The sequence below is a fragment of the Microbacterium alcoholitolerans genome (assembly GCF_050408615.1).
In the GTDB taxonomy this organism is placed as follows: domain Bacteria; phylum Actinomycetota; class Actinomycetes; order Actinomycetales; family Microbacteriaceae; genus Microbacterium.
On the sequence record NZ_JBNTKD010000002.1, the window covers coordinates 1 to 55,648 of the forward strand.

The 55,648-nt window shown below is 67.7% G+C and carries 57 protein-coding genes and 1 tRNA gene (1 of these 58 cut by a window edge); 12 read left to right on the forward strand and 46 right to left on the reverse strand.

Translation table 11 applies throughout. The features are described 5' to 3' along the window. The coding region (locus ACQUSX_RS14245) for a hypothetical protein (RefSeq protein ID WP_428907838.1) at positions 1-185 on the forward strand (185 nt) is incomplete at its 5' end. A 352-nt stretch (positions 186-537) separates the two neighbouring features. Continuing rightward, positions 538-1,854: a CoA transferase gene (locus ACQUSX_RS14250; protein WP_428907837.1), complete on the forward strand. Its 1,317-nt coding sequence runs from the start codon at positions 538-540 to the stop codon at positions 1,852-1,854. 24 nt (positions 1,855-1,878) lie between these two features. Here ACQUSX_RS14250 and ACQUSX_RS14255 read toward each other — a convergent pair whose 3' ends face one another. Beyond that, complete coding sequence (locus ACQUSX_RS14255; RefSeq protein WP_428907836.1) at positions 1,879-2,700, reverse strand: DUF4184 family protein; 822 nt, start codon at positions 2,698-2,700, stop codon at positions 1,879-1,881. Between the two features lie 9 nt (positions 2,701-2,709). Then, positions 2,710-4,011: a tyrosine--tRNA ligase gene (tyrS, locus tag ACQUSX_RS14260; RefSeq protein WP_428907835.1), complete on the reverse strand. Its 1,302-nt coding sequence runs from the start codon at positions 4,009-4,011 to the stop codon at positions 2,710-2,712. A gap of 76 nt (positions 4,012-4,087) precedes the next feature. On the opposite strand from tyrS, the gene ACQUSX_RS14265 reads away from it, so the two are divergent. Continuing rightward, on the forward strand, positions 4,088-4,672 hold the full coding sequence (locus tag ACQUSX_RS14265) for a hypothetical protein (RefSeq protein WP_428907834.1): 585 nt from the start codon (positions 4,088-4,090) through the stop codon (positions 4,670-4,672). On the opposite strand, the gene ACQUSX_RS14270 is transcribed toward ACQUSX_RS14265, so the two are convergent. The 20 genes from ACQUSX_RS14270 to infC form a co-directional block, all read right to left on the reverse strand. Beyond that, positions 4,653-5,312, reverse strand: coding sequence for a SatD family protein (locus ACQUSX_RS14270; RefSeq protein ID WP_428907833.1), 660 nt, complete (start codon positions 5,310-5,312; stop codon positions 4,653-4,655). The genes ACQUSX_RS14265 and ACQUSX_RS14270 overlap by 20 nt on opposite strands. An 87-nt stretch (positions 5,313-5,399) precedes the next feature. Then, positions 5,400-6,824 (reverse strand): argininosuccinate lyase, encoded by a 1,425-nt coding sequence (argH, locus tag ACQUSX_RS14275; RefSeq protein ID WP_428929983.1) that lies wholly within the window; start codon positions 6,822-6,824, stop codon positions 5,400-5,402. A gap of 1 nt (position 6,825) precedes the next feature. Then, positions 6,826-7,755 carry an ornithine carbamoyltransferase gene (gene argF / locus ACQUSX_RS14280; protein WP_428907832.1) on the reverse strand — a complete coding sequence of 310 codons (930 nt, stop codon included), beginning with the start codon at positions 7,753-7,755 and terminating at the stop codon, positions 6,826-6,828. Continuing rightward, positions 7,752-8,987 (reverse strand): acetylornithine transaminase, encoded by a 1,236-nt coding sequence (locus ACQUSX_RS14285; protein ID WP_428907831.1) that lies wholly within the window; start codon positions 8,985-8,987, stop codon positions 7,752-7,754. The genes argF and ACQUSX_RS14285 overlap by 4 nt, the downstream gene beginning before the upstream one ends. A 32-nt stretch (positions 8,988-9,019) precedes the next feature. Next, positions 9,020-9,916 carry an acetylglutamate kinase gene (gene argB / locus ACQUSX_RS14290; RefSeq protein ID WP_428907830.1) on the reverse strand — a complete coding sequence of 299 codons (897 nt, stop codon included), beginning with the start codon at positions 9,914-9,916 and terminating at the stop codon, positions 9,020-9,022. Further along, on the reverse strand, positions 9,913-11,070 hold the full coding sequence (argJ, locus tag ACQUSX_RS14295; protein ID WP_428907829.1) for a bifunctional glutamate N-acetyltransferase/amino-acid acetyltransferase ArgJ: 1,158 nt from the start codon (positions 11,068-11,070) through the stop codon (positions 9,913-9,915). The genes argB and argJ overlap by 4 nt, the downstream gene beginning before the upstream one ends. Continuing rightward, entirely contained in the window at positions 11,067-12,134 is a 1,068-nt protein-coding gene (argC, locus tag ACQUSX_RS14300; RefSeq protein WP_428907828.1) for an N-acetyl-gamma-glutamyl-phosphate reductase, read from the reverse strand. The genes argJ and argC overlap by 4 nt, the downstream gene beginning before the upstream one ends. Before the next feature lie 258 nt (positions 12,135-12,392). Next, a complete protein-coding gene (locus tag ACQUSX_RS14305) occupies positions 12,393-13,349 on the reverse strand; it encodes an NAD-dependent epimerase/dehydratase family protein (RefSeq protein WP_428907827.1) in 957 nt (318 codons plus the stop codon). Between the two features lie 68 nt (positions 13,350-13,417). Next, complete coding sequence (locus ACQUSX_RS14310; protein WP_428907826.1) at positions 13,418-13,846, reverse strand: cupin domain-containing protein; 429 nt, start codon at positions 13,844-13,846, stop codon at positions 13,418-13,420. Then, entirely contained in the window at positions 13,843-14,427 is a 585-nt protein-coding gene (locus ACQUSX_RS14315; protein WP_428907825.1) for a pyridoxine/pyridoxamine 5'-phosphate oxidase, read from the reverse strand. Before ACQUSX_RS14315 ends, ACQUSX_RS14310 begins: the two co-directional genes overlap by 4 nt. 40 nt (positions 14,428-14,467) lie before the next feature. Then, positions 14,468-16,996: a phenylalanine--tRNA ligase subunit beta gene (pheT, locus tag ACQUSX_RS14320; RefSeq protein WP_428907824.1), complete on the reverse strand. Its 2,529-nt coding sequence runs from the start codon at positions 16,994-16,996 to the stop codon at positions 14,468-14,470. Next, positions 16,996-18,036, reverse strand: a complete 1,041-nt coding sequence (gene pheS, locus ACQUSX_RS14325; RefSeq protein ID WP_428907823.1) for a phenylalanine--tRNA ligase subunit alpha — start codon at positions 18,034-18,036, stop codon at positions 16,996-16,998. Before pheS ends, pheT begins: the two co-directional genes overlap by 1 nt. Before the next feature lie 59 nt (positions 18,037-18,095). Then, positions 18,096-19,007 (reverse strand): amino acid ABC transporter permease, encoded by a 912-nt coding sequence (locus tag ACQUSX_RS14330; RefSeq protein ID WP_428907822.1) that lies wholly within the window; start codon positions 19,005-19,007, stop codon positions 18,096-18,098. Then, positions 19,004-19,660: an amino acid ABC transporter permease gene (locus tag ACQUSX_RS14335; protein ID WP_428907821.1), complete on the reverse strand. Its 657-nt coding sequence runs from the start codon at positions 19,658-19,660 to the stop codon at positions 19,004-19,006. The genes ACQUSX_RS14330 and ACQUSX_RS14335 overlap by 4 nt, the downstream gene beginning before the upstream one ends. A 78-nt stretch (positions 19,661-19,738) precedes the next feature. Continuing rightward, complete coding sequence (locus tag ACQUSX_RS14340; RefSeq protein ID WP_428907820.1) at positions 19,739-20,653, reverse strand: glutamate ABC transporter substrate-binding protein; 915 nt, start codon at positions 20,651-20,653, stop codon at positions 19,739-19,741. A gap of 49 nt (positions 20,654-20,702) precedes the next feature. After that, positions 20,703-21,452 (reverse strand): amino acid ABC transporter ATP-binding protein, encoded by a 750-nt coding sequence (locus tag ACQUSX_RS14345; RefSeq protein WP_428907819.1) that lies wholly within the window; start codon positions 21,450-21,452, stop codon positions 20,703-20,705. 84 nt (positions 21,453-21,536) lie between these two features. Further along, complete coding sequence (locus ACQUSX_RS14350) at positions 21,537-22,343, reverse strand: TrmH family RNA methyltransferase (RefSeq protein ID WP_428907818.1); 807 nt, start codon at positions 22,341-22,343, stop codon at positions 21,537-21,539. An 89-nt stretch (positions 22,344-22,432) separates the two neighbouring features. Then, positions 22,433-22,819 carry a 50S ribosomal protein L20 gene (gene rplT, locus ACQUSX_RS14355; protein ID WP_428907817.1) on the reverse strand — a complete coding sequence of 129 codons (387 nt, stop codon included), beginning with the start codon at positions 22,817-22,819 and terminating at the stop codon, positions 22,433-22,435. Between the two features lie 32 nt (positions 22,820-22,851). Beyond that, positions 22,852-23,049 carry a 50S ribosomal protein L35 gene (gene rpmI, locus ACQUSX_RS14360; RefSeq protein WP_087133207.1) on the reverse strand — a complete coding sequence of 66 codons (198 nt, stop codon included), beginning with the start codon at positions 23,047-23,049 and terminating at the stop codon, positions 22,852-22,854. A gap of 73 nt (positions 23,050-23,122) precedes the next feature. Then, the gene (infC, locus tag ACQUSX_RS14365) at positions 23,123-23,734 is read right to left on the reverse strand and encodes a translation initiation factor IF-3 (protein WP_428929985.1); all 612 of its coding nucleotides are present in this window, start codon (positions 23,732-23,734) and stop codon (positions 23,123-23,125) included. Positions 23,735-24,000: 266 nt separating this feature from the next. On the opposite strand from infC, the gene ACQUSX_RS14370 reads away from it, so the two are divergent. Further along, the gene (locus ACQUSX_RS14370) at positions 24,001-24,387 is read left to right on the forward strand and encodes a DUF1844 domain-containing protein (protein WP_428907816.1); all 387 of its coding nucleotides are present in this window, start codon (positions 24,001-24,003) and stop codon (positions 24,385-24,387) included. A 17-nt stretch (positions 24,388-24,404) separates the two neighbouring features. On the opposite strand, the gene ACQUSX_RS14375 is transcribed toward ACQUSX_RS14370, so the two are convergent. The 6 genes from ACQUSX_RS14375 to ACQUSX_RS14400 form a co-directional block, all read right to left on the reverse strand. Continuing rightward, positions 24,405-25,211 (reverse strand): SseB family protein, encoded by an 807-nt coding sequence (locus tag ACQUSX_RS14375; protein WP_428907815.1) that lies wholly within the window; start codon positions 25,209-25,211, stop codon positions 24,405-24,407. Next, entirely contained in the window at positions 25,195-25,941 is a 747-nt protein-coding gene (priA, locus tag ACQUSX_RS14380) for a bifunctional 1-(5-phosphoribosyl)-5-((5-phosphoribosylamino)methylideneamino)imidazole-4-carboxamide isomerase/phosphoribosylanthranilate isomerase PriA (RefSeq protein WP_428907814.1), read from the reverse strand. The genes ACQUSX_RS14375 and priA overlap by 17 nt, the downstream gene beginning before the upstream one ends. Positions 25,942-26,066: 125 nt before the next feature. Then, positions 26,067-26,699 (reverse strand): imidazole glycerol phosphate synthase subunit HisH, encoded by a 633-nt coding sequence (gene hisH, locus ACQUSX_RS14385; protein ID WP_428907813.1) that lies wholly within the window; start codon positions 26,697-26,699, stop codon positions 26,067-26,069. Then, positions 26,696-27,310 carry an imidazoleglycerol-phosphate dehydratase HisB gene (gene hisB, locus ACQUSX_RS14390; RefSeq protein ID WP_428907845.1) on the reverse strand — a complete coding sequence of 205 codons (615 nt, stop codon included), beginning with the start codon at positions 27,308-27,310 and terminating at the stop codon, positions 26,696-26,698. Before hisB ends, hisH begins: the two co-directional genes overlap by 4 nt. Before the next feature lie 17 nt (positions 27,311-27,327). Beyond that, complete coding sequence (locus tag ACQUSX_RS14395; RefSeq protein ID WP_428907812.1) at positions 27,328-28,419, reverse strand: histidinol-phosphate transaminase; 1,092 nt, start codon at positions 28,417-28,419, stop codon at positions 27,328-27,330. 73 nt (positions 28,420-28,492) lie between these two features. Next, entirely contained in the window at positions 28,493-28,894 is a 402-nt protein-coding gene (locus ACQUSX_RS14400) for a LysM peptidoglycan-binding domain-containing protein (protein ID WP_428907811.1), read from the reverse strand. A 351-nt stretch (positions 28,895-29,245) separates the two neighbouring features. Here ACQUSX_RS14400 and lexA point away from each other — a divergent pair, with 351 nt between their 5' ends. Next, positions 29,246-29,917, forward strand: a complete 672-nt coding sequence (gene lexA / locus ACQUSX_RS14405) for a transcriptional repressor LexA (RefSeq protein WP_428907844.1) — start codon at positions 29,246-29,248, stop codon at positions 29,915-29,917. A gap of 92 nt (positions 29,918-30,009) precedes the next feature. Here the strand turns inward: lexA and metE are convergent, their stop codons facing one another. Then, positions 30,010-32,322, reverse strand: coding sequence for a 5-methyltetrahydropteroyltriglutamate--homocysteine S-methyltransferase (metE, locus tag ACQUSX_RS14410; RefSeq protein ID WP_428907810.1), 2,313 nt, complete (start codon positions 32,320-32,322; stop codon positions 30,010-30,012). Positions 32,323-32,330: 8 nt separating this feature from the next. After that, on the reverse strand, positions 32,331-33,272 hold the full coding sequence (locus ACQUSX_RS14415) for a methylenetetrahydrofolate reductase (RefSeq protein WP_428907809.1): 942 nt from the start codon (positions 33,270-33,272) through the stop codon (positions 32,331-32,333). Between the two features lie 144 nt (positions 33,273-33,416). Here ACQUSX_RS14415 and ACQUSX_RS14420 point away from each other — a divergent pair, with 144 nt between their 5' ends. Beyond that, positions 33,417-35,267 (forward strand): S9 family peptidase, encoded by a 1,851-nt coding sequence (locus tag ACQUSX_RS14420; protein ID WP_428907808.1) that lies wholly within the window; start codon positions 33,417-33,419, stop codon positions 35,265-35,267. On the opposite strand, the gene smpB is transcribed toward ACQUSX_RS14420, so the two are convergent. The 3 genes from smpB to ftsE are packed head-to-tail and all read right to left on the reverse strand — an operon-like array spanning position 35,268 to position 37,764. Then, the gene (gene smpB / locus ACQUSX_RS14425; RefSeq protein ID WP_428907807.1) at positions 35,268-35,744 is read right to left on the reverse strand and encodes an SsrA-binding protein SmpB; all 477 of its coding nucleotides are present in this window, start codon (positions 35,742-35,744) and stop codon (positions 35,268-35,270) included. It abuts the gene before it with no gap. A gap of 41 nt (positions 35,745-35,785) precedes the next feature. Beyond that, the gene (gene ftsX, locus ACQUSX_RS14430; RefSeq protein ID WP_428907806.1) at positions 35,786-36,700 is read right to left on the reverse strand and encodes a permease-like cell division protein FtsX; all 915 of its coding nucleotides are present in this window, start codon (positions 36,698-36,700) and stop codon (positions 35,786-35,788) included. After that, entirely contained in the window at positions 36,697-37,764 is a 1,068-nt protein-coding gene (ftsE, locus tag ACQUSX_RS14435) for a cell division ATP-binding protein FtsE (protein WP_428907805.1), read from the reverse strand. Before ftsE ends, ftsX begins: the two co-directional genes overlap by 4 nt. Positions 37,765-37,951: 187 nt before the next feature. Between ftsE and ACQUSX_RS14440 the strand changes: the two genes are divergently transcribed. After that, on the forward strand, positions 37,952-38,998 hold the full coding sequence (locus ACQUSX_RS14440) for a DUF2510 domain-containing protein (RefSeq protein ID WP_428907804.1): 1,047 nt from the start codon (positions 37,952-37,954) through the stop codon (positions 38,996-38,998). A gap of 96 nt (positions 38,999-39,094) precedes the next feature. On the opposite strand, the gene prfB is transcribed toward ACQUSX_RS14440, so the two are convergent. Continuing rightward, a complete protein-coding gene (gene prfB, locus ACQUSX_RS14445) occupies positions 39,095-40,204 on the reverse strand; it encodes a peptide chain release factor 2 (RefSeq protein WP_428907803.1) in 1,110 nt (369 codons plus the stop codon). Between the two features lie 83 nt (positions 40,205-40,287). Between prfB and ACQUSX_RS14450 the strand changes: the two genes are divergently transcribed. Beyond that, positions 40,288-41,511, forward strand: a complete 1,224-nt coding sequence (locus tag ACQUSX_RS14450; RefSeq protein WP_428907843.1) for an MFS transporter — start codon at positions 40,288-40,290, stop codon at positions 41,509-41,511. A 9-nt stretch (positions 41,512-41,520) separates the two neighbouring features. On the opposite strand, the gene ACQUSX_RS14455 is transcribed toward ACQUSX_RS14450, so the two are convergent. From ACQUSX_RS14455 to ACQUSX_RS14465, 3 genes are read right to left on the reverse strand one after another with little or no spacing between them, the layout of a single operon-like run. After that, positions 41,521-41,955, reverse strand: a complete 435-nt coding sequence (locus ACQUSX_RS14455) for a hypothetical protein (RefSeq protein WP_428907802.1) — start codon at positions 41,953-41,955, stop codon at positions 41,521-41,523. Next, the gene (locus ACQUSX_RS14460; RefSeq protein ID WP_428907801.1) at positions 41,952-42,410 is read right to left on the reverse strand and encodes a TadE family protein; all 459 of its coding nucleotides are present in this window, start codon (positions 42,408-42,410) and stop codon (positions 41,952-41,954) included. Before ACQUSX_RS14460 ends, ACQUSX_RS14455 begins: the two co-directional genes overlap by 4 nt. Beyond that, positions 42,400-42,801, reverse strand: a complete 402-nt coding sequence (locus ACQUSX_RS14465) for a TadE/TadG family type IV pilus assembly protein (protein ID WP_428907800.1) — start codon at positions 42,799-42,801, stop codon at positions 42,400-42,402. Before ACQUSX_RS14465 ends, ACQUSX_RS14460 begins: the two co-directional genes overlap by 11 nt. A 148-nt stretch (positions 42,802-42,949) precedes the next feature. Between ACQUSX_RS14465 and ACQUSX_RS14470 the strand changes: the two genes are divergently transcribed. Continuing rightward, positions 42,950-44,584: a recombinase family protein gene (locus ACQUSX_RS14470; protein ID WP_428907799.1), complete on the forward strand. Its 1,635-nt coding sequence runs from the start codon at positions 42,950-42,952 to the stop codon at positions 44,582-44,584. Positions 44,585-45,253: 669 nt separating this feature from the next. Here ACQUSX_RS14470 and ACQUSX_RS14475 read toward each other — a convergent pair. The 8 genes from ACQUSX_RS14475 to ACQUSX_RS14510 all read right to left on the reverse strand — a co-directional run bounded on the left by ACQUSX_RS14475 (position 45,254) and on the right by ACQUSX_RS14510 (position 52,193). Continuing rightward, complete coding sequence (locus ACQUSX_RS14475) at positions 45,254-45,847, reverse strand: recombinase family protein (RefSeq protein WP_428929984.1); 594 nt, start codon at positions 45,845-45,847, stop codon at positions 45,254-45,256. 259 nt (positions 45,848-46,106) lie between these two features. Continuing rightward, positions 46,107-46,334 carry a hypothetical protein gene (locus ACQUSX_RS14480; RefSeq protein ID WP_428907797.1) on the reverse strand — a complete coding sequence of 76 codons (228 nt, stop codon included), beginning with the start codon at positions 46,332-46,334 and terminating at the stop codon, positions 46,107-46,109. Continuing rightward, entirely contained in the window at positions 46,327-46,500 is a 174-nt protein-coding gene (locus ACQUSX_RS14485) for a hypothetical protein (protein WP_428907796.1), read from the reverse strand. Before ACQUSX_RS14485 ends, ACQUSX_RS14480 begins: the two co-directional genes overlap by 8 nt. After that, on the reverse strand, positions 46,500-46,961 hold the full coding sequence (locus ACQUSX_RS14490) for a hypothetical protein (protein WP_428907795.1): 462 nt from the start codon (positions 46,959-46,961) through the stop codon (positions 46,500-46,502). Before ACQUSX_RS14490 ends, ACQUSX_RS14485 begins: the two co-directional genes overlap by 1 nt. Beyond that, entirely contained in the window at positions 46,958-47,467 is a 510-nt protein-coding gene (locus tag ACQUSX_RS14495; protein ID WP_428907794.1) for a hypothetical protein, read from the reverse strand. Before ACQUSX_RS14495 ends, ACQUSX_RS14490 begins: the two co-directional genes overlap by 4 nt. 1,763 nt (positions 47,468-49,230) lie before the next feature. After that, positions 49,231-50,160 (reverse strand): type II secretion system F family protein, encoded by a 930-nt coding sequence (locus tag ACQUSX_RS14500; RefSeq protein WP_428907793.1) that lies wholly within the window; start codon positions 50,158-50,160, stop codon positions 49,231-49,233. 39 nt (positions 50,161-50,199) lie between these two features. Continuing rightward, complete coding sequence (locus tag ACQUSX_RS14505) at positions 50,200-51,057, reverse strand: type II secretion system F family protein (protein ID WP_428907792.1); 858 nt, start codon at positions 51,055-51,057, stop codon at positions 50,200-50,202. Then, positions 51,054-52,193: a TadA family conjugal transfer-associated ATPase gene (locus tag ACQUSX_RS14510; RefSeq protein WP_428907791.1), complete on the reverse strand. Its 1,140-nt coding sequence runs from the start codon at positions 52,191-52,193 to the stop codon at positions 51,054-51,056. The genes ACQUSX_RS14505 and ACQUSX_RS14510 overlap by 4 nt, the downstream gene beginning before the upstream one ends. Before the next feature lie 124 nt (positions 52,194-52,317). Between ACQUSX_RS14510 and ACQUSX_RS14515 the strand changes: the two genes are divergently transcribed. Then, positions 52,318-52,399 (forward strand) — tRNA-Leu (locus tag ACQUSX_RS14515). 83 nt (positions 52,400-52,482) lie between these two features. After that, positions 52,483-53,262, forward strand: a complete 780-nt coding sequence (locus ACQUSX_RS14520; protein WP_428907790.1) for a DedA family protein — start codon at positions 52,483-52,485, stop codon at positions 53,260-53,262. Positions 53,263-53,269: 7 nt separating this feature from the next. Here ACQUSX_RS14520 and ku read toward each other — a convergent pair whose 3' ends face one another. Next, entirely contained in the window at positions 53,270-54,109 is an 840-nt protein-coding gene (gene ku / locus ACQUSX_RS14525; RefSeq protein WP_428907789.1) for a non-homologous end joining protein Ku, read from the reverse strand. A gap of 77 nt (positions 54,110-54,186) precedes the next feature. Here ku and ACQUSX_RS14530 point away from each other — a divergent pair, with 77 nt between their 5' ends. Further along, positions 54,187-55,648, forward strand: the 5' portion of a protein-coding gene (locus tag ACQUSX_RS14530) for an ATP-dependent DNA ligase (RefSeq protein ID WP_428907788.1). Its footprint extends 1,010 nt past the window's final position; 1,462 of the gene's 2,472 nt are visible here — the first part of the coding sequence; its start codon is at positions 54,187-54,189; its stop codon lies off the right edge, out of view.

Genomic DNA, 55,648 nt, shown 5'->3' on the forward strand with positions numbered 1-55,648 from the left:
ATGCATACCAACCACCGGGAAAACGGCAGAAAGCAGCGAGTTCAATCATGACCAAAACGAATAAATCATTGCTGACATATCCATACGCCAGACCAAAAGGCCTGGACTTTGATCCAAAGGAATTCTCAACCCAACAAAAAAGCTGGACGAGGATAATTTGGCATTTGACAAGTGCACGCTGTTGAGTTCTCAAGGATCGGACGCACCCACACACCCACCAACAAAGGCAGAGACGCGCAGGGCAACTTCACAATCATACCGGCAGATCCGCGGCTGCTGTGCAGCCTGGCCAGAGCCGGAACCTCTACCTTACACCAACATGACTGCCGATGAAAGAAGAGGAGGATGTTCGCTGCTTGGAGGGGAGCCAGGCCTTCCGGCCTTCCGCTCAACCGCTTGGGGCGAACAAGTAATAATTTACGTGGATCCCCGCGTCCCGGCAAATCACCGCGGCATCCCGGGCGTGTCGCGAGCGCGGGCGATCGGCATCCGACCTGTTCAGGGGCGGTTTCCCGGATCGGCGCGTACGATCGACCCATGTCGGGCTCCCCCTCAGCCGCGCAGCCGCGCACGCCGGTCCCGCTTCCCGCGCACCTGCCTGCGGGCGATCTCGCCTGGGTGAGCGTCACGGCCGCCGCCGCTGCGATCGGTGCGGTCGCCGGCACAGAGATCGGGGCATCCGTCGGGCTCGCTCCCCCGCTTCGCCCGGACCCGGCGCGCATCGCCGCGGCGTACCGCAGTGACCGCCATCTGCTCATCGACGGAGCGCAGCCGGATGTCTGGGCGCCGCTGTCACGGTTCTGGCGCACGCGGGACGGCTGGGTGCGCACGCACGGCAACTACCCGCATCATGCCGCCGCACTGCGCCGCGGCCTCGGCCTTCCTCCCGAGGGTGACGAGCATCGCACTGCCGAACGCCTCGAGTCACTGCTCGCGATGATCCCTTCACGGGCGGCGACCAAGGCGATCTCGGACGCCGGCGGGCTGTGCGTCACCGTGCGGCGCGAGAGCGCCGCCGTTGATGCCGCGCTGCGGCAGCACCCGCTGCTCGAGGTCGATCGCTTCGGCGACGCGCCCGCGCGTCCGCTGCGGACGGTCTCGCCCTCCCGGCCCCTCGCGGACGTTCGCGTCCTCGACCTCACGCGGGTCATCGCCGGCCCCGTCGCCTCCCGCACTCTCGCCCTCGCCGGGGCGGACGTCCTGAGGATCGATCCGCCAACCCTCCCCGAGTTCGCATGGCAGCACCTCGACACCGGGCATGGGAAGCGCACAGCTCTGCTCGACATCGGCGCGAACAGAGAGCGTTTCGATCGTCTGCTCGCCGCGGCCGATGTCGTCGTGCTCGGGTACCGCCCGGACGGGCTCGACCGGCTCGGACTGTCACCGGGCCGTCTCATCCGGCAGCAGCCGCACCTCGTCGTGGCCCGACTGAGTGCGTGGGCCGATCCGAGCACCGGCCGCGGCTTCGACAGCCTCGTGCAAGCGGCCTCGGGCATCTCGTGGCTGGAGTCCCCTGACAGCGAGACACCCGCCGCTCTTCCCGCGCAGGCGCTCGATCACTCCGCGGGCTACCTGCTCGCCGCCGGCATCGCGGACGCGCTGCGGCGCCGCGCGGTCGAGGGAGGCGGCTGGAGCGTGCGCACCTCCCTGCGTCGCGTCGCGGCAGAGCTGCTCGGGATGCCCCATCGCGGCCGGGCCGCCGACACAAGCCCTCCGCCCGTCGATCCCGAGACGCAGTCGTTCGACGTCGCCGGACGAAAGGTCACGACCGTCGCGCCCGCGGTCGTCTGGGACGGCGGGCCGACGCTGTTCGCCGCACCGCGGGAGTGGGGCGCGGATCAGCCCGAGTGGTGACGGCGGAGCCGCTTCACAGTCGGGTCAACGCGTCGCGGTGCGAGAATCCTCCGGGATCCGGGCCGGCGTGCGACGCGGCAGCAGCACGATGACCACGCACAGCAGCACCGTCATCGCACCCCACAGTCCGGATGCCGCGGGAAGCGTCCGATAGGCGAGATGCTGCACGGTGAACTCGTCCGACAGCGGTCCGTGGGCTGCCAATCCCAGCAGCCAGGCGGCGAGGAGCATGGCCGGCAGGGTGAGCAGCCACACCCATCGCAGCCAGTTCGGCAGCAGGCGGGCATGCCGCTGCACGGGACGCCCGCGCATCCACAGCATCGCGAAGACGGCCAGGATCACCAGCCCGACGATGCCGGATCCGTACTGCAGCCACTTGTAGCCGGGCAGGGGGCCCCACTGCTCCCCCAGCGCCGGCAGCACCTCCACGCCCCAGCGTCCCTCGTGCGTGAACAGATCCCAGACGATGTGCGAGAGCACGCCGATCATGAGCGAGAGCACGAGCAGGAGCGGGTGCCCGAACCGCTCCCGCGAGCCGACCGCGTCGAGCGCGACGGCACGCCCGGTGCGCCGCCACTGCTCGGGCAGCCGCCAGGCGACGGCGTTCGGCGCGAGCTCGACCAGGCCGGGTCGCAGCACCACACGCCAGACAAGAAAGAGCACCAGGGCGATCAGCGTCGTCCACACCACATTGGCGACCGAGTGCGTGAAGCCGTACGGCAGGCCGAGCCGCCGCGCGAACAGCGGCAGATCCGGCGTCATCGCTCCGATCGCGATGGCCGCCGGAACGAGCGGTGTGCGGATGAACGGCAGCGCGACGATCGCGTGGCTGGGCGTGAAGGGCATCCGTCTGACTCAGCCGATGAGCACGCCGGCGAGCGTCTTCTTGCCGCGACGCAGCACCGAGACGCCGCCCGGCAGGCTCCCCCGCACGAGTGCGGTGTCATCGGCCACTCGCTCCCCGTCCAGCGTGACCCCGCCCTGCGAGATGGCGCGACGCGCCTCGGAGACGCTGGACACGAGTGCGGTCGCAACGAGCGCTTCGACGACGCCGGTGCCCTCGGGCAGGGTCGCGTTCGGCAGTTCTTCGAGAGCCGTGCGCAGCGTCGCCGCGTCCAGCGTCGACAGATCGCCCTGACCGAACAGCGCTTCGGATGCCGCGATGACGGCCGCTGCGGCATCGGAGCCGTGCACGGTCGTGACGACCTCGAGCGCCAGGCGCTTCTGGGCTGCGCGGCGGAACGGCTCGGTGTCGACCAGCTGCGCGTACTCGGCGATCTCGTCGCGGGTGAGGAACGTGAAGATCTTCAGCCGGTCGATGACGTCGGCATCCGCCGTGCTGAGCCAGAACTGGTACATCCGGTACGGGCTGCACATGTCGGCGTCCAGCCAGATCGCGTTGCCCTCGCTCTTGCCGAACTTCGTGCCGTCGCTGTTCGTGATCAGCGGCGTGCCGATCGCATGGACGGAGCGCCCCTCGACGCGGTGGATGAGGTCGGTTCCGCTGGTGAGGTTGCCCCACTGGTCCGAACCGCCGGTCTGCAGCACGCATCCGTACTGGCGATGCAGCTCCAGGAAGTCCATGCCCTGCAGGATCTGGTAGCTGAACTCGGTGTAGCTGATTCCGGCATCCGAATTCAGGCGCGCAGCGACCGCGTCCTTCTTCAGCATCGTGCCGACGCGGTAGTGCTTGCCGATCTCACGAAGGAACTCGATGGCGCCCATCGGCGCCGTCCAGTCGAGGTTGTTCACGATGCGCGCGGCGTTCTCGCCCTCGAAGCTGAGGAAGCGCTCGACCTGCGCACGCAGGCGACCCACCCATTCGGCGACGGTCTCCGGCGTGTTCAGCGTGCGCTCCGCGGTCGGTCGGGGGTCGCCGATCAGGCCGGTCGAGCCGCCGACCAGCCCGAGGGGCTTGTGGCCGGCGAGCTGGATGCGGCGCAGGGTCAGCAGTTGCACGAGGTTGCCGAGGTGCAGGCTGGGAGCGGTCGGGTCGAATCCGCAGTAATACGTGATCGGGTCCCCGGCGAGCAGGGCGCGCAGCGCCTCCTGGTCGGTGGACACGTGGACGAGGCCACGCCAGACAAGCTCGTCCCACACGTTCTCGAACGTGGGATCGAGTGCCACAGGCGCTGTCGTCAGAGCGGTTTCAGACACGCGCACAAGGTTATCAGCGCGCGACACACGCTCCGCGCAGCTCGCGACGTCGGATGCCCGTGCCAAGCTGGGCGGCATGTCATCGGACGACCCGTTCACCTCCGCCGTCCTCGCGATCGTCATCGCGGTGGTCCTGGCAGTCGTGCTCGCGCTTTCGCTGTGGGGCGTGCGCCGTCCGTCTACCGCGACGATGGCCGCCGCGGCCGCGCTGCTGGTCGCAGGGCTGGTCATCGTGATCGTCATCCCCCCGCTCACCCCGCCGACCATCGGCATCCCGCTCACGGCGCTCGGCATCGCGGCGGCGACGATCGGCGGCAACCCGTTCACCCGCCGCGCACTGGACATCGCCACCGGCAAGCGGGTGCGCGAGACCGAGGACGGCGGCATCCTGATCGTCGCATCGCAGAACGCGGATCCCGCTCACGCTCGGGCGCTGATGCGCGGCGGCACGGTCATCGGCTACCTGGAGCGGATCTGCACCGTGGTCGCGATCGCGGTGGGCTTTCCCGAGGCGATCGCGGCGATCATCGCGGTGAAGGGCATCGGCCGATTCCCGGAGCTCGCCGAATCCGAGGCGCGCGAGCGGTTCATCATCGGAACCCTGGCGAGTCTGCTGTGGGCAGGCGCGATCGGCACGATCATCAGGCTGAGCCTCGGCTGACGTCCACGTCGAGCAGGCGGAAACCCTCGACGATCGCGGCGGAGCCCGCGGACGTCAGCGCCTGCGAGACCGCGGACTGGGTGATGCCCTCGCTCGCCGCGAGCTCGCGCTGCGTACGTGCGAGACAGCGTCCGTAGGTGAGCCGGCGGATACGCGCCGACATCGCGCCGATGAGCTCATCCCGTGCGAGCAGGTAGGCGTTGGCCCACCGCACTTGCATCCCCTGATCCCCTGCGCTCTCGTGCGCCACGATCCAGCTGCGCGCCTCCGGTGCGGCTCTCCTCTGCATCGTCTGCACGTGCTCGATGGCGCTGCGCGCCGCCCACCATCCCGGCCCCTCCGGTATGCCGTCGGGTGAGGCTGCGGACGGGATGCGCTCGACGTCGCCGATGCCGACGCCGAAGCGGAACTCGACCCCGTCGGGCAGCGCCAGGCGGATCAGCAGCAGCGAGGCGAGCGCGGCGTCGAGTGTGGGATACACCGCCTGCTGCTCATCGCCCACCGTCGGCCGCAGGCGCTGCGTGGCCAGCGGCAGGTCGTCGTCGGCGCGCGCGATCGCAGCGTCGAACTGCCACTGCGCCTCGACGCGATCGTCGAGCTGCCGTGATCCGATGATGTCCGCGGTGACTGCTATCGCCATATGATCAGGATATCACTGATATTCCAGAGATATAAGTGAAAACCTTATTTTCTTCGGGTATCAGTTCCTGTCTCAGGCGATCGCCGCCTACAGGCCGAGTGCGTGCGCGGCCGCCTGCGCGCGTGCGACCAGCTCAGCTCGCTGCTCGGTGACCCGCACCGGTGCCGTGCCTCCGACGCCGGAGCGCGACGCGACCGAACCCTCGATCGACAGCACCTCGCGAACCTCAGGAACCAGCTGGGGCGACACGGACAGCAGCAGCTCGTCGTCGGCATCCTCGAGCCCGATCCCGCGCTCCTCGCACGCGCGGACCAGCGCGCCGGAGATCTCATGCGCGTCGCGGAACGGCACCCGGCGCTTGACGAGCCATTCGGCAACGTCGGTCGCGAGCGAGAAGCCCTGCGGGGCGAGCTCTGCCATCCGCTCGGTGTCGAAGCGCAGCGTGGCGATCATCCCGGCGAAGGCCGGCAGCACCACTTCGAGTGTCTGCACCGAGTCGAAGACGGGCTCCTTGTCCTCCTGCAGGTCGCGGTTGTATGCGAGCGGAAGGCCCTTGAGCGTCGCCAGCAGCCCGGTCAGGTTGCCGATCAAGCGGCCCGACTTGCCGCGCGCGAGCTCGGCGATGTCCGGGTTCTTCTTCTGCGGCATGATGCTCGAGCCGGTCGAGTACGAGTCATCGAGCGTGACGAAGCCGAACTCCCTGGTGTTCCAGAGGATGATCTCCTCGCTCAGCCGCGACAGATCGATTCCGGTCATCGCGGTGATGAAGGCGAACTCAGCCACCACATCGCGCGCCGCCGTGCCGTCGAGCGAGTTCTCCGCCGGGCGGTCGAGGCCCAGCTCGCGCGCGACGAGCGCCGGATCGAGACCGAGAGTGGAGCCGGCCAGGGCTCCCCCGCCGTACGGCGAGACACCGGCTCGCCGACGCCAGTCGACGAGCCGCTCCAGCTCGCGCACCAGCGGCCAGGCGTGGGCCTGCAGGTGATGGGCGAGAAGAACGGGCTGCGCATGCTGCAGGTGGGTGCGGCCGGGCAGGATCGCCGCGGGGTGCGCCTCGGCCTGCGCGACCAGGGCATCGATCACGCGGAGCAGGTCGCGGGCGATCACGCGGGCGTGGTCGATCAGATACATGCGCACGAGCGTCGCGATCTGATCGTTGCGGCTGCGGCCGGCGCGCAGCCGGCCGCCGACATCCGCGCCGACCTCTGCGATCAGCGCCTTCTCGAGAGCGCCGTGCACATCCTCGTCACCGGGATCAGGAAGCAGCGTGCCGTCGGCGACCTTCGCAGCGAGCGCGTCGAGCCCGGCGTGCATGACCCGGGCTTCCTCCGCCTCGAGGTACCCCGCGGCCTCGAGGGCCTTCGCATGCGCATGCGAGCCGGCGATGTCGTAGGGAGCGAGGATCCAGTCGAACTGCGTCGATCGGCTCAGCTCGGCGAGCTCCGGCGACGGACCGCCGGCGAAGCGGGCGCCCCAGAGCGCGCCCTCGTTGGTGCCGTGTGCGTCGGTCATTTCAGTCCTCCTGCTTTTCGAGCAGCCACACCAGCAGGGCCTTCTGCGCGTGCAGGCGGTTCTCGGCCTCGTCCCAGACGACGCTCTGCGGTCCGTCGATGACCTCGGAATCGACCTCGTAGCCGCGGTCGGCGGGCAGACAGTGGATGAAGATCGAGTCCTCGGAGGCGAGCCCCATGATCTCGGTGGTGACCTTGTAGCCGCCGAGCTCGCGCAGGCGTGCGATCTTCTCCTCCTCCTTGCCCATCGACACCCAGGTGTCGGTCACGACCACGTCGGCGCCGAGAGCGGCCTCACGCGGGTCCGTGAGCAGTGTCACCGAGCCGCCGGTCTCGGCGGCCCGCTTCTCGGCGGCTGCGACGACATCCGGGCGGGGCGCGTACGACGACGGCGAGGTGATGCGCACGTGCATGCCCGCGGTGACGCCGGCGAGCAGGTACGAATGCGCCATGTTGCTGCGACCGTCACCGAAGAACGTCAGCGTGAGACCTGCCAGCTCGCCCTTGTGCTCGCGGATCGTCAGCAGATCGGCGAGCAGCTGGCACGGGTGGAAGTCGTCCGAGAGCGCATTGACGACAGGGACGCGCGTGCCGCGGGCCATCTCCTCGAGTCCGGACTGCGCGTAGGTGCGCCAGACGATCGCCGCGACCTGCCGCTCCAGCACGCGAGCGGTATCCGACGGCGTCTCCTTGCCGCCGAGCTGGCTGTTCGCGGTGGAGATGATCAGCGGCGAGCCGCCGAGATCGGCTATGCCGACCGCGAACGAGACACGGGTGCGGGTGGAGGACTTGTCGAAGATGACGGCGACGGTCTGCGGACCTTCGAGCGCCTTGTTCGCCCAGCGGTCCTTCTTCAGCTCCAGAGCGAGGTCGAGGATCTCGGCCTGCTCTGCAGGGGTCAGGTCGTCGTCGCGAAGCAGGTGGCGTGTCACTTCGTCTCCATTCTTTCGCTCAGTGCAGCGCATGCGGGGATCTCCGAAGTAGGGGCGGGTACTGCGACGGCGGCGAGCGCTTCACCGAATCGCTCGAGGAACTCGTGCACCTCCGCGTCGCCGATGGTGTAGGCGGGAGCGATGCGGATGACATCCGCCGTCGGCGCGTTGATGATCAGGCCGCGCTCGTGCGCTTCGGCGCGCACCTCTGCCGCGACGGGGGCGGAGAGTCGGATGCCGATGAGCAGGCCCGCGCCGGTTGTGGCGGTGACCAGGGGCAGCTCGGCGACGCCGGTGCGCAGCTCGGCGCCACGGGCGTTGACGTTGTCGAGCAAATGCTCGTCTTCGATGAAACCGAGCACCGCGTTCGCGACGGCGCTGGCAAGCGGGTTGCCGCCGAACGTGGAGTTGTGGGTTCCGGGATAGAACAGGTCGCTGGCGCTGCCGAAGGTGATCAGCGCGCCCAGCGGGAACCCGGCCCCGATGCTCTTGGCGAGCGTCACGGCATCCGGGATCACGCCCTCGCGCTGGAAGGCGAACCACTCCCCGGTGCGACCGGAGCCCGTCTGCACCTCGTCGAGGATCAGCAGCGCGTCATGCCTGTCGGCGAGCGCACGGGCGCGGGCGAGGAAGCCGTCGGGCAGTTCGACGACGCCGGCCTCGCCCTGAATGGGCTCGATCATGATCGCGGCGACGTCACCGTCCGCGAACGCGGCCTCCAGGCTGTCCAGGGAGTGCTCGACGGTCACCACGTCGGGGACGGCAGGCAGGAACGGGTCGCGGTACAGGGCCTTCGGGGTGAGTGACAGCGCGCCCATGGTGCGGCCGTGGAAGGCGCCCTCCATGACCAGGATCTTCGTGCGTCCCGTCTTGCCGCCATGCAGACGGGCGAGCTTGATCGCCGTCTCGTTGGCCTCGGTGCCCGAGTTCGCCAGGTACACGCGGCCCTGCTCGCCGGTACCGGCGAGGCGCTTGAGCCGGGCCGCGATCTCCAGCTGCCCAGGTGTGGCGAAGTAGTTGGAGACGTGCGAGAGGGTGGCCGCCTGCGATGCGACGGCCTCGACGAACACCGGGTGCGCGTGACCGAGGCAGTTCACCGCGATCCCGCCGAGGAAGTCCAGGTAGCGGTTCCCGTCGGCATCCCACACCCACGAGCCCTCGCCGCGTGTGAGCAGCGCGAGTCGTCCACCGAGGCTCATCAGGTCGCGTGACGCGTCGTCGTTCCAGGTCACTTCGTCTCCCTCCGCTCGCTCAGTGCGCCGCATCATGAGACCACTTCCGTTCCGATTCCCTTGCTGGTGAAGAGCTCGACGAGCACCGAGTGCGGCACCCGTCCGTCGATGATGGCCGCGGCGTCCACCCCGCCCTCGACCGCGTCCAGGCAGGCGCGCATCTTCGGGATCATGCCCGACTCGAGCGACGGCAGCAGGCGGGTGAGGTCTGCTGAGGTGATGTGTGAGACCAGCGAGTCGCGGTTCGGCCAGTCGGCGTACAGGCCAGGGACGTCCGTGAGGATGACGAGCTTGCGTGCGCCGAGCGCGGTCGCGAGGGCGGATGCCGCGGCATCCGCGTTCACGTTCAGCGACTGGCCCGGGTGATCGAGATCGGGCGCGATCGAGGAGACCACCGGGATCCGGCCCGCGGCGAGGTGATCGATGACCGGCGTCGGATCGACCTGCACGACGTCGCCGACGCGGCCGAGATCGACTTCTTCGCCATCGACGACGATGCCGCGGCGGCGTCCGCCGAAGAGTCCGGCGTCCTCACCGCTGAGACCGGTCGCGATGGGCCCGTGGGAGTTGATCTTCGCCACCAGGGTGGGGTTGATCTGTCCGGTCAGCACCATCCGCACGACGCTGATCGCCTCGGTGGAGGTGACGCGGTATCCGCCCTTGAACTCGCTCGGGATCGCCAGGCGGTCCAGCATGCTGGAGATCTGCGGGCCGCCGCCGTGCACGACGACGGGCTGCACGCCCACGTAGCGCAGGTAGGCGATGTCCTGCGCGAACGCCTCCTGCAGCTCATCGCTGACCATCGCATTGCCGCCGTATTTGACGACGACGATCTGATCGCGGAAGCGCTTCAGCCACGGCAGGGATTCGATGAGGGTGGCGGCCTTGTAGGCGGCTTCCTCGGGGGCGGTGTCCTGGATGTCTGTCATGAGGCGTAGGCGCTGTTCTCGTGCACGTAGTCGTGGGTCAGGTCGTTGGTGAGGATGGTCGCGGTCGCCTCGCCGACCTTCAGGTCGATCTCGAGCAGGGTGGCTCGCGGGGTGAGGTCGACCTCCTCGCGCGGACGGTCGGGCCCGCCCTGGCTGCACACGCGCACCCCGTTCATCGACACGTCGACATCGTACGGATCGAACTGCGCCGTCGTCGTGCCGATCGCGGCGAGCACGCGGCCCCAGTTGGGGTCGTTTCCGAAGATCGCCGCCTTGAAGAGGTTGTTGCGGGCGACGGATCGGCCGACCTCGACAGCCTCCTCCTCCGACGCGGCGCCGGTGACCTCGATGGTGATGTCGTGACTGGCGCCCTCGGCGTCCTGCTGCAGCTTCTCGGCGAGCTCGCGGCAGAGGGCGGTGAGCGCGGAGGTGAAGTCGTCGAGATCGGGTCGGATGCCCGTCGCGCCGCTGGCCAGTAAGGTGACCTGGTCGTTGGTCGACATGCATCCGTCCGAGTCGAGCCGGTCGAAGGTGACGCCCGTGGCGCGGCGAAGCGCGGCATCCGCCTCGGCTGCCTCGAGGTCCGCGTCGGTGGTGAGCACAACCAGCATCGTCGCCAGACCGGGTGCGAGCATCCCGGCACCCTTGGCCATCCCGCCGATGGTCCAGCCGTCGCGGCTGATCTCGGCGGTCTTCGCCACGGTGTCGGTCGTCATGATCGCCTCCGCGGCGGCGGCGCCTCCGACGGCGCTGAGCTCGTCGATGCCCTGCTCGACACCGACGAGCACCTTGCCGCGGAACACCTCATCGCCGATCCCGATCAGACCGGTGGAGCACACCAGCACGTCGCCCGCGCTGACCTCCAGCAGCTCGGCCGCCTTCTCGGCGGTGAGGTGGCTGGTCTGGAATCCGAACGGTCCGGTGAAGCAGTTCGCCCCGCCGGAGTTCAGCACGATCGCCTCGACGACACGATCGGCGATCACCTGCTGCGACCAGATGACGGGGTTGGCCTTCGCCCGGTTCGTGGTGAACACGGCGGCGCCGATCTTGCGCGGGCCGCGGTTGACGACCACGGCGACGTCGGGCTTGCCGGTGGATTTGAGGCCGACGGCGACGCCCGCCGCCTCGAAGCCCTGGGGTGCGGTGACGCTCACGGCGCTACTCCGTTCATGGTGAGCGCACGGTCCTCGGGAAGGCCGAGCGCGAGGTTCATGGACTGGATGGCAGCGCCGGCGGTGCCCTTGACGAGGTTGTCGACGGCGGTGACGACCGTGACCCGGCCCGCCGCCCGGTCGATGGCGAGTCCCATCAGCGCGGTGTTGGCGCCGAGCACGTCGGCGGTCCGCGGAAAAGAGCCCTCCGGCAGCAGCTGCACGAAGGTCTCGTCGCCGTACGCGCTCTGCCACGCATCGCGGATCTCAGCGTCGGTGACGCCTTCGGCGATGCGAGCGGTCGAAGTGGCCAGGATTCCCCGCGCCATCGGCACGATCACAGGAGTGAAGGAGATGCCGACCTTCTGGGCGCCCGAACCTGTCGAAGTGCCCGAGGCGTCGATCAGGGCCTGCTGGATCTCCGGGATGTGCCGGTGCGTGCCGCCGACCGCGTACGGGTTGGCGGTGCCGAGGATCTCGCTGCCGAGCAGGTGCGTCTTCAGGCTCTTCCCCGCGCCGGATGGCCCGACCGCGAGCACGCTGACGATGTCGGATGGATCGATGACACCGGCGGCGACGCCGGGGACGAGGCTCAGGCTGACCGTCGACGCGTTGCACCCGGGGGCGGCGACGCGTCGTGCATCCCGAAGGTTCTCGCGCTGCTTCCGCCCGTCGCCGACGAGCAGCTCGGGCACACCGTATGTCCACGGCTCGTGGAAGGACCCGCCGTAGAACGCGTCCCACGCGTCCTGGGAGGTCAGACGATGATCAGCCCCGGCGTCGATCACCAGAGGAGTGTCGTCGAGGGCATCCGTGTACTGTCCCGACTGCCCGTGCGGCAGCGCCAGGAACACGATGTCGTGACCGGCGAGGATCTCCGGGGTGGTGGGCTGCAGCTCCAGGTGAGCGAGCGAGCGCAGGTGCGGCTGGTGCGCCGAGAGCGGCTGGCCGGCGCTCGAGTGCGCGGTCACGGTGCGGATCTCGATGTCGGGATGGGCTGCGAGAAGCCGCAGGATCTCGCCCCCCGCATAGCCGGATGCGCCGGAGACGGCGACGGAATACGTCATGCTTCTACCTTAACGGTCGGTGTGCGCCCGATGACGGGCCTGGGCCGGGGCGGCGACTCCGGATCCGACCTCGTGCAGCTCACCGATGGGATCTGTCCCTGAGCGTGCCGAAGGGGGCGCGGGTCGCCTAGAATCGGCGGCCGCTGCGGCGTCGGCGCACGGGCTCAGCGCTCAGGAACCGCTGAGCGGGAACGAGTGCGACCGAAGGCATGACGCGACAGTAGCGCTCGATGTTCGGCATCCGCAAATCGGCGTCGATCACGACAGCAGGGCGAGCTCCTCCGCTCGGCTGAGCCCCGAGCGACGCTCCCGGTCCAGACCGCGTGCGCGCTCGTCCGCGAGCACGTCCGCGATCGTGTCCTCCAGCGGTCGCAGCGTGCCGCCCGCCGCCAGATAGGCCGCGTTGCTGTGCGTCATGAAGCCCGGCATGTCGTCGGGCAGCCACAGCGGCAGCGAGTGCTCTCCCATCCAGTGGTTGACGCCCTGCGCGAGCAGCCGGTCATCGGTCGCGTGCACCAGCTCGCCGGTGTGGCCGGCTGCGGAGCGGATGCGGTGCAGCACCTCGCCGAGCGGATGCTGGTCGCCGACCGCATTGACCGCCCGGCCCGCCGGGGCGACGAGTGCGAACGCCGCGACGTCCTCGACGTCGATCACCTGCACGCTGCGCCCCTCGGTCGGCGGGAGCAGCACGGCCTCGGAACCGGCACGCGCGAACGCCGCGGCCCAGTAGCCGAAGCGATCGCTGACATCGCCTGCGCCGACGATGAGCCCCGGCCTGACGATCCCCGCGCGATCGCCCAGAGTTCGCACCGCATCCTCCGCGGCGACCTTCTGCGGTCCGTAGTCGTAGTCGTCACCGGGCTGGGCGGGTGCATACCTGGGTGCGGATTCGTCGGCACCGACGGCTGTGTCGTCGGAGTACACCGACACCGACGAGATGTATGTCCACCGCGCGGCGACCGAACCCAGCGCCTCGACCGCGGAGCGCACGTGGTCCGCGCGGGAGGAGACGTCGACGATCTCATCCCACTCCCGGCGCCGCAGGTCGTCGAAGACATCCGCGTCATCACGGTCGCCGCGCAGCAGCAGCGTTCCCTCCGGTGCCGGACGCTCGCCGCGCCCGAGGCATGTCACCTCGGCATCCGCATTCCGCCACCGCCGTGCGATCCGTCCCGAGAGCCAGCCTGTTCCGCCGAGCACGAGCACCTGAGTCATGCGTCCATGCCACCGGCAACGGGCGCAGCGCGCAAGCGATTCCGCTCAGAGCGGATGGGCGCCGGCGCTCACCACGGCATCGGTCGGTCGGGGCCGCGCCGTCCGTCGTCGGGCATATGCGGCAGCTGCTCGCCGCCCGCGCGGATGCACAGCCAGCGCAGCTCCCCTGCACTGTCCGGGAGCGCACGCCACGTGCGCCAGACCCCCGGTCCGACACGCACGACGGTACCGGCCTCGACGTCGACGACATCGTCGTCCAGCCCCATCTGGCCGGCCCCGGCGAGGAAGACGTACAGCTCTTCGATCTTCTCGTGCACATGCCAGTAGCCGGCCTCTTCACCGGGCACCAGGGCATTCGCCGTCATGCCGATGTACTGCATCGTCAGTTCGTGGTCGACGACCCGTCTGCCGTCGCGCGAGCGCGCCTCGTCGAACCCGCCGTGAAACTCGCGCCACCGCTCCGGGGCGCCGATCCGCGTCACCTGGTAGTCGCTCATCTGCTCTCCTCCTCGTCGGCCGCGGCCTCCGCACGCAGCACGTGTCGATTCCAGCCGTGCTCACCGGGAACGTACACGATCCGCACGTGGTTCCTATCGATCCGGCCCTGCCAGAACTCGACGCGCTCGGGGACGACGCGCCACAGCATCCACTCCCCCGGCGTGATGCCGGCACGCGCCGAGGCCGAGCGCGCGGCGAGATCGGCGGCGCTCTCGGCTTCGGATGCCGGTACGACGCGTCCTCGCACGCGCACGGCGCGCAGCAGCGGCTGCCACCAGAAGCTCAGCGCCGCCACGGGGTTCTGCTCCAGCTGGCGTCCCTTCGCGGAGTCGCGGTGGCCCGCGAACGCCCAGCCGCGCTCCCCAGCCTCCTTGAGAATCAGCGTGCGGGCATCCGGCATGCCGTCGGCATCGACCGTCGCAAGCGTCATGGCGTGCGGCTCGGGGACGCCGCGCTCGACGGCATCCGACAGCCACTCGCCGAACAGCGCCGCCGGGCCGGCGGGCAGGGCACGCAGATCGAGGGCGGGCGCATCACCGGTGAGACTGGGAAGGGATCTCAGCCACGCGGCGTCCGTCATGAGAGCGAGCCTAGCGGCCCGCTCTCATGACGTCGCAGAATCAGTCGCGGATGCTGGCGCCGAACCGCTCGGTCGCAAGCGCGACGCCGGCGAGCTTCGCCTCGGTGGCCTCGGCGGCGGTGAGGGTGCGATCGGATGCCCGGAAGCGGAGCGCATAACTGAGGCTCTTCTGGCCCTCGCCGAGGCCCTCGCCGCGGTAGTCGTCCACCAGGCGCGCGGATTCGAGCAGCGCTCCAGCGCCCTCGATCAGCGCCGCGCGCACCTCGGATGCCGGAACCCCGAGGTCTACGACGAGCGAGACGTCCTGCGTGGCCGCGGGGAAGGTCGACAGCGATTCGGCGACGACGCGCTCCCCCGCCAGCGTCAGCAGGCGGTCGAGGTCGAGCTCGAGCACGACGACGCGACCGGGCAGGTCGGCATCCGCCGAGATCTGCGGGTGCAGCTCTCCGACGTACCCGATCTGCTCGCCGTGCACGCTGAGCACACCTGCGCGACCCGGGTGCAGCGCTGCGCGCTGCGTCTGCGCGACGTCGATGTCGACGCCGGCGGCGACGCCGATCACCTTCACGGCGTCGAGAGCGTCTGCGAGGTCGACGTGCTCGGCAGATCGACCGGGCTGGCGCGGAGTGATGTTGCCGGCCAGAAGCGCTGCGACATGGCGCGGCTGCGGCGGGATCGCCGCGTTAAGCGCTGCCAGCGTCTCGTCATCCGGGCGCTCGCCCAGCGGCGGGATGAAGTCGGTGCCATAGGCGACACCGGCCTCGGGAGTGAAGACCGTTCCGGTCTCGAAGATGCCGAGGTCGACAAGTCCGCGCGAGATGTTGCGGTGCGCGGTCTGCACCAGACCCGGCAGCAGCGAGCGACGCAGGAACGGCGCCTGTCCGTCCAGCGGGTTGACCAGGCGGATGCTGGGCATGTGCTCTCCGGATGCGGAGCCGTGCAGGTCGTTCTGCTCCTCGTTCGTGAACGGGAACGACGGCGTCTCGACCAGGCCTGCCGCCGCGAGGGCATCCGCGACGCGTTTGCGGCCCTGCTGCAGCGCGGTGTACCCGCGTCCGGACGGCGGGGTCGGCAGCACGGAGGGGATGCGGTCGAGACCGTGGATGCGCGCGATCTCTTCGACGAGTGTCCACTTGTCGGTGAGGTCGGGGCGCCAGCTCGGAGGGATGATGAACCATCCGCCGTCCGAATCCGTCTCCGCGCCGGTTTCGGCGACCGTGACCTCGGCGCCGATCATCTCAAGCGCGCCGACGATCTCCTCATCGGTGTAATCGACGCCGATGACGCCCTCGGTGAATCCGCGGGGCAGGTCGATGCCGGCGATCTCGACCTCGGCATACAGCGCGCCGCCCTCGTCGGTCAGGCTGCCGCCGGCGAGCTCGACCATCAGGTCGGCGACACGGCGGGCCGCGACGAACGGGATCAGCGGATCCACGCCCCGCTCGAAGCGCTTGGACGCCTCGCTGGGCAGCTTGTGCCGACGCGCGGTCCGCGCGATCGTCACAGGGTCGAAGGTCGCAGCCTCGATGAGCACGTTGCGAGTGGTCTCGCTCATCTCGGTGGTGCCGCCGCCCATGACGCCGGCGAGGCCGATCGGGCCCGAACCGTCGGTGATGAGCAGATCCTCGACGTGCAGCGCGCGGTCCTGTCCGTCGAGCGTCGTCATCCGCTCGCCCTCGGCCGCGCGGCGCACGACGATGCCGCCGGTGAGCTTGTCGAGGTCGTAGCCGTGGACCGGGTTGCCGAGCTCGAGCATGACGTAGTTGGTGATGTCGATCAGGATGCCGAGTGAGCGCATGCCGGCGAGAGCCAGGCGCGCGACCATCCACGGCGGCGTCGGACGTGATGGGTCGACCCCGCGCACGACGCGGGCGACGAACTCAGTCGCGCCGGCTGCACCGCGGATCGGGTTCCGGTCATCGACGCTGATCGCGAAGCCGGACCCCGGCTGCAGCTCAGCGAAGTCACGGTCGGCGGGGTCGCGGAACGTCGCGCCGGTGGCGTGCGCGTACTCACGGGCGACGCCTCGAAGCGAGAAGGCGTACCCGCGGTCCGGCGTGACGTTGATCTCGACCGCCGCGTCATTCAGGTGAAGCAGCTCGATGGCATCCGCCCCGACCTCGGGGTCGAGACCCAGAGTCGAGAGCACGATGATGCCGTCGTGCTCGTCGCCGAGGCCCAGCTCGCGGGCCGAGGCGATCATGCCGTCGGAGACGTGACCGTAGGTCTTGCGCGCGGCGATCGGGAACGGGCCGGGCAGCACGGCGCCGGGCAGCGTCACGACGACCTTGTCGTCTACGGCGAAGTTGTGCGCGCCGCAGACGATGCCGCGGATGCCGCCGTTCGCCTCTCCGACATCGACCTGGCACCAGTTGATGGTCTTGCCGTTCTTCTGCGGCTCCGGAACGATCTCGAGCACGCGGCCGACGACGACAGGACCGCTGATCTCGATGCGGTGCACGTCCTCTTCTTCGAAGCCGACCGAGAGGAACGACGCCAGGACGTCCTCCGGCGCGGCGTCCGCTGCCACATCGACGTACTCACGCAGCCAGGAAAGCGGAATGCGCATCACACCACCATCCCGAACTGCTCGCTGAAGCGCACATCGCCCTCGGCCATATCGCGCATGTCCTTCACATCGCTGCGGAACATCAGGGCGCGCTCGACGCCCATTCCGAAGGCGAACCCGCTGTACACCTCGGGGTCGATCCCCGCCGCTCGCAGCACGTTGGGGTTGACCATGCCGCAGCCGCCCCACTCGATCCATCGTGCGCCGCCCTTGAAGGTGGGGTGCCACAGGTCGAGTTCGGCGCTCGGCTCGGTGAACGGGAAGTAGTTTGTGCGGAACCGGGTCTTCGCCTCGGGTCCGAACATCTGGCGGGCGACGTGATCGAGCGTGCCCTTGAGGTGCGCCATCGTGATGCCCTTGTCGACGACCAGTCCCTCGAACTGGGTGAAGACGGGCAGGTGCGTGGCGTCGAACTCGTCGGTGCGGTAGACCCGCCCGGGGCACAGCACGTAGATCGGCACGTCGCGCTCGAGCATGGAGCGCACCTGCACCGGGCTGGTGTGCGTGCGCATCACGAGATGACGCGAGGTCGGGTCGACGTAGAAGGTGTCCTGCTCCTGCCGGGCGGGGTGGTCGACGTCGAAGTTCAGTGCGTCGAAGTTGAACCACTCGTGCTCGAGCTCGGGTCCCTCCGCGATCTCCCATCCCATCCCGACGAAGATGTCGGAGATCTGCTCCTGCATGAGCGCGAGCGGATGCCGGGCGCCGACACGCGAACGCGAGGCGAGCGCGGTGATGTCGACCCGCTCGGCCTCCAGACGCGCGGCGGTCTCGGCCGCCGCGATCTCGGTCTCCTTCGCGGCCAGCGCCTGTGCGACGCGCCCTCGGCCCTGCCCGATCAGCTTGCCGAACGAGGCCTTGTGCTCGGGCGCGACCTGTCGCATCGAGGCGTTCAGCACGGCCAGCGGGGATCCGTCTGCGACGTGCTCGCTACGGGCCTGCTTCAGTTGTGCGCTGTCGGCAGCGGCGTCGATGGCCGCGAGAGCGGCGCCGACGGCGGCCTCGACCGCTTCGGGGGTGATTTCGGGAGACTCAGACACGAGACATGAGTCTACCGGCGCGGCTCGCGCCACAATTCACGTGCCGGAGACCTCTGCAGTCAGCCTGTGCTGGTGCTGTCGAACTTGCCCGCGCCCTTCTGGGCAGCGATGAGCTCGGTGTTGGTGCCCTCGTGCATCAGCGCCTCGGCCTCGGCGAGCAGCACCGCGTCCTTCGGCGATCGTCGGGTGCGGATCTCGAGCCACTTGGCGATGCCCGACAGGATCAGACACATCACGATGTAGATGCCGCCGATGACGAGCGCCGACTGCAGGATCGGACGCCCCGGCTGCGAGCTCAGGAGCTTCGCGTAGTACAGCAGCTCCTGATAGGTGATGATGAACCCGAGCGCCGTGTCCTTCATGACGACGACCAGCTGCGCGACGATCACCGGCAGCATCGCGCGCACGGCCTGCGGCAGCAGGATCAGCATCATCACGCCGCTCTTGCGCAGACCGATCGCGTAGCCGGCCTCGCTCTGACCTCGGGGCAGCGATTCGATTCCGGCGCGCAGCGCCTCTGCCAGCACCGAGCCGTTGTACGCCATCAGCGCCAGGACGACCGCCCAGTACGGATCCACCTTCACTCCGAGGGTGGGCAGACCGTAGTAGAGGATCATCATCAGGACCAGCACGGGGATCGCGCGGAACAGCTCGGTGATCACGGTGACGGGCACCCGCACCCACTTGTGATCGGAAAGGCGTCCGATGGCGAGGATGAATCCGAGGGCCAGGCTGAGGACAGCGGCCAGCGCGAACGCACGCAGCGTGTTCAGCAGCATCTCGCCGATCGAGGCCCAGACCGCGCTGTAGGTGAAGACGCTCCACTTCGCGGCGCTGAACTGGTTCGTGAGCGTCAGTCGCCACACGAGGAAGGCCACTATGGCGATGACCACTGCGATGGTCACCACGGCGAGGATCGTGTTGCGACGTCGGGCGCGCGGCCCCGGCACGTCGAAGAGGACGGAAGTCATCGGGCGATCCTCCATCGGTTCTCGAGCGTTCGCTGCAGCCAGGTGAGCAGCATGACCAGTGCGACGAAGATGAGGGCCACCCAGAGCAGAACCTCCATCGGGCTGCCCGTACGGGTGTGCGAGTTGGAGATCGTCGACTGCAGCTGCGGAAGCACGGCGATCGAGAAGCCGGCAGCGACTGTGGTGTTCTTCAGCAGGGCGATGAACACGCTCATCATGGGCGGCACGACCGATCGGAACGCCTGCGGCAGGACCACGAGGGTCATCACCTGACCGAAGGGGAGCCCGATGGCTCGGGCCGCCTCGGCCTGCCCGACGGGCACCGTGTTGATTCCCGCGCGAAGGGTCTCGGCGACGTAGGTCGCGGTGTAGATGCCGATCGCGAGGATGCCCAGCATCGTGTTGGAGAGCGTCGGCAGCGCGAGCGCGCTGTAACCGAACACGAAGAAGAAGAAGACGAGCGTCAGCGGGGTGTTGCGCACCAGCGTGACGTAGAGCGTGCCCACTGCGCGCGCGACCGGGACGGGCGATACCCGCATCGCGCCGACGATGGTGCCGAGCACCAGCGCGATGATCCCGCCGCCGAAGAACACCAGCAGGGTGTACGTGATGCCCTCGCCCCAGAGGTCAAGGTTGCCGTAGATGGCGTCCACACGCCCTCCTTCTGTATGCCGTGGTCGTCGTGACCGGGACGGTGGGGACCCGCATCTGCGGGTCCCCACCGGTTCAGATCATCCGACCGGGTCGACGGCCGGCTGGTCGACCTCGATGCCGGACTGGCCGAGCGTCGCGTCGAAGATCGCCTGCCAGGTGTCGCCACCGTCGGTGAACAGCGTGTTGATGTGCTCGAGCAGCGCGGTGTCGCCCTTCGGGATGCCGACGCCGTAGCGCTCCTCGGTGAACAGACCGTCGAGAACCTTCAGCTCGTCGGGGTTCTGCGCGGCGTAGCCGATCAGGATCGCCGCGTCGGTGGTGACCGCGTCGACCTTTCCGCTGAGCAGGTCCTCGACGCACTGGGAGTAGATGTCGTACTCCTGCGTCTTGATCTCGGGGTAGTTGTCCTTGATGTTCTGGATCGGCGTGGAGCCGGTCGCCGAGCAGACGGTCATGCCGTTGAAGTCGGAGACGTCGCTGACCTCGGTCATCTCGCTGTCTGCGCCGACGAGGAAGCCCTGACCGGTGACGAAGTACGGACCGGCGAAGTCGATCTGCTCCTTGCGGGAGTCGGTGATCGAGTAGGTGCCGACGTAGTAGTCGATGTCGCCGTTGACGAGCGCCTGCTCGCGGTTGGCGGAGGCGATCGGCTCGTAGGTGATGTCGCTCTCCTCGAAGCCGAGCGAGGCTGCGATCCAGCGTGCGATCTCGATGTCGAAGCCGCTGCGCTCACCGGTGGTGACGTCGAGGTAGCCGAGGTTGGGCTGGTCCTCCTTGACGCCGATGATCGGACCACCGCGCTCCGACATGGCGTCGAAGGTGGGGCTCCCCTCGAGGGTGACGTCGGTCGCCACCTCGAACAGCGCGTCGCCGCCGCCGGCGTCACCGCCGTCCCCGCCGGGGTTGGAAGGGCTGCCGCTGTTGCAGGCAGTCAGTGCGAACAGCGCCACGGTCGCGATGCCGAGGCCTGCAAGAGTGCGTGTACGTCGCATTTCGGTCTCCTAGTGGTTGGGAGTTGGCAAAGGGTCAGTGGAAGGACGGTCAGTGGGTGAGGAGCTTCGAGAGGAAGTCCTTGGCGCGGTTGCTCTTCGGGTTCGTGAAGAACTCCTCGGGCGACGCCTCTTCGACGATCTGTCCGTCAGCCATGAAGACCACGCGGTTGGCGGCCTTGCGGGCGAAGCCCATCTCGTGGGTCACGACGATCATCGTCATGCCCTCCTTCGCGAGGCCGACCATGACGTCGAGCACCTCGTTGATCATCTCGGGGTCGAGCGCGCTGGTCGGCTCGTCGAAGAGCATGACCTTCGGCCGCATGGCAAGAGCGCGCGCGATGGCGACGCGCTGCTGCTGCCCGCCGGAGAGCTGTGCCGGCAGCTTGGATGCCTGCTGGCCGACGCCGACGCGCTCGAGCAGCGCCATCGCCTCCTTCTCGGCATCCGCCTTCTTGAGCCCGCGGACCTTGATCGGCCCGAGAGTGACGTTCTCGAGGATCGTCAGGTGGGCGAACAGGTTGAACGACTGGAACACCATGCCGACGTCGGCGCGCAGGTGCGCGAGCTCCTTGCCCTCTGCGGGGAGCACCTTGCCGTCGATGCGGATCTCACCGCTGGTGATGGTCTCGAGGCGGTTGATCGTGCGGCAGAGCGTGGACTTGCCGGAGCCGGAGGGCCCGATGACGACCACGACCTCGCCCTTCTTCACTGTGAGGTCGATGTCCTTCAGGGCCTGGAATTCGCCGTAGTGCTTCTGGACGTTCTCGACCACCACGAGGGCGTCTGTGCTCTCTGCCATGTCGACAACTTTAGGGGCGGCAGGCCCGCGGCACGTGAACGCGCCAAGGGATTTACCGATTCGTGACCGATGCCGCGTGGCTAATCAGTCGCTCGCTCGCTGCGAGAAGGCACTCTCGTACAGGCAGACGCTGGCCGCCGTGGCGAGGTTCAGCGACTCGGCGCGCCCGAAGATCGGGAGCTTCAGCGCCTGGTCGGCCTGAGCGAGGGCATCCGACTCGAGACCGCGCGCCTCGTTGCCGAACAGCCACGCCGTGGGGCGGTCGAGAACGCCCGCGGCGCGGGCGGCCAGCAGGTCGTCGCCCTTCACGTCGGCGGCGAGCACCTGCAGACCCGCGGTGTGCGCCCTGGTGATCACGTCGTTCAGATCGCCGCCCACCGAGATGGGCAGGTGGAACAGCGACCCGGTGGTCGAGCGCACCACCTTGGGGTTGTAGGGGTCGACCGTGCGACCGGTCAGCACGATGGCATCCGCTCCCGATGCATCCGCGGCGCGGATGATCGTGCCGAGATTGCCGGGGTCGCGCACCTCTTCGCAGATCGCGATGAGCCTCGGGGATGCCGCGAAGATGTCCTTCACCGACGTCGGCGTCTGCCGTGCGACGGCCACGAGCCCCTGCGGGGTGACGGTGTCGGCCATCGAGGCGAGGACATCCTCGGTGACGTACTCGACGTCGACCTGCGCGGCGGCGGCGAACTCGCGGATGTCTGCGTGCTTCTCCCAGCTGGTCGGCGTCGCGAACAGGTCGACGATGGCCTCGGGGAGGTAGCGAAGCGCTTCCCTGACCGCCTGGGGCCCCTCGAGCAGGAACAGTCCGGTCTCGACTCGAGCGCTGCGCTTGGACAGCTTGGCGACGGCACGGACGCGGGGCGAGCGAGGATTCTCCAGCACACGTCCAGTCTATCGGCGCGGCCTGCCGTCGCCCTGAACGCGAAACGGGCGCCTCCCCGGAGGGAGACGCCCGTTGTGCGATCAGAGGATCAGGCTGCCGACTTCGGAGCGTTGACGTCCGAGGGCAGAGCGTTCTTCGCGGTATCGACGAGCGACGCGAACGCCCCGGCGTCGGTCACCGCGAGCTCTGCGAGCATGCGGCGGTCGACCTGGACGCCGGCGAGGCCGAGTCCCTGCATGAAGCGGTTGTACGTGATGCCGTTCTGGCGGGCAGCGGCGTTGATGCGCTGGATCCACAGACGACGGAAGTCGCCCTTGCGCTTGCGACGGTCGCGGTACGCGTAGACGAGCGAGTGGGTGACCTGCTCCTTCGCCTTGCGGTACAGACGCGAGCGCTGGCCACGGTAACCCGAGGCGCGCTCAAGGATGACGCGACGCTTCTTGTGCGCGTTGACTGCGCGCTTGACTCTTGCCATTTTCGTGTATTCCTATCCGTACGCTCGGGCGCTCAGCCGCGACCGAGAAGCTTGTTCGCGACCTTGGTGTCGGCCTTCGAGAGGACCTGGTCCTGGTTCAGGCGACGGGTGCGACGGCTCGACTTGTGCTCGAGGTTGTGGCGCATACCGGCCTGCTGCTTCTTCAGCTTTCCGCTGCCAGTGATCTTGAAGCGCTTCTTCGCACCCGAGTGGGTCTTCTGCTTCGGCATCTTCTCTTCCTTCGTGTGGCGCCCTGGCGGGCGACGGTGGGTACCCGCTCGGAAGCGGGAGACTGTGGGCGGATTACTCCGCGGACTCGTCGGCTGCGTTCGAGCCGGACTTGGCGTCGCGGGCGGCCTGCTTGCTCGCCGCGCGGACGGCGTTCTGCTCGGCCTTGGCCTCGGACTTGTTCTTGACCGGCGCGACGACCATGACCATGTTGCGACCGTCGATCGTCGGGTTCGACTCGACGACGCCGAACTCGGCGACATCCTCGGCGAACTTGCGCAGCAGACGAACGCCCTGCTCGGGACGCGACTGCTCGCGACCGCGGAACAGGATCATGGCCTTGACCTTGTCACCGGACTTCAGGAAGCCCTCGGCGCGCTTGAGCTTGGTCGTGTAGTCGTGAGCCTCGATCTTCAGGCGGAAGCGGACCTCCTTGAGGATGGTGTTCGCCTGATTGCGGCGTGCTTCCTTCGCCTTCTGCGCGGCCTCGTACTTGAACTTGCCGTAATCCATGATCTTGACCACGGGCGGCTTGGAGTTGGGGGCCACCTCGACGAGATCGAGATCGGCCTCCTGGGCCAGACGCAGCGCTGCCTCGATGCGGACAACGCCGATCTGCTCACCCGCGGGGCCGACGAGGCGGACCTCGGGGACGCGGATGCGCTCATTGGTACGGGGATCGCTGATGCGGAGCTCCTTCTACGTGGGGGTTTCGGCCATCGGGATGCTGTCGGCATCTCGAGCGAAATCGGAGTTCTCCCCACCCACCGGCATCTCAGAAGCCGGCTCTGTGCCCTGTTCGCCGACATGCATGCCGGCCTGCCGGTGCGAGACCGGCGGAGCACAAGACCCGGTAGCCTGGAACGGCAAGCGCGGGTGGGAAATCAATCCTCTTTTCGTACCGGAGCATGACGCTCCGGAGCCCGCAGAAGTCTACCAGAAAGCAACCCGAAGTGACGATTCCCGCCGAGCCCCACGACCACCGCCCCGAGACCTGGGCCCAGCAGGAGGAGGCGGCGAACGCGGCCAGCCGCGACATCGCCGATGTTCCGGCGGTCGAGGTGATCACCACGACCGCCGTGCACCTGATGAGCGCGGCGGCCGTCAAGCTCGGTCTGGCGGACGCGCCTGAGAGCCAGCTCGACCTCGATGAGGCCCGCAAGCTCATCAACGCCCTCGCCGGACTCATCACGGCGGGGGCTCCGGAGATCAGCAGCGCGCACGCAGGTCCCCTGCGCGATGGTCTGCGCTCGCTTCAGCTCGCGTTCCGAGAAGCATCCCCGATCCCGGATGCCATCGGCAAGGGCCCCGGCGAGAAGTGGACGGGTCCGGTCAACTGAGCCACTGACGAAGCCGCTCAGTCGTTGGAGCGGGTCAGCTTCACCGTCAGCGAGTCGACCAGCACGGCCATGCGGTCATCTGCCGCCCAGCGCTGAGCGAGGCGGGCGAGGACCGCATCGAGCGTGTCGCGCTCGAGCCCATCCACCAGCTCCAGTGTGACGATCAGCTCGGGGCCGTGCATCCGGGCATCCGGATCGCCGGCGGCGACCGACACGTCGATCACGGCCATCTCGTGCGCGACGCTCTGCTGCAGGGCGGCGAAGACCTCCGGCGAGAGGAAGCTCGGATCCCACGGCTGAGCCTGCGCGATCGCCCAGACGGCGGGACGGCGCAGCACGAACTCGGTGTCGGATGCCGGATCGAGCACGATGAGATCGGTCTGCTCGCTGGATGCCGACAGGGCGACGCGGATCGCCTCGACGGGGATCGGCCGCGCCGTGGCATCCCATCGTCGCATCGTGTCGACCGACGAGAACACCGGCTGCACGCGACGTCCGTCGGGAGCCGCGACCGTCACGATGGACAGCTCCTGGGTCTTGTCGACCGCCAGGCCTGTGGGCCCGATGCCTTCATCGCCCTTCTCTGCGACCAGCGGAACCAGCACGCGGGCGCTGCGGAATGCGTCGACGACCTCGCTCTGGGTGCCCTCGCCAGCGCGGAAGCGCAGCAGGGCTGCAAGCAGTGCCGGATCAGCCGAGCCGTCGTCTGCGGCGTGCGGGTTGGATTCGAAGCTGCGTCCCTCCCACGGCACTCCGGCGGAGTCCGCGGTGTTCCCGTGAGATGTCCCGCCGCGCTCGTCGATGTCGTCAGTCCCCCGCGACATCCAGCGCCTCGGCCAGCGTGAACTGTCCGGCGTAGAGCGCCTTGCCGACGATCGCGCCCTCCACGCCGAGCGGCACGAGTTCGCGAAGCGCGGCGATGTCATCCAGGTTGGAGACGCCGCCCGAGGCGATCACGGGCTTCGGCGTGCGCGAGGTGATCTCCCGCAGGAGGTCGAGGTTCGGGCCGCGCAGCGTGCCGTCCTTGGTGACGTCCGTGACGACGTAGCGGCTGCAGCCGGCCTCTTCGAGCCGCTCCAGCACCTCCCAGATGTCGCCACCCTCCTTCGTCCAGCCCCGTGCGGCGAGCGTGGTGCCACGCACGTCGAGGCCGACGGCCACGGCCTCGCCATAGCGGCTGATCACGTCGGCGGCCCACTCGGGGTTCTCGAGCGCGGCGGTGCCGAGGTTGATGCGCGCAGCACCGGATTCGAGCGCCGCCTCGAGGCTGGCGTCGTCGCGGATGCCGCCGGAGAGCTCGACGTTCACACCGCGGTACTGCTTGATGACCTTGCGCAGGATGGGCGCGTTGCTGCCGCGGCCGAAGGCCGCGTCCAGGTCGACGAGGTGGATCCACTGGGCGCCGGCGTCGACGAACTCGCCCGCCGCGTCGACGGGATCGCCGTAGTTCGTCTCAGTGCCGGCCTCGCCCTGGGTCAGGCGCACCGCCTTTCCGCCCGCGACGTCCACGGCAGGCAGCAGGATCAGAGCGGGTGACTGTGCGAAATCGTTCATGTCGTCCTTGTCAAGGGGCAGGGGCTGGCGAAAGGTGATGGCGGTGAAGGGGCGATGGGTGTCCCAGCGGGCACGAGAGTTGAGAGTAGCCCGCGGTGGCGCAGTCCTCAAACCCTGTTGCGATGTCAGAGGGACTCCACCCAGTTGCGCAGGAGTCGGGTGCCGGCATCGCCGGACTTCTCGGGGTGGAACTGCGTCGCCGAAAGGGGACCGTTCTCGACGGCGGCGATGAACCGCTCGCCGTGGGTGGCCCAGGTGACGGCGGGCCGCGGGAAGGGCGGGATGACGTCGAGTTCCCAGGTCTTGGCCGCGAAAGAGTGCACGAAATAGAAGCGCTCCTGCTCGATGCCGCGGAACAGCACCGATCCCTCGCCCGGCTCGACGGTGTTCCAGCCCATGTGCGGCAGCACCGGGGCATCCAGCTCGGTGACGACTCCCGGCCACTCCCCCAGACCTTCGGTGTCCTGCCCGCGCTCCACGCCGTGCTCGAACATGACCTGCATGCCGACGCAGATGCCGAGCACTGGGCGGCCACCTGCCAGGCGACGATCGATGATCTCGTCACCGCCGTGGGCGAGCAGTGCGTCGCGCACGGCGGCGAACGCGCCGACGCCCGGAACGAGCAGTCCGTCGGCCTCGAGGGCGCGATCGCGGTCGCGGGTCAGTTCGACGTCGGCGCCGGCGGCCGCCAGCGCCTTGACCGCCGAGTGGACGTTGCCGGATTCGTAGTCGAAGACGGCGACGCGGGGCCCGCTCACAGAGCACCCTTCGTAGAGGGAACGCCGTCCACGAGGGGATCGATGGACTTCGCCTGGCGGAAGGCCCTGGCGAACGCCTTGAACTCCGCCTCGGCGATGTGGTGGGGATCACGGCCGCCGAGCACGCGCACGTGCACGGTCAGCCCCGCGTTCAGGGTGATGGCCTCGAACACGTGGCGGACGAGCGAGCCGGTGAAGTGCCCGCCGATGAGGTGGAACTCGAAACCGGCCGGCTCGCCGTCGTGCACGAGGAACGGGCGCCCGGAGACGTCGACCACCGCTTGTGCCAGCGCCTCGTCCAGCGGCACGAGAGCGTCACCGTACCGGGAGATGCCGGCCTTGTCGCCGAGCGCGTCCCTGATCGCCTGGCCGAGCACGATCGAGATGTCCTCGACGGTGTGGTGAGCGTCGATGTGGGTGTCGCCGTTCGCCCGGACGGTGAGGTCGGTGAGCGAGTGCTTCGCGAAGGCCGTCAGCATGTGGTCGAAGAACGGCACCGAGGTGTCGATGTCGCTGCGGCCCGTGCCGTCGAGGTCGATCTCGACCTCGACGGTGGACTCGGAGGTGCTGCGGGTGCGTTTCGCCGTGCGGTGCTGCGGTGCGGTGCCCATGTCGGGGCCGAGGTCGCTCATGAGGGTGATCCTATCGACGCGAGTGCTTCCAGGAATGCGGTGGTCTCGACTTCGGTGCCCGCCGACACGCGAAGGTGGCCGGGGATGCCGACGTCGCGGATCAGCACACCGCGGTCGTACAGCGCCTGCCACAGCGCCTTCGGGTCCTTGACGCCCCCGAACAGCACGAAGTTCGACCACGATTCGTGCGGTGTGTAGCCGAGCGCCTCCAGCGTCGCGGATATCCGATCACGCTGCTCGACGATCTCGTCGACCATCCGCAGCATCGTCTCGGAGTTGCGCAATGCCGCGATCGCGGCCGCTTGCGTGAGCGCGCTGAGGTGGTACGGCAGGCGCACCAGACGCAGTGCATCGATGAACACCGGGTCCGCGGCGAGGTACCCGACCCGCGCTCCGGCGAAGGCGAACGCCTTGCTCATGGTGCGCGAGACGGCAAGGCGCGGACGCGAGTGCAGCAGAGTCAGAGCGGAGAGCGCGTCGTGCGGGGCGAACTCGAAGTACGCCTCGTCTACGACGACGATTCCTCGGGTCGCCTCGTAGACCGCTTCGATCACGTCGAGGCCCAGCGGTGTGCCGGTCGGGTTGTTGGGCGCGCACAGCAGCACCACGTCCGGGTCTGCCGCCGCGACCTGCGCCGCCGCGTTCTCGGGCGTGACGGAGTAGTCGTCCTCGCGCGTGCCGGCGACCCAGCGCGCGCCGGTGCCCTGCGCGATCAACGGGTACATCGAGTAGGTCGGAGCGAAGCCGAACACGGTGCGACCAGGACCGGCGAAGGCCTGCATGATCTGCTGCAGCACCTCGTTGGAGCCGTTGCCCGCCCAGATCTGGTCGGGGGTGAGACCGTGCCCGAGGTAGTCCGCGAATCCCTCCCGAAGCGTGGTGAACTCGCGGTCGGGGTACCGGTTGACATCGCGCAGGGCAAGCGCGATGTCGTCGACGATGTCGCTGGCCACCTCATCGGGCAGCGGATGGGTGTTCTCGTTCACGTTCAAAGCGACCGGCAGCGGGGCCTGCGGCGCGCCGTACGGAGTGAGCCCGCGAAGGTCATCGCGGAGGGGCAGCTCGTCGAGGGAGATCACCCTTCCCATCGTAGAGCGCCCGGGCATCAGGGGTCGCCGGATGACGGCCGACGAGCCGCTGCGCCGAACGCCACGTGGTGAGTCAGCGGGAGTATTCGGTGGGGATGGAGATCGCGGCGCCGACCTGGATCGCACCCGAGGTCAGATTGTTCAACCGCTTGATGTCCTCGATGACCACACGGGGATCCGTGCCGGGTGCGGCCTCGGCTGCGATCGACCACAGCGTGTCACCGGGAAGCACCGTCACCGAGTCGAACGCGGCCGCGGCGGCCTGATCGCCGGATGCGAGGGCGGCGCCGCCGGCGAGAGCCGAGGCCGCGATGCCGACGGCGAGGGGAAGAGCTGCGAGCGTCGCCAGCACGCGGCGGCCGCGCACGGTCAGCCGCAGCCGCGTCGACGGCGCCGAAAGCGGCGAGGCTGCAGCGGCCTGAACGGTCATGCGAGCGGGCCGGGTAATCGGCGCCTGGATGCTGACGGTGCTCATGTTGTGCTCCTCTGCTCTCACCGCCGGTCCCCGGCGGAAGTGGTGCAGCTTTCGCATCCGGCATCCGGCCGGGGATGCCGGATGCGAAGCTACGTTCCGAATCTATCTTCGATATCGAACATCTGTCAAGAATTATTCGAAACCCCGTCCGAGAAATGCTCGACACGCTCGAACAGATCTTCCGTTTTCCACGCCAACTCGGATACGGTTTCGACAGAGACAGCCCACCATGGGCCACCGACATTCGAACCGGATGCCCGCGATGACGTGGATCCCGCACCGGCAGGAAGGCACGAAGGAGCACCGATGAGCGACAACTCCGTCCCCGCATCCGAAGCCGCCGCATCCGAGATGCGCGAGCCTGACGCTCCGCGCACCCGTCGGCGCAAGAGCCTGAGCGCCAAGCAGATGGCCATCCTCGAGGTGATCCAGACCTCGATCGCCCGCTACGGCTATCCGCCCAGCATGCGCGAGATCGGCGACGCCGTGGGGCTGAAATCGCTCTCCAGCGTCACGCACCAGCTCGGGCAGCTCGAACTGAGCGGCTACCTTCGGCGCGACCCCGGGAAGACCCGCGCGATGGAGGTGCTCATCGACCTCCCGGGATCCGGCACCGAGAATCCCGCCGACAGCGCGCCGGCCGTCGGCGACGCCGCCCTCGTCCCCCTGGTCGGCCAGATCGCCGCCGGCGTGCCGATCACCGCAGACCAGCAGGTGGAGGAGATCTTCCCGCTGCCGCGTCAGCTCGTCGGCAAGGGCGACCTGTTCATGCTGAAGGTGTCAGGCGAGTCGATGATCGACGCGGCGATCTGCGACGGCGACTGGGTCGTGGTGCGCACCCAGAACGATGCCGAGAACGGCGAGATCGTCGCGGCCATGATCGACGGCGAGGCCACGGTGAAGACCTTCCGCCGCCGCGATGGCCACACCTGGCTGCTCCCCCGCAACTCCGCCTTCGAGCCGATCCTCGGCGACGAGGCCGTCGTGCTCGGCAAGGTCGTGGCGGTGCTGCGCGCCGTCTGAGCACACGATCAGACGCCCCGTCGGACCTGAGACGAGCTCAGGCCCGACGGGGCGTCTGGTTTCAGGGCTCCGGAGGAGCCGCATTCAGGTCGTCAGACCGCGACCGACACGTCCTCGCGGACCCGGCGCGTGGCCTCGACGATGTTGCGCAGCGAGGCGACGGTCTCGTCGTAGCCGCGGGTCTTCAGACCGCAGTCCGGGTTGACCCACAGCTGTCGCAGCGGCAGCTCGTCGACCGCGCGGCGCAGCAGCGCCTCGACCTCTTCGACGCTCGGCACGCGGGGCGAGTGGATGTCGTAGACGCCGGGGCCGATGCCGTGGTCGAAGCCGTGGTGCGCGATGTCGGCGACGACTGCCATGCGACTGCGCGCAGCCTCGATCGAGGTGACGTCCGCGTCCAGTGCGCGGATCGCGTCGATGACGACACCGAACTCCGAGTAGCAGAGGTGCGTGTGGATCTGGGTCGCAGCCGCCGCACCGCCCGTGGCCAGACGGAACGAGCCCACCGACCAGTCGAGGTAGTCGGCCTGGTCGGCCTGCTTCAGCGGCAGCAGCTCACGCAACGCCGGCTCGTCGACCTGGATGATGCCGATGCCGGCATCCTGCAGGTCGGCGATCTCGTCGCGCAGCGCCAGGGCGACCTGGTTCGCGGTCTCCCCCAGCGGCTGGTCGTCGCGGACGAACGACCAGGCCAGGATCGTGACCGGACCGGTCAGCATCCCCTTGACGGGCTTGGCGCTCAGCGACTGGGCGTATCCGGCCCAGGACACCGTGATCGGCGCCGGCCTGGAGACATCGCCCCACAGGATCGACGGACGCGTGGCGCGCGAGCCGTAGGACTGCACCCAGCCGTGCTGCGTGACGGCGAAGCCGTCGAGGTTCTCAGCGAAGTACTGCACCATGTCGTTGCGCTCCGGCTCGCCGTGGACCAGCACGTCGAGTCCGAGATCCTCCTGCAGCGAGACGACCTGGTCGATCTCGCGCTTCAGGAACGCCTCGTAGTCCTCAGCGGGCAGCTCACCGCGGACGAACTGCGCCCGCGCACGCCGGATGTCGCCGGTCTGCGGGAACGATCCGATCGTGGTCAGCGGGAGCGCCGGCAGGTTCAGGGCCTGCTGCGCGCTCTCGCGCTCCTCGTAGGTGGCGCGCGAGAAATCGGAATCGGCGAGCTCTCGCGCCCGCACGGCGCCGTCGCGGACGCCGGGGGCGTCGTGCCGATCGGCGAGGGCGGCCGATGCCGCCTGCAGCTGAGCGGAGATCGCGGCAGGGCCTTCGATCAGGCCGGTCGCCAGGGTGACGATCTGGTCGACCTTCTGGTCGGCGAAGGCGAGCCACGACACCAGTCGGTCATCCAGCAGCGTCTCCTCCGCCACATCGTGCGGCACGTGCAGCAGCGAGGTCGAGGTGGAGGCGCTGACCGAGGATGCACCGAGCGCGCGCAGCGCGTCGAGCTTGTCGAAGGCGCCGGCGAGGTCGCCGCGCCAGATGTTGTGTCCGTCGACGACGCCGCCGACCAGCGTCTTGCCGTCGAGCGCGGGGAGCGCAGCGGGGACCGCACCGCGGACCAGGTCTATGCCGATCGCCTCGACGGGTGCCGCGGCGAGGACCTCGAGGGTGTCGCCGAGGCTCGCGTAGGGAGCGGCGACGAACAGCGACGGACGGTCGGTCGCAGCGCCGAGCACCGCGAGGGCGCGCGCGGCGGCATCAGCGAGGGTCTTTGCGTCTGCAGGCAGGGACTCGCTGACCAGAGCGGGCTCGTCCAGCTGCAGCCAGTCGGCGCCGGCTGCCTTCAGCTGCGCGAGCAGCTCGACGTACACCGGGAGGACGTCCTCCAGTCGGCTCAGCGGGTCGAAGCCCTCAGGTGCGGCATCCGACGCCTTCGCCAGCGCCAGCAGCGTGACGGGCCCGACGATGACCGGACGGGTGCGGTAGCCCCCGGCCACGGACTCGAGCACCTGCTGCACGAGACTGTCGTTCGACAGCGAGAAGGTCGTCTCGGGGCCGATCTCGGGCACCAGGTAGTGGTAGTTGGAGTCGAACCACTTGGTCATCTCGCTCGCGGCACGATCTCCCTCACCTCGGGCGATGGTGAAGTAGGCGGGCAGCCCGATCGTGCCGTCAGCATCCCGCAGGTCCTCGAAGCGGGTCGGGATCGCACCGACCGTGACCGCCGCATCCAGCACCTGGTCGTAGAACGAGAACGACTCCGGAATGGCGGAGTCCTCGCGTCCCAGGCCGAGCTCGGCCAGGCGCGCCCTCGTCGCCGCACGCAGGTCGGCGGCGGTGCGCTCCAGCTCGGCCTGGTCGGTGCGACCGGCCCAGAAGGACTCGACGGCCTTCTTCAGCTCGCGGCGGCGGCCGATGCGTGGGTAGCCGAGGATCGTTCCGGCGGGGAAAGCGGTCATGAGTTTCCTTAGTTCTGTGTGGAGGAGAGCTGGTGCTCGGGGATCACGCCAGACGAGCGCAGGACGTCCAGCACGGTCTCGTGCTGGTTGAAGGCGTACAGGTGCACGCCGGGAGCGCCGCCGTCGACGACGGCGCGGACGAGATCGGATGCCCATCGGACGCCGATCTGTCGCCGGCCCTCCGCGGTCGGCTCCACCTCGAGCTCGATGGCGAGCTCGCCGGGAAGCTCCTCGCCGGTCAGCTCGAGCACGCGCGTGAGGCGGGCCGGCGAGGTGATCGGCATGATGCCTGGGAGGATCGGTATCGTCACCCCGGCGCGCCTGGCCCGCTCGACGAAGGCCAGGTAGTGGTCGGGATGGAAGAACAGCTGCGTGATCGCGAGGGTGGCGCCTGCCGCCTGCTTTGCCAGCAGCGCGTCGACGTGCTGGCTGCTGTACGCCGAGCGCGGGTGTCCGTTCGGGAAGGCCGCCACCGCGATGTTCACCCTGCGGCGCGGCGCGACCCGAATCGCGCCGGGGTTGCCGGGAACCGGTGACTCCTCGTACGGCGCGCGCTCGGCCTGCACCCGGTCGATGAGCTGCACCAGCTGCGCCGAGCTCTCCAGATCGCCGAGGAACGGCTCGCCGTCGTCGTGGCCGGCGGGGGGATCGCCGCGCAGCGCGAGGAAGCTCAGCACACCCGCATCCAGGAACTCCCGGATCAGCCGCGCGGCCCCCGCGTAGGTGTTCCCGACGCAGGTCAGGTGGGCGAGCGGCTCGGCGTCGGTGTGCGCCCGGATGTATCGCAACACATCGAGCGAGCGCCCTCCGGTCGATCCGCCGGCGCCGTATGTGACCGAGAGGAAGTCGGGTCCGGCGGCGGCGAGATGGTCGATCGTCTCGTGCAGCGCCTGCGAGGTCGCGGCGGTGCGCGGCGGGTACAGCTCGAAGGAGAACGGTGTGCGTGTCATGGTGCCCTCCTCGCGTCGTGCCGGTCGGTGCATCCGCGTGCTGCGGTGCGTGTTCAGAACGCTAGGTCAGCGGTGCGCGGCCACGCATACTCTGTGACGCCGTGTGACACCGTGCGAGCCGGAGCAGCTGGATAGGGTCGATGCATGACCTCCTCGTTCGGTTCATGGCCCTCGCCGTTCGCGGCCGCGCACATCGCCCAGGCATCGCCGCGCATCGACGGCGCCCGCTTCGTCGGCGACGAGATCTGGTGGGGCGAGTCCGTCCCGTCTCAGGGCGGTCGGATCACGGTGCGCAGCTCGTCTGGCGACGAGATCCTCCCCGAGCCGTGGAACGCGCGCTCCAGGGTGCACGAGTACGGCGGCGGATCGTGGACGGCGTCCGACGACGGCACGCTGTTCTTCGTCAGCGGCGCCGACCAGCGCGTGTACCGGATGCCACGGGGCGAGCAGCCGAAGCCGCTGACCGCACCCGGTCCGGCGTTCGGCGGCCTGCGACTGCAGCAGGGCAGACTGCTGGCGGTCCGCGAGGACCTGCGTCGAGAGCAGCATCTGCGCGCGATCGTGGAGATCCCCGTCGACGGCTCCGGCGCCGAGAGCGAGTCGGCCGTGCACACGGTCATCTCGACCGGCGGGTTCGTCGCCCATCCCGCGCTCTCCCCCGACGGGAAGCGCGTCGCGTGGGTGCAGTGGAGCGGCATCCGGATGCCGTGGGAGCAGGCTCTGCTGCACATCGCGCCCGTGGACGGCGACGAGATCACCCTCATCCCGACGCGTGCCGCTCTGCAGCCGGAGTGGGTGGCCGACGACGCGCTGCTGTATCTCGACGACCCGACGGATCGGTGGAACCTTCAACGCGTGAACCCGGGCGGGGAAACCGAGCCGATCGCCCCCGCCGACGCGGACACCGGCGGCGGACTGTGGGTACTCGGCAATCGCTGGTACCAGCCGCTGGATGACGGGCGCATCGTCGCCGTGCGCACCAACGGCGTCGACGAGATCGTCCTGATCGGGACTGACGGAGAGGTCGAGCTGCTGACCCTGCCGATCACCGCCGGCGCGAGCATCGACGACGCGCAGGGTGCGCGTGTGCTGATCTCCGGCGCGGGCTCGCAGGTGGGATCCGGGCTGTGGTGCGTCGACGTCGACGCCGGCACCATCACGACCGTCACGGGTGGCGAGCCGGCGGATGCCGCATGGATCCCCCGTGCCCGCGCCGTCACGTTCGACGGGCCGCACGGCCCCGTGCACGCGTTCGACTACCGCCCGACGAACCCCGATGCCGTGCCCGCCGACGGCGAGCTGCCACCATACGTCGTGATGGTGCACGGCGGTCCGACGGCGCACGTCTCCGGTGCGGCATCCACCGCCTACGCGTACTGGACCAGCCGCGGAATCGGCGTACTCGACGTCAACTACGGCGGCTCGACGGGATACGGTCGCGCCTACCGCGAGCGTCTGAACGGCGCGTGGGGCGTCGTCGACGTGGACGACGTCATCGCCGCCGCGCGCGGGATGGCGGACGCCGGGCTCGCGGACCCTGACCGCATCGCGATCCGAGGCGGGTCCGCCGGCGGCTGGACGGTCCTCAGCGCCCTGGTGCGCGGCGGCACGTTCGGCGCGGGGATCTCACGCTACGGCGTGGCGGATCTTCGGATGCTGGCTGCCGAGACCCACGACTTCGAGGCGCGCTACCTCGACGGCCTCGTGGGCCCGCTGCCCGAGGCGGAGGCCGTGTACATCGAGCGCTCTCCGCTGTCGCACGTCGATCGGATCGACGTGCCGGTGCTGCTGGAGCAGGGCAGCGAGGATCGCGTGGTGCCGCCGTCGCAGTCGGAGGCGATCCGCGATGCGCTGGCCGCGCGCGGCGTGCCGCACGAGTACGTGCTGTACGAGGGCGAGGGGCACGGGTTCCGCGCGGCCGAGACGATCATCTCCTCGCTGGAGACCGAACTGCGCTTCCTCGGCCGGGTGTTCGGATTCACACCGAAGCTGTGATCACTCCCCCATGCGGTTGCGGGTGCGCATGGCGCGCTCGGCCTCGCGGGTGTCCTGTCGCTCGCGAAGCGTCTGGCGCTTGTCGAACTCCCGCTTTCCCTTCGCCAGGGCGATCTCGACCTTGGCGCGTCCGTCCGAGAAGTACAGCCGCAGCGGGACGAGCGTGTAGCCTCCCGCCGAGACGGCGTGCTCGAGTTTGTGGATCTCGTCGCGGTGCAGCAGCAGCTTGCGGATGCGCTTCGCGGAGTGGTTGGTCCAGTGCCCCTGGGAGTACTCGGGGATGTGCACCGAGTCGAGGAAAGCCTCGCCGCCCTTGATGAACGCGTAGCCATCGCTCAGATTGGCGCGCCCCTGGCGCAGCGACTTCACCTCGGTGCCGGTGAGCACGAGTCCGGCTTCATACGACTTCTCGAGGTTGTAGTCGTGACGCGCGCGACGGTTGGTCGCGACGACCTTCTCACCGCGTTCCCTGGGCATGTTCTTCTCCTGACGATGGACAGCCCATCAGTATACGACGACTATGCGCGCAGCCAGCGCCGGATCGCGAAGCCGGCCGACAGAGCGGCGAGCAGGATGCCGATGGCGATGAGCACCGGAACGACGAACACGGCATCCGACATCCCGACCAGCGGGCGCATGAACGGCACCCGCTCGGCGAGGTATCCCTCGACGCCGAAGTGCACGCCGACGAGGACGGCCGCGCTGGCGAACACCGAGCCGAGGAATGCGGCGAAGACGCCCTCGAGCACGAACGGAAGCTGAATGGACCTGTTCGATGCTCCGACCAGGCGCATGATCGCGATCTCCTTGCGCCGGGCGTATGCCGACAGCCGGATCGTCGTGCCGATCAGCAGCACGGCGGCGATGAGCATGAGTGCTGCGACGCCGACGGCGATGTAGGTCGCGACCGTCAGCGCGGAGAAGAGCGGGTCGAGCAGCTGACGCTGATCCTGCACGTCGTCGACGCCGGCCACGCCGGAGAACGCCTCGCTGATCACGTCGGACTGCTGCGGGTTCTTCAGCGTGACGCGGAAGACCTCGCCCATGTTCTCGACGCCGAACGCGTTCGCCTGCTCCTCGCCGAATCGGTCGATCCAGAGCTGGAAGGTGGCTTCCTTGTCTTCGTAGACGACCTTGCTGATCAGCGGTGCCAGCGCATCGCCGGAGAGGTCGTCGTCGATCTTCTGGACCTGTTCCGACGTCGCTGCGCCGTTGACGCAGTTCGCCGAGGTGGACAGCGGAGAGCACATGTAGATCGTGACCTCGGCCTGCTCACCCCAGTACGCGCGCATGGTGCTGATCTGGGTCTGCATCAGGATCGCGGCACCGACGAAGGTGAGGGAGACGAAGGTGACCAGCACCACCGAGATCACCATGGAGATGTTGCGGCGAAGGCCGATCAGGGCCTCTCCGACGATGAGTGAGAAGTTCATGAGGTCGGTCCCACTTCCTCGTCGTCGGTGTCGGAGAGGCCGAGGCGATCGGCCATTCCGAGTTCGGCGACGTCGACCTCGGGGATGATGATCGGGTTCGTGCGGGGTCCTACGGTCGCCGCCGGCTTCTCCTCCGGCGGCGTCGGGATCTCCTGGGCCGGCGCCGGCTCGGGCTGCGCGGCTTTGGCTGCCGCGGGCACGGCCTGAGCGGCCGGTTCGGGCTGTGCGGGGCGTTCTGGCCGTGCGGTTGCTTCACGCGCGACCGGCTGCTGCTGCGCCGGAGCGCTCAGGGTCTCGCGCTGCGCCTCCTTGACGGCGGTGAGCGCCGCGGCTGCCGCGGCCCCCGGCACGCTCTCGGGCTGCAGCCTCGGGATGCTGGAGGTGTCGCCGTAGCCGCCGCCGAGTTCGTCGCGCACCATCTCGCCGTTCTGCAGCTCGATCACTCGGCGCTGCATCTGGTCGACGAAGGCTGCCTCGTGGGTGGCCATGACCACCGTCGTCCCGCCGGCGTTGATGCGCGCGAGCAGCTGCATGATGCCGACCGAGGTGGCGGGGTCGAGGTTTCCGGTGGGCTCATCGGCGAGCAGCACCTTGGGGCGGTTCACGATGGCGCGCGCGATCGCGACGCGCTGCTGCTCTCCACCGGAGAGCTCATGCGGCATCCGCTTCGCCTTGCCGTCGAGACCGACCAGCGCGAGCGCCTCGGGGACGGCCTGCTGAATGAACCCGCGCGAGGACCCGATGACCTGCAGCGAGAAGGCGACGTTCTGCGCGACCGTCTTCGACGGCAGGAGGCGGAAGTCCTGGAACACCGAGCCGATGTGGCGCCGGAAGTAGGGCACCTTGCGGTTGGCGAGCGAGCGCAGGTCGCGACCGAGCACGGCCACCCGGCCTGTGGTCGGGACCGTCTCGCGGAGGATCAGTCGCAGGCACGTGGACTTGCCGGAGCCTGAAGCTCCGACGAGGAACACGAACTCGCCCGCGTCGACGTTGAAGTCGACATCGGAGAGCGCGGGGCGTTTCGTGCCGCGGTAGCGTTTGGTGACATTCTCGAACCGGATCATGGCTTTTCGAGCCTAGGCGCGCCCCGCCGTTCGGCGACGAGCGACACTCCCACCGCACCGTGCCGACCGTGATCACAGGCGCGCGGAGCGCCCCCGACTGATATACACATAGGGGCGCATTTTCGACGCCGACGAGGGGGACGCGCGGCTGCACCGCGTGACGAGAGAAAGACTTGAGGAGGGTGCCATGAGCACTCCTGCGGGATGGTACGACGACGGCTCAGGGCGACAGCGCTGGTGGGACGGTCAGCAGTGGACCGACAACTTCGCGCCGGATGCCGAGACGCAGGTTCCGGTCGACGCGCCGGCCGAAGTGCCGACGGACGCACCGGGCGAAGTTCCAACCGACGCGCCGGCCGACGCGGCTGTGGCCGGCGGCGACTTCGACCCGGACGCCACGGCGCTGCGCGAGGACATCCAGTCCATGCCGTCGTACGCGCATCTCACCCCTGTTGAGAACCCGACCCAGGCGTACCCGCCGTCGGACTACACGGCACCCGGCTACGCCCCGCCGGCAGCACCCGGCTACGCCGATGTGAACGCCACGGCGTCATACCCCGGCGCCTACCAGGTGCCCGGCGCCGGTCAGCCGTACGGCGCGCCCTACACGGCCGCTGATTCCGTCGGCCCGAAGAAGACCCCGGTGCTCGGCTTCGTCGGCCTCGGCCTGGCGGTGCTCGGCACGATTCTCGCATGCATCCCCGTCACGTTCATCTTCGGCGCGGTCGTGCTGTTCGCGGCGTTCGTCGTGTCGATCATCGCGATCTTCCAGAAGAACACGGCGAAGTGGCCCTCGATCACCGGCCTGATCCTCTCGATCGTCGGCGGCATCATCGGCACGGTCATCATCACGATCACCGCCCTCGCCGTCTTCGAGTCCAGCATCGACGAGCTGTCGTCCGCGCCGCCGTTCTCCGACTCCGAGAGCGCGGCACCACAGGAGTCAGACGACCCTTCGACCGACGAAGGCGACAGCGGCGTCTCGGGCGAGGGACGGCCCTCCGCCGACGAGGTCGCCGCCGGTCTCGACGAGATCATCGCGGCCACCGGTGCGTCGGGCGACCTCAGCGACGAGCAGATCATGTGCTACGCGAACTACTTCGTCGACTCCGACATCCCCGACGACACCCTCTGGGTGATCGCCTCCGGCGACGAGACGTTCACCGACGCGGAGGCGGCCGGCGAGTTCACCGAGAAGTTCGCCGACGGCATGACGACCTGCCTGATGCCCTGACCTGGTGGATGCACGACAGAGCGGCCCTGGAGGAATCCAGGGCCGCTCTGTCGTGTTGCGGTGCCGCTCTCGTGTCAGGGGACGAGCGTCCGAGGATCAGTCCTCTTCCTTGCGCTTTCGCCAGCGGATGCCCGCCGAGATGAAGTCGTCGAGATCGCCGTCGAACACGTTGGCCGGGTTGCCGGACTCGTGGCCCGTGCGCAGGTCCTTGACCAGCTGCTGACCGTAGAGGAAGTACGAGCGCATCTGGTCGCCCCAGCTGGCGGTGATGTTTCCCGCGAGCTCCTTCTTCTTCGCCGCTTCCTCTTCCTTCTGCAGCAGCAGCAGGCGCGTCTGCAGCACGCGCATGGCGGCGGCGCGGTTCTGGATCTGCGACTTCTCGTTCTGCATCGACACGACGATGCCGGTCGGAAGGTGGGTCAGTCGCACAGCCGAGTCGGTGGTGTTGACCGACTGACCGCCGGGACCGGAGGAGCGGAAGACGTCGACGCGGATGTCGTTCTCGGGGATGTCGACCTCGGTGGCCTCTTCCATCAGCGGGATGACCTCGACAGCGGCGAACGACGTCTGGCGCTTGTCGGCGGAGCCGAATGGGCTGATCCGCGCGAGCCGATGCGTGCCGGCCTCGACGGAGAGCGTTCCGAACGCGTAGGGAGCGGTTATCTCGAAAGTCGCGGACTTGATGCCCGCGCCTTCGGCATAGGAGGTGTCCATCACCTTGACCGGATAGCCGTGCTGCTCGGCCCAGCGCAGGTACATGCGCATCAGCATCTCGGCGAAGTCGGTGGCGTCGTCGCCGCCGGCGCCGGAGCGGATCGTGATGATCGCGTTGCGGTCGTCGTACTCCCCGTCCAGAAGGGTCTGCACCTCGAGCTGGTTGATGGTCTCGGCGAGCGCCGCAAGCTCACGGCGCGCTTCTTCGGCCGAGTCCTCGTCCTGCATCTCGTTGGCGAGGTCGATGAGCACCTCGAGGTCGTCGAGGCGCTGCTCGACCTCGGTGACGCGCTTGAGGTCGGCCTGCTTGTGGCTCAGCGCGCTGGTGACCTTCTGCGCCTGCTCGGGGTCGTCCCAGAGATCTGGTGCTCCGGCTTCCTCGCTCAGTCGCGCTATGTCCTCGCGCAGTGCGGTGACGTCCACGACCTCGCGGATGTCGCCGAAGGTGTGTCGCAGGGCCTGGATGTCGGCGGAGAGATCGAGTTCGAACATGGCAGTTCAGCCTACCGCGCGGGGCAGGCTAGCGTGAACGTGTGAGAGAGAGCGCGGCGAGTGTCCTGAAGCAGTTCGGCCCGATGGTCTACGCGCCGACCGTGCTGTTCGCACTCGGCGAGGGAGCCGTCATCCCGCTGATCCCTGTGATCGCCACCGGTCTGGGCGCCGACGTCTCGATGGCCGCGCTCGTGGCATCCGCTCTCGTCATCGGGCAGCTGTGCGGCAACATCCCCGCGGGCTGGCTGGTCGCGAAGATCGGCGAGCGGTTCACCATGGTGTTCGCCGGCACCGCCTCACTGCTCGCCGGTGCCGGGATGCTCCTGGCGCCTACTCTGGTGCTGTTCGCGGCGGCGGTCTTCCTGCTCGGCTTCTGCGCCGCCGCGTTCGGGCTGGCCCGGCACGCCTTCATGACCACTCGAGTGCCTCCGCGCTTCCGAGCGCGTGCGCTGTCGCTGCTGGGCGGCAGTTTCCGCTTCGGAGTCTTCGTCGGCCCGTTCGTCGCGGCGGGACTGATCCAGCTCACCGGCACCGAGATGTCGAGCATCTGGGTGCTGCTGGCCTGCGCCGCGGTCATCGTGCCGCTGGTGCTGTTCGGGCCCGATCCCGAGAAGAGCAACCCGGTGCTGCTGAAGCCGACCGGCGCCGCGGTCGCCGAGGACTCCGGCGAGGTCGTCACCGGTTCCATCCCCACCCTCGACCAGCGCGGCGTGTTCCAGACGATGTGGGCGTACCGCGCCGTGCTGCTGCGTCTGGGCACCGCCGCCGCCTCGCTCTCGGCCGTGCGGTCGGCTCGGCAGGTGATCCTGCCGCTGTGGGGTGTCTCGCTGGGTCTGGATGCCACGACGATCGCCCTGGTGGTCGGAGTGACCGGCGCCATCGATTTCGCTCTGTTCTACGCGAGCGGGCAGGTGATGGACCGCTTCGGACGGATCTGGGCGGCCGTTCCAGCGCTGCTGCTGATGGGTGCGGCGTTCATCGCGCTCTCACTCACCCACGACATGGATGAGGCGACGATGTGGTTCGCGCTGATGGCGGCCGTGCTCGGCGTCGGCAACGGTCTCTCCAGCGGCATCCTGCTGACCTTCGGCGCCGACCTCGCCCCCGAGCGCGAGCCGGCGACCTTCCTCGGCTCCTGGCGCACGCTGACGGATGCCGGTGGCGCTGCCGCCCCGCTGATCGTCGCCGGCATCGCCGCGGCGGCGTCGCTGTCGATCGCGACCGGGGCGATGGGAGCGATCGCCCTGATCGGCGCCGCGGGCTTCGCCCGCTGGACTCCCCGGTACCTCCCCCGCAGCCCTGAGTGAGCTTCGGCCTCAGCGCAGCGCCGTGCGACTGGTGCCGATGGCCTCAAGGCGCACCCCGTCGGGGACGAACGGCGACAGCAGAGGCGGATGCCATGCGGCAGTCACCGTGACACGGGCCGACACGCCGTCCGGGGTGCTCGCCGAGACGAGCTGCGCGTCCTGTGCGACGGCTGAGATGACGGCGTCCGCCTGCTCGTGCACTCCCCCGTCCGTCAGCTCGGCTCGCACGCTCTCGCCGTCGATCTGCAGCACGAACCCGTCGGAGCCGGCGAGCGCCGCCGCGTCGGCGAGTGAGTCGAGGCGCTTCTGCGCGATGTGCAGGTCCGTCGCGCAGACACAGGTGAGGACGACCGCGATCGCCAGCAGCGCGTAGCCCAGGATCAGCGGGAGGATGCTGCCGTCATCGTCCCGCGCGAGCGCGCGCAGCCGCGCGGGGAGGATCATTCGCTCCCCCACAGGCGGGAGACCTTCTGCGCCGACTGCGCCTCGACGGGAATCGCGGCGATCCGGTCCAGGCCGAACAGCGGCGGCATGAACGGCAGCGAGACGCTGGTGCGCACGGTCACGATGACCGTGGCCCCGGCAGCCGGACACTGCGAGCCGGCGGGCCGGCACGAGATGCCCACCTCGACGGCATCCGCGTCCATGCCGTACTCGCGGACGACGCCGGCCAGCACGGCATCGCCTCGGGTGGCCGCGGTCTCGGCATCCTGAGCCTGACCGATGACGCGAGCGGTGTGCCGCGCGGCGGCCTCGGCGCCCAGCGTCTGCTCCTGCACGGCGCCGAGGGTGATGATGAGGTACACCAGTGGGACCAGCAGCAGCACGCCGACCACGATGAACTCGAGAGCCGCCGAGCCCGACTCGTCATGCAGCAGAGGGCGGCGCTCATTCCTCACCGAGCGATTCGACGGGCGCACGTGCTGACACCTCCAGAGCCTGCGGAATGCCGATCAGCCCGAGCACCGGCAGCGTCGTGCGCACCCGCACGACGACGCTCGGATGCCCGAGGCTGCTGTCCTGGCCGATCGCGACGTCCCCCGCGTAGTCGGAGCCGATCGCGCGGCTGATCACCTGCTGCGTCCGCATGACGCCGTCACCCGGCGTCGTGTCGGCGAGCGCCGCATAGTGGGCGCCCTCTACAGCCGCATCGTGCACGACATTGCGAACGTAGACGGCCAGGGCGATCTGCAGCACGGCGAGCGTGAGCGCGGTCAGCAGGGCTCCGACGAGCACGAACTCGACGGGGCTCGAACCTCGCTCGTCACTGAACACGGGCCGTGCACGCATGTGCGCTCCGGTGTCAGATTCCCGAGACGCGGGCGAGCGCCTGCTCGAACAGGTCGACCAGCGCCGGACCGGCCACAGCCCAGATCACGACGACGAGTGCAGCCGTCATGAGTGTCACGAGAACCCAGCCGAACATAGTATTAGACGCATGACCGATCCGAGCCAGCTTGTAGACCTCTACCTGAGGCTGAGCGTAGACCGCGACGGCAAGGACTCCCTTGACCGTCAGGAGAAGGATTTGAGGGCGTGGGCCAAGGCTGAGGGTCTGACCGTCCGTAGTGTGTGGTCGGATGCCGGGAAGTCGGGCTACCAGAAGGGCGTAGTACGCGAGAACTTCGACAACGCGATCTTGGCTATCACCAAGGGTGAGGTTCGAACTCTCGCCGTCTGGAAGTTGGATCGGCTCTCACGTCGCGGGGCCGGTCAGGTCGGCTTGGTGCTGGACAAGATCGAGGATGCGGACGGGCGTCTAGTTTTCTACAAAGACAACCTTGATTCGACTGTACAGAACAGTCGTCTTCTCATCATCATGGTCAGCGAACAGGCCCGTGCTGAGTCCGCGAATACTTCCTTGAGAGTGTCGGCCAAGATCGCATCTGACGCCGCGAAGGGTCTACCGGCCAAGGGGCTACGCCCGTTCGGTTGGGAGTCGGGAAGGGCCACCCTGACGCCTGAGAAGGCCGATGAACTCGGCTGGACACTCTCAGACGATGAGAAGGCGCACGGGGCCGTGTACGTGCCTGTACGCGAGTCTGAAGCTGGGGTTATCCGGGATGCCTACCGGCGCGTGCTGGACGGCACAGCATCCATGTGGGGACTTGCCAGAGAGTGGACGGAAGCCGGATACGCTACTGCCGTAACGGGCACCGAAAGAGTAGATCGCACCCGGCCTACCGAGAAGAAGAAAGTACCCGGCGTCTGGGTTGCCAGTACCGTACGTCAGACCCTGATCCGGCCCAGGAACGCGGGCATCCTGGTAGCCAAGGGCGTAGAGATGCCGGTATCGCGGATTGAGCCGATTGTCACCCGCGAAGAGTGGGAGTCTCTGACTGCCTACCTCGCGAACCTCAAGACTTCCCAGCCTCAGAAGCCGGGACCAAAGGCCACCTACCTGCTCTCCGGAATCATCGAGTGCGCGTGTGGAGAGCGTTGCTACGGATCGGTGTCCTACTCCCAGCGCAAGGGAGGTCCGCGCAACGTCTATTACTTCTACATGTGCCGGAACCGGCTGTCAGACCCGGACAACAAGCACACGTCGATCAAGGTGGACATAGCTAACGGGCGCGTCATGGATGATCTTGTTCTACAGCTTCTCAAGGGCACACTGCGGGCACCTGACGCGGACGCACTGAGCACCAAGCTCGCCGCCCTGAATGCTGAGCTTGCCGACAACGCGGAAGCAAGCGACCTTGCTACGGAAATCATCTTCGATCCCAAGCGGAAGAACCTGCATAAGAAGGCTGACGCCCGTCTGAAGGTGCTGGAAACCGAGCGTGCGGCCCTAGTGGCTCAGCGGGATACTCTGGCCGCTCAGAGGGCTGAGGGCGGCGCACTGGGAGAGCTTCTAGACCAAGCTCAGGCGGGCAAGATCGAGCCGACGTACGCGGGTGCCATGGAGTGGGCTCAGCGATTCGCTGATGTCTTCCGCGAGTTCCCCATGGAGAAGAAGCGGGACATGATTAAGGCTCTGTATCGTCCCCGGATCAAGCGGGGCGGGCGTGGGGCGGATCGTATCGAGCTAAACCCCACGGAGTTGATTACAGGCGCACAGCCCCACAGCTAGGGCACTCCCAGCGTTCCCCCGATGCTGTCACCTTGGGTTGCATAGTCGAGAGGCAGGACGGGCACCTTGGATTCATGCCGTCGAAATCATCATCGTCCGATGTGGGGATGTCGGGATCGATGGGCGGAAGGATCATGCCGACAGCGTAGACGCGCTACTACTTCAAGCGCATTGCACAAAGCGGTTGCCTGTGGATAACTACACCAATGTAGTTCCGTTACCAAATCGTTACAATGTCGGTTAAGCGTCACTCAGCGGCACCCAGCGGTAGTGAGTGTGCCCCAATGGGTCCATATGTGCCCAAATGCGACCCATCGAGTTATCCACAGGCACGCCCCGCAGTCGCCTACCCCCGTCGATGTGTCGTTGTTCCGCATTAGAATCGGACACAGAGAAAGCCCCGGGCGTTATGAACCCGGAGCTATCTCTTGAGAAACAGTCCCGGTCCTGTCTGACCGGGGACAGTTCGCCAGTCCTGGCTGACTGGCGTGGTTGCTCCACCCGCGCTGGGGGCCGTCTGAAGTTGCAGCTTCGGATGGCCCCTGGGAGGAGCTATGAACCTTTACAGCATCTAGCGTACGTCAATCGGACCTACGGTAGTGCCAAATCTGGCACACAAGATGCCAAATATGGGTAGTACGCCCCCAAGTATGGGCACTACGGCCAAGCTCAAGCGTCCAGTGCCCTGTACACGCTCGCGCGACTGATCCCCTGATTCGCGGCGATCTTGCCGATGACCATGCCCTGAGCGCGCAGAGCCTTTACAGCGGCCACAGTCTCGGGCTTGAGAGCCGTCTTGGGTCGGGGCTTCCTGTCACCCTTTGCGGCACGAGCGGCACGCCCATCAGCGGCACGCTCATTGATGTTCTCCCGCTCCCACTCTGCGATAGCCGCCATGATCGTCATGATGAGCTTGCCCGTGATGCCTTCGAACTGCTCCCCCGGCTTCAGGCTCTTGACCGTGACGCCCTTGGCGGTCAGTTGCTCGATGGTTTCGAGGATGTGCAGAGTAGTGCGGCCCAGCCGGTCGAGCGAAGAGACATAGATCACATCGCCCTTTCGCACCACACGAAGGAGTTCCTTGAACCCGGGGCGATCCATGTGCTTCCCCGTGATCTTGTCCTCCATGATCCGGTTCTCAAGCTCGGACTCAGGCACCCCCGCCTCAAGAAGCGCTTTGTGCAGTGCTTCGGTCTGACGGGCGTAGCTCTGCTGAACGCTGGACACGCGACGGTAACCCCAGGTGCTCTCTGCTGTGCTCATAGTGGAAGCGTATCACGCTCTAACTATGAGACTCAATAGCTGAGACATGTCTCAAGTGTTGAGTTTGCACGACACCTTGAGACGGAATCTCACTGATCCGGGACTGTCTCACCTGTTATGCCACTTGAGACACAGCGATGCCCTCCCGCTAGATGAAATGAAGAGGATGCAGGAGGGCATCGTGCCGCGTCGGGCATACCTGCGACACGGTAGGGGTTCCTCCCCGCCGAAAGCCATTAAGTCGGGGAGGAAGTTTTACTCAGCGTCTCCGCTGTTGTTCGTTGTGCTCGGCAATCAGCCGGTCTAGCCTCTCGGCATCCGTGCCGTGCAACTTGTCCATGAGAGCGGCTTCCTCTTCAGGTGTCCATGCCTTCGGCGTGTACGTCTGCTCGGTACGCGCATATTCGTTCTCACGCTGGTTACGCTCGGACTCCGCGATGATCGCCAGGAGCATGTCACGCGAAGGGCCGGTTAGTGGATCAGTCATTTTCATCTTCTTCCCAAGCAATCCACATGCGGATGTGCTTCAAAACCTGTTCGTAGCTCGCGCGCATGTCGCGCGTGGCCCAATACCTCTGATCGATCATGGAGAAGGCTTCCTGCAACAGGGCTTCCAATCGGATCAGGTCCGCTCTCTGACGCGGCGTTGCCATCAGTAGGGCATATCCGTGTGGGCTACCGAACTCTGCCCGCTGTAGCCCGTCGAGCGCTGTCCGCTATCCCCACGCCCATACAGTGCATAGATTCTGTTGAGTTCGTCCCTACGCTCAGCGGCATCCGTGATCTTGCGTGCCTCTTGAACCTCGCGCTCGCGTCTGCGGAAGGTAATACGCTCATCGTCGTCCCCTAGGTACTTGATGCCTTCGGCTTCAACGTGATCCCCGATGCGGAATCGGACAACTCCCCAGCGTGCAATCTGTGCTTCATCGTCAAGGTCCAGCCATGACTCACCAAGACGATTCACTGTCTCGGATCGCTCAACCTCCACAACCTCACCGCGAAGGGCGGTCCTGCCCTCAGTGTGGAAATATGATGCCGGGTTAGAGGGGCCGGGGATCGTCAGGCCACTTGTCAGGACGGTAATTGTTACTGTCTCAGGCGTCTTGGTTGTCACTGTAGTTTCCTGTTCCCGCGACGTAGCGCGATAGCTAGTTGTTCCGCACCCGGTGTGCGCTCCATGGTCTGGATAAGGTCTTCTGCCGAACTCGGGTACTCACGCCCGAATGCTCGGATGGCTGTCACAAGAGCTTCTGTCTGTGCCATCACTTCGGTAATCGTCGTGTCTGTGATTTGTAGATCAGTGATGAGCTTCCCCAGTACCTCAAGCTCTGACTTGATGGCCCTGGCCTGTGCTACCGGGGAGCCGGTGACTCTAGTGATGCGGCGAATGTCTCGGGCGTGGTCTGCGGTCTCAAGTAGGCGATTCAGGACGGTGACCACGCCGGGAACATCGTCTAGGAGCTTGGCTAGCTCGCCTCTTCTGAGAAGTGCGTATCTTCCCACGGTCGAGAGCGCGAGTCCCATTTCTCGTGCGATGCGCTCATAGGGCACGCCATCATCTAGCATCGCGTCAATACGCGGCTTCTGAGGATGATTCAGAATAATACTCTTGCGTCCCATGGTGGATTGTTCCCAGTGTTTCCTAGAGGAGGATGACTACACGACCTAGACGAAATGTAGCCATCCTCCCGCCCTATATCCCTAAGGAGTGTCCGAACCAAGCCTCGATTTCCTGATCCGTACATATCTACTATCGCGCGTTTCTTCCCACTATGGGGCCGTAAGTGGGAACTATTTGAGAAGAATTTCCGGGTGCTATTTCACGAAATGAGAGTCAGCTCGAAAAGTACTTCTTCGTCTGTGAGTACCCAGCTTGTAACTTCGAATGTCTCTCCATCACTGATGAGCATCAAGGGTGCTATCCCTCGCGTGACCTTCTCAACCACAGCGGGATTGGTCACAACGATGTATCTGTTCATTTTCTTCTTCTGACCTAGGGTTTTGAGCTTGGATAGTTTCTAGGTTTCTGAAACTCCCCTACCCCAAAAGGCCCTCGGACTTCTTCAAACATCACTACCGAGTCGATCCAACACAAGTAGCGCCCTCAGAGAAGAGAAGCGCGATGTATCGGCACCTGTGACACCAAGGCCTTGGAGAAAAGCCACAGATGGTTTCCCATGTCCGGTTCATGGTTTATCCGGAAGTCACGCCCCGTTCGTGACTGGTTGCTATGTCGGGGAGCCTGCTGGTTTGCGTGGAAGAGGCCAAGGAGACCACGGGAGGAGAATTGAATCTCAACTCACTTCACGGTTACGTTAGATACTTGGCGCGCAGGTTCACGGGGACTAGCCAGATATGAACGGCGGTATATGTAGGATAACCACAAAGCCGCGCCGACTATTCCGCGACACGCCCAAGTTGGTTATATGTGTGTAAACATCACGCGGGCAGAAAAAATCCCCCTGCTTGGTTCCGCCGTTCGCAGAGGGGATATGTAGTGATGCTATCCGATTTTGCGAGGGTGTGGCCCTCATCCATTTTCTTGATTTCGCTTCCACCGCGCGTAATCTGCTACGGCCTTCCGGCATTCCTGGCAACGGCACCCGCGCTGATAGTTTGTCGTGGTCCCGTGCGGAGCCGGTTCGCCATTCGGTCGGCGGGTACCCTTCGGATTTCTGCTCACCCGCTTGGCTTCCCGGCATGGATCACAGCGGCATCCATCTTTGTAGCCTGTTGTCGTGCCATGGTTGAGATTCTTCTTCTCCCCGACTGGAATAACCTCAGGAACCTTCTCAACCTTCGGTGCATCCGCTTGGATCGGTGCCGATTTCGTGGGCGTCACGTAGCGAGTTGTAACGGGCTTTGGTTCCGGATGCCTCTCCGTGTACCTGCGGGAGCCTGTAGGGGCCGCAGAGGGCTTCTCAGGGCCGTTTCCTGCCCTCTGTTCGTAGTAGCGCCTCTCCCCGTACATCCGGTCAAGCTCGGCGCGGGTACGGTACGCATTCCTCTGCGACTCCATGGCCGCATCGCGGATGATCTTCTGACGGTCGGCTGATGACCTGGCGACGATCAGACGGCGGTGAAGCTCGCCCACGCGAGGTAGTGGCAGGTTCGCCATATTGCGGATGGCCTTGAGGCCTTCGAGGAGTTCATCGTCTACGTGGTTCATGTTCTCCACGGTGACGGGATCGGCCAGGGTGTGGGGCCGGGACACGGGCAGGAGCGTTATACGCGACTGTCAACGTGTAATGCGTGTGTTGCGATATCAGCCCAGCCGGGCACGTCGCCGCGCTCGTCCTCGGCCAGTCTGCGGCCTGCAGCGAACCATTTTCCGATAGTCGACATCTGTGAACTCCTTGCTTTTCGAAGTGGTCGGGACGGGCTCAGCCGAGACCGAGCCGAAGGATGAACAGCCCCGGATAGATCGCGAACAGGACAGATAGCGGAAGGATCAGGAAGACCAGCGGCAGCAGCATCAGGATCTCCTTCTGCCCTGCCTGCTCGATCAGCACCCGCTTGGCCTCCTCCCTGGCATCCGCCGCCTGGGAGTGCAGTACCGCCGCGAGCGGCGCGCCGTGCTCGAGTGCGGCGATGATCTGGTCGACGGCTCGCGTCAGCCCGGGCAGCTGAAGTCGAGTCGCGGTCTCACCGAGGGCGTCCGCCAGGGGCGATCCGGTGTGCACGGCGAGCACGGTCTGCCTCAACTCGTCCGTGAGCTCACCGGTGCCGATGCTCGACACGCGCCGCAGGGCATCCAGCAGCGACTCCCCCGCCGACAGGCACAGCGCCAGGAACTCGAGAGTCGTCGGCAGCTCATCGGCCAGACGCGCTCGACGCGCCTTCGCCCGTCCGGTCAGCTGCATGTCGTACGCGAGGGCGGCGCCTGCCGCGGTGAGCGGCGGAAGCAGAACGGCAGGCGCGGACATCCGGCCGGCGACGGCGATCGCGACGACCACGAGAGCACCCGCGACCAGACCCGCCACACCCCACGCGAGCTGACGGCCGCGGAAGCCGGCCGGCGTCTGCAAGCTGCCCGCCTGCGCCAGGCGCAGCCGCAGTGCGTCCCCGCCGCCGAGCATGCGCTCGAACCACGCGCGGAGCCGGCTCCAAGCCCGCTTCCCGTGCACCGGCATCGCGCCGACCGTGGGCAGGACGCCTGTGGGCAGCAGCTCATCGGGCACGACGTCTCGCACATACGGGCCGATCCGCCGCTCCAGCGACAACGCACCCCATCGCGGCAGAGCGGAGAGCACGCCCAGCAGCCCGAGGGCGAACGCACCGCCCAGGAGCACAGCGAGGGCGAGATCCGTCATCATCCGAACCACTCCGCGCTCATCCGAACCACTCCGTCATCATCCGAACCACCGCGCCGGCTCGGGCAGGCGGCCGATGCGCAGCATCACCCGGTACGCGACCACGGAGACGGCGGCGCCGACGACGATCACGATCACGCCCTCGGGACTCGCGTACGCCTCGCGGCCCTCGGGACGCATCGACAGCAGACCCAGGATCACCCACGGCGCCACGGCGCCGAGCACCGCCGCTCCACGGATCCACGACTGTCGCGCCTCGACCTCGCCGCGCAGCGCGGCATCCGCCCGCACCGATGCCGACAGCGCCCGCAGCACTCCGGTCAGCTCGGTGCCTCCAACCTGCCGGGCCATCCTCAGCGTCTCCGCGATCCGGTCGGCGATCGGATCGGCCAGCGTGTCCTTGAGACGGTCGAGGCTGCTTTCGAAGCGACCGGTGGCACGCAGATCCCGCGCGAACACCGCGAACGCGGGGCGCACCGCCGGCGGCGCCGACTCGGCGAGGCTCGCGACGGCATCCGGAAGCGACAGCCCGACCCGGATGGCGGCGACCAGCAGGTCGCAGACGTCCGGCCACAGCTGGCGGCGTGCCTTGCGCAGCCGCAGCCTGCGACCTCGGAGGAACAGCACCGGCGCCATGGCCGCGGCGAGCGCGGCCAGCACCGCGAGCACCGGCAGCGTCGTCAACAGCAGCACCAGCGAGGCCGCCACCACCGAAAGAGCGATCATCACGACGACGAGCGTGCGGGTCGAGGTCCGGGCATGACCCGATTCATCCAGCAGCCGGCGCAGCCGCCCGCGGCTCGGTGCCTTCACGGCCCGCTCCCTGGGCGGCCACAGCCACGGCGAGGCGCAGAGCAGCAGCCCCGCTCCGAGAAGTGCGCCGATGAGCAGGGTCATGCATCCTCCGCCCGGTACACCGACCGGCTCAGGATCCGTCCCTCGGACACTTCGCCGGTGGGCGCGATGACCTCGGTGACACGCCTGCTGCCGTCCGCCTCGCGGCGGCAGTGCACCACGTAGGAGATCGATGAGGCGAGCGCGGGTGCTATGAACGTGCGGTCGATGTTGCGTCCGGCGAGCAGCGGCAGCAGAGCGAGCTTCTCCAGCGCTTCGTCCGCGGAGTTCGCGTGCACCGTCCCGGCGCCGGGCACACCCGTGTTCAGCGCCAGCACGAGATCCAGCGCTTCGGCGTCGCGCACCTCGCCGACGACCAGCCGGTCGGGGCGCATCCGCAGCGCCTCCTTGACGAGCCGGCGCAGGGTGATCTCACCCGTGCCCTCCAGGCTGGCCTGCCTGCCCTGCAGGGCGACCACGTCCGGCCCCTCCACTGCGAGCTCGAACGTCTCCTCCACCGTGATGATGCGCTGCCGGTCCGCGGCCGATGCGAGCAGCGCACCCAGCAGGGTCGTCTTCCCGGCGTGGGTCGCGCCGGAGATGATGATGCTGCTGCCGTCGAGCACGGCACGATGAAGCAGCTCGGCGATGTGCGGCGGGACGGCTCCCTGCGCGACCAGCGAGTCGAGGGTGCGGTGCTGCGGGAGGAACTTGCGGATGTTCACGGCCCACGATCCGCGGACCACATCGGCGATCGCGACGTGCAGTCGCGAGCCGTCGGGCAGCGATGCATCGACGAACGGCTGGCTGACGTCCACCCGCCGGCCGGTCGACTGCAGCATCCGCTCGACGAGGTCGCGCACGATGGCATCGGTCAGCTGCAGGTCGAGGCGCTCCGTCGCGCCGCCGCGCGCGACGAACACGCGGTCGGGTCCGTTGAGCCAGATCTCCTCGATCGAATCGTCGTCGAGCAGAGGCTGCAGCGCGCCGAAGCCGGAGACGGATGCCAGCACGTCGCGCACCAGCGCCACCTCATCATCGATCATCGTCTCACCGCGCTGCAGCGCGAGGTCGTTGTGACGACGGACCTCGGTCTGCGCGATGCGCCGCGCCTGGTCCGGCTGCGACGACGGATCCGTGTTCTCCAGACGCAGGCGGCGCCGCACCCGCTCGGCGACGACAAGGGACGGATGGCTCACCCGGGCATCCTGGCAGAATGCGCCGAGCCGTTGCAGAAGTTATCCACAACCCGGTCGGACGGGCGCGGATTGACAGCAGATAGACGGAAACCGAATGCTCGCGCGACAGTAGACTTGGTCGCGCGCGGGAGTGGTGGAATTGGTAGACACGCAGGATTTAGGTTCCTGTGCTTTCGAGTGTGTGGGTTCAAGTCCCACCTTCCGCACAGCCATCATCACCAGGCACACCGAGCTCGGATGGGCTCACCTCCCCCGGCACTCCGCCTAGATCGAACGACGGGATCCCCCTTTGCTCCCTTCCGCACCGCAGGTTCCGACGGGAATCCTCCCGGACTGGCTCGACCCTGCCGTCATCATCGAGGCGGCGGGTCCGTGGGCGCTGCTCGTCGTCTGCTTCATCGTGTTCGCCGAGACCGGTCTGCTGGTGGGGTTTCTCCTGCCCGGTGACACCCTGCTGATCATCTCGGGTCTGCTCACGCACACGAACGACATCTTCGGCGTGAACATCTGGGCCGTCTCCCTCTTGATCGCGCTGGCCGCATTCATCGGCGGCGAGGTCGGATACCTGATCGGCCACAAGGGCGGACCGGCGGTGTTCGAGCGGAAGGAGTCCGGCCTGTTCAGCCGCGCGAACGTCGAGCGCACGAACGCGTTCTTCGAGCGGTTCGGCGGCATCACCATCATCCTGGCCCGCTTCGTGCCGATCGTGCGGACCTTCGCGCCGGTCGCCGCCGGCGTCGGACACATGCCGTGGAAGCGCTACTCGCTGTACAACCTCATCGGCGCGCTGCTGTGGGGATTCGGGCTGACCATGTTCGGCTACCTCATCGCGTTCATCCCGTGGGTCTCCGAGTTCGTCGTCGACTACATCGACCTCATCCTGCTCGTCGCAGTCGCCGGCACCATCATCGTGACGGCCTGGCACTACTTCGCCGAACGGCGCAAGGCGCGCAAAGCCGCCGCGGCCGGGAAGGACGTCGTCACGGACGCGGTCGAAGCCGAGCAGCTCACGCTCGAGAGCACGGTGTTCGAGCGCTCACCCGACCTGGACGGCGACGGCAAGCGCTGACCGCAGGCTACCCGGCATCCTTCTCGCGCTCCGGCTTGTCCTGCTTCGGCTTCTTGCGCCCCGCCTTCGACTTCTCCACGCTGGCGCGGAGCGCCTCCATGAGGTCGATGACCTCGCCGCCCTTCTTCTCGGCGGCTTCGTCGCCGAAGGCATCGGACACTTCGAAGCCCTCGCCCGCCTCGATCTTCGCGTCGATGAGCGTGCGCAGCTCCTTCTGGTACTCGTCCACGAACGACTCGGGCTCGAAGTCGCTGGAGTAGCTGTCGACAAGGGACGCTGACAGCTCCAGCTCCTTCTTGCTGATCTTCACGTCCTCATCGAGCGCAGGGAAGGACGCCTCGCGCACTTCGTCCGCCCACAGCAGGGTCTGCAGCACCAGCACGTCGCCGCGCACGCGGAGCGCCGCCAGACGGGTCTTCTGCCGAAGCGTGAACCGCACGATCGCCGTGCGGTCGGTCTGCTCGAGCGTCTTGCGCAGCAGCACGTACGCCTTGGGTGACTTCGAGTCCGGCTCGAGGTAGTACGCCCGATCGAGCGTCAGCAGGTCGACCTGCTCGCGCGGCACGAACTCGACGACGTCGATCTCGCGGCTCTTCTCGGCCGGAAGGGCGGCCAGGTCGTCCTTCGTCAGCACGATCGTCTGGCCGTCTTCCACATAGGCCCGATCGATGTCGGCATAGGCGACGGTCTTGCCGCACACCTCGCAGGTGCGCTGGTAGCGGATGCGCCCGCCGTCCTCATCATGGACCTGATGCAGCGGCACGTCGTGGTCCTCGGTCGCCGAGTACACCTTCACGGGCACGTTCACGAGCCCGAAGGTCAATGCGCCCTTCCAGATGCTTCTCATGCCCCCAGTGAACACCAGTCACACCCGTCACGCATAGGGCTTGCAATTTCGACCCGGACGACCGCTACCCTGACCACATGGCGTCCCCAGGGCAGGTGGGCAGGAGCGGGCAGGCAGGGCAGACCGTACTGGTCGACGGCCGTCGCCTGCGCGTCACCAACCTCGACAAGGTCGTCTACCCCGAGACGGGCACCACCAAGGGCGAGACGATCGCCTACTACTCGCGCATCGCCCCGCTGATGCTGCCGCACCTGCGGGGGCGCCCGGTCACGCGCAAGCGGTGGGTCGAGGGCGTCGGCACGGCGGATGCCCCGGAGGCGGGGTTCTTCACCAAGCAGCTCGAGCAGGGCGCACCCGACTGGGTGCGCCGGTTGCCGATCGAGCACTCGGACGGCCCGAAGAACTATCCGCTCGCCGACGATGTGGCGACGCTGGCGTGGTTCGCGCAGGTCGCCGCACTCGAACTGCATGTGCCGCAGTGGCGGTTCACTGCGTCGGGCGGTCGCGGCTTTCCCGATCGGCTCGTGCTCGACCTCGATCCGGGCCCCGGTGTCGGACTCGCCGAGTGCGCCGAGGTCGCCCGCATCGCCCGGGGCATCCTCACGGGCATGGGTCTGGATCCCCTGCCGGTCACCAGCGGCAGCAAGGGCATCCACCTGTACGCGCGGCTGCCCACCGCGGACGACGGAACGGGGCTGCAGTCCAGCGACGACGTATCCAGCGTGGCGAAGGAGCTGGCCCGCCTGATCGAGGCCGATCATCCCGACCTCGCCACGCATGTGATGGCGAAGTCGGCGCGGAACAGGAAGGTGTTCATCGACTGGAGCCAGAACAACGGCTCCAAGACGACGATCGCGCCGTACTCGCTGCGAGGCCGCGCCCGACCGTGGGTCGCCACGCCGCGCACCTGGGACGAGCTCGACGATCCCGAGCTGCGTCACCTCGAGTTCCACGAGGTGCTCGAGCGGACGGATGCCGGAATCGACCCCCTGGCGCCGCTCGCTCCCCCGTCGCCCGCTCTGTCGTCCTACCTCGCGAAGCGCGATGCGGCGAAGACGCCGGAGCCCATGCCGCGGACGGCATCCGTCTCGGGATCCAGCCTCACGCGCTTCGTCGTGCAGGAGCACCATGCCAGTCGCCTGCACTACGATCTGAGGATCGAACGCGACGGTGTGCTGATCAGCTGGGCTGTTCCCAAGGGCATCCCGGAGTCCGCCGACCGCAACCATCTCGCGGTGATGACCGAACCGCACCCGCTGGAGTACCTCACGTTCGAGGGCGAGATCCCGCGCGGCGAATACGGTGCTGGTTCCATGACGGTGTGGGACACCGGGACCGTGGAGCTGGAAAAGTGGCGCGACGACGAGGTGATCGGCACGTTCACCGGGCAGATCGGCGGCCGGATCGGCGCGGCGCGCCTGGCACTCATCCGCACCGAGGGCGACGGTGAGAAGTCGCAGTGGCTGCTGCACCGCATGAAGGACGCCGGGCAGCGCCCCTCCGCGCCCGCGAAGGTCGCGGCGAAGGCCCACTCCCCGC

Coding starts and splice junctions, on each gene's coding strand:
- ACQUSX_RS14415 (WP_428907809.1), bottom strand. CDS start 33,272: ATGACACGCACACCGTTCTCCTTCGAGCTGTACCCGCCGCGCACCGCC.
- ACQUSX_RS14270 (WP_428907833.1), bottom strand. CDS start 5,312: ATGGCGATAGCAGTCACCGCGGACATCATCGGATCACGGCAGCTCGAC.
- ACQUSX_RS14500 (WP_428907793.1), bottom strand. CDS start 50,160: ATGACGGATCTCGCCCTCGCTGTGCTCCTGGGCGGTGCGTTCGCCCTC.
- ACQUSX_RS14420 (WP_428907808.1), top strand. CDS start 33,417: ATGACCTCCTCGTTCGGTTCATGGCCCTCGCCGTTCGCGGCCGCGCAC.
- ACQUSX_RS14470 (WP_428907799.1), top strand. CDS start 42,950: ATGACCGATCCGAGCCAGCTTGTAGACCTCTACCTGAGGCTGAGCGTA.
- lexA (WP_428907844.1), top strand. CDS start 29,246: ATGCGCGAGCCTGACGCTCCGCGCACCCGTCGGCGCAAGAGCCTGAGC.
- ACQUSX_RS14480 (WP_428907797.1), bottom strand. CDS start 46,334: ATGACTGATCCACTAACCGGCCCTTCGCGTGACATGCTCCTGGCGATC.
- priA (WP_428907814.1), bottom strand. CDS start 25,941: ATGAACGATTTCGCACAGTCACCCGCTCTGATCCTGCTGCCTGCCGTG.
- ftsE (WP_428907805.1), bottom strand. CDS start 37,764: ATGATCCGGTTCGAGAATGTCACCAAACGCTACCGCGGCACGAAACGC.
- rplT (WP_428907817.1), bottom strand. CDS start 22,819: ATGGCAAGAGTCAAGCGCGCAGTCAACGCGCACAAGAAGCGTCGCGTC.
- argH (WP_428929983.1), bottom strand. CDS start 6,824: ATGACCGACGCACACGGCACCAACGAGGGCGCGCTCTGGGGCGCCCGC.
- ACQUSX_RS14495 (WP_428907794.1), bottom strand. CDS start 47,467: ATGGGACGCAAGAGTATTATTCTGAATCATCCTCAGAAGCCGCGTATT.
- ACQUSX_RS14485 (WP_428907796.1), bottom strand. CDS start 46,500: ATGGCAACGCCGCGTCAGAGAGCGGACCTGATCCGATTGGAAGCCCTG.
- ACQUSX_RS14330 (WP_428907822.1), bottom strand. CDS start 19,007: ATGACTTCCGTCCTCTTCGACGTGCCGGGGCCGCGCGCCCGACGTCGC.
- ACQUSX_RS14310 (WP_428907826.1), bottom strand. CDS start 13,846: ATGAGCGACTACCAGGTGACGCGGATCGGCGCCCCGGAGCGGTGGCGC.
- hisB (WP_428907845.1), bottom strand. CDS start 27,310: ATGGGCACCGCACCGCAGCACCGCACGGCGAAACGCACCCGCAGCACC.
- rpmI (WP_087133207.1), bottom strand. CDS start 23,049: ATGCCGAAGCAGAAGACCCACTCGGGTGCGAAGAAGCGCTTCAAGATC.
- ACQUSX_RS14450 (WP_428907843.1), top strand. CDS start 40,288: ATGGTCTACGCGCCGACCGTGCTGTTCGCACTCGGCGAGGGAGCCGTC.
- ACQUSX_RS14375 (WP_428907815.1), bottom strand. CDS start 25,211: ATGTCGCGGGGGACTGACGACATCGACGAGCGCGGCGGGACATCTCAC.
- ACQUSX_RS14465 (WP_428907800.1), bottom strand. CDS start 42,801: ATGCGTGCACGGCCCGTGTTCAGTGACGAGCGAGGTTCGAGCCCCGTC.
- ACQUSX_RS14475 (WP_428929984.1), bottom strand. CDS start 45,847: ATGAGCACAGCAGAGAGCACCTGGGGTTACCGTCGCGTGTCCAGCGTT.
- smpB (WP_428907807.1), bottom strand. CDS start 35,744: ATGCCCAGGGAACGCGGTGAGAAGGTCGTCGCGACCAACCGTCGCGCG.
- ACQUSX_RS14265 (WP_428907834.1), top strand. CDS start 4,088: ATGTCATCGGACGACCCGTTCACCTCCGCCGTCCTCGCGATCGTCATC.
- ACQUSX_RS14340 (WP_428907820.1), bottom strand. CDS start 20,653: ATGCGACGTACACGCACTCTTGCAGGCCTCGGCATCGCGACCGTGGCG.
- argC (WP_428907828.1), bottom strand. CDS start 12,134: ATGACGTATTCCGTCGCCGTCTCCGGCGCATCCGGCTATGCGGGGGGC.
- metE (WP_428907810.1), bottom strand. CDS start 32,322: ATGACCGCTTTCCCCGCCGGAACGATCCTCGGCTACCCACGCATCGGC.
- ACQUSX_RS14255 (WP_428907836.1), bottom strand. CDS start 2,700: ATGCCCTTCACGCCCAGCCACGCGATCGTCGCGCTGCCGTTCATCCGC.
- ACQUSX_RS14440 (WP_428907804.1), top strand. CDS start 37,952: ATGAGCACTCCTGCGGGATGGTACGACGACGGCTCAGGGCGACAGCGC.
- argB (WP_428907830.1), bottom strand. CDS start 9,916: ATGACAGACATCCAGGACACCGCCCCCGAGGAAGCCGCCTACAAGGCC.
- ku (WP_428907789.1), bottom strand. CDS start 54,109: ATGAGAAGCATCTGGAAGGGCGCATTGACCTTCGGGCTCGTGAACGTG.
- ACQUSX_RS14505 (WP_428907792.1), bottom strand. CDS start 51,057: ATGACCCTGCTCATCGGCGCACTTCTCGGAGCGGGGCTGCTGCTCTGC.
- ACQUSX_RS14395 (WP_428907812.1), bottom strand. CDS start 28,419: ATGGGAAGGGTGATCTCCCTCGACGAGCTGCCCCTCCGCGATGACCTT.
- pheT (WP_428907824.1), bottom strand. CDS start 16,996: ATGCGCATTCCGCTTTCCTGGCTGCGTGAGTACGTCGATGTGGCAGCG.
- ftsX (WP_428907806.1), bottom strand. CDS start 36,700: ATGAACTTCTCACTCATCGTCGGAGAGGCCCTGATCGGCCTTCGCCGC.
- ACQUSX_RS14345 (WP_428907819.1), bottom strand. CDS start 21,452: ATGGCAGAGAGCACAGACGCCCTCGTGGTGGTCGAGAACGTCCAGAAG.
- ACQUSX_RS14400 (WP_428907811.1), bottom strand. CDS start 28,894: ATGAGCACCGTCAGCATCCAGGCGCCGATTACCCGGCCCGCTCGCATG.
- prfB (WP_428907803.1), bottom strand. CDS start 40,204: ATGTTCGAACTCGATCTCTCCGCCGACATCCAGGCCCTGCGACACACC.
- ACQUSX_RS14455 (WP_428907802.1), bottom strand. CDS start 41,955: ATGATCCTCCCCGCGCGGCTGCGCGCGCTCGCGCGGGACGATGACGGC.
- ACQUSX_RS14305 (WP_428907827.1), bottom strand. CDS start 13,349: ATGACTCAGGTGCTCGTGCTCGGCGGAACAGGCTGGCTCTCGGGACGG.
- ACQUSX_RS14250 (WP_428907837.1), top strand. CDS start 538: ATGTCGGGCTCCCCCTCAGCCGCGCAGCCGCGCACGCCGGTCCCGCTT.
- ACQUSX_RS14315 (WP_428907825.1), bottom strand. CDS start 14,427: ATGACGGACGCCGCGTGGCTGAGATCCCTTCCCAGTCTCACCGGTGAT.